This is a genomic window from Acidaminococcus sp. AM05-11 (assembly GCF_003472805.1).
Classification (GTDB): Bacteria; Bacillota; Negativicutes; order Acidaminococcales; family Acidaminococcaceae; genus Acidaminococcus; species Acidaminococcus hominis.
On record NZ_QRMX01000005.1, the window covers coordinates 56,814 to 114,484 of the forward strand.

51 protein-coding genes and 1 tRNA gene (2 of these 52 cut by a window edge) are annotated in these 57,671 nt (G+C 53.8%); 46 read left to right on the forward strand and 6 right to left on the reverse strand.

Annotated features, from left to right (window positions below; all coding sequences use genetic code 11):
- Both DW089_RS04290 and pyk read left to right on the forward strand, forming a co-directional pair.
- Window positions 1–501 carry the 3' portion of an electron transfer flavoprotein subunit alpha/FixB family protein gene (locus DW089_RS04290; RefSeq protein WP_105327173.1) on the forward strand. Its footprint begins 522 nt before the window's first position, so the window shows 501 of its 1,023 coding nt (coding positions 523–1,023); the start codon falls outside the window, past its left edge; it ends in the stop codon at window positions 499–501.
- Between the two features lie 64 nt (window positions 502–565).
- Window positions 566–2,314 carry a pyruvate kinase gene (gene pyk / locus DW089_RS04295; RefSeq protein WP_118286839.1) on the forward strand — a complete coding sequence of 583 codons (1,749 nt, stop codon included), beginning with the start codon at window positions 566–568 and terminating at the stop codon, window positions 2,312–2,314.
- 69 nt (window positions 2,315–2,383) lie between these two features.
- Here pyk and DW089_RS04300 read toward each other — a convergent pair whose 3' ends face one another.
- Window positions 2,384–3,478 (reverse strand): acyltransferase, encoded by a 1,095-nt coding sequence (locus tag DW089_RS04300; protein WP_118286840.1) that lies wholly within the window; start codon window positions 3,476–3,478, stop codon window positions 2,384–2,386.
- 177 nt (window positions 3,479–3,655) lie between these two features.
- On the opposite strand from DW089_RS04300, the gene DW089_RS04305 reads away from it, so the two are divergent.
- From DW089_RS04305 to DW089_RS04315, 3 genes are all read left to right on the forward strand, one after another.
- Window positions 3,656–4,150 carry a hypothetical protein gene (locus DW089_RS04305; RefSeq protein ID WP_105327176.1) on the forward strand — a complete coding sequence of 165 codons (495 nt, stop codon included), beginning with the start codon at window positions 3,656–3,658 and terminating at the stop codon, window positions 4,148–4,150.
- A gap of 111 nt (window positions 4,151–4,261) precedes the next feature.
- Window positions 4,262–5,617, forward strand: a complete 1,356-nt coding sequence (gene trkA / locus DW089_RS04310; RefSeq protein ID WP_105327178.1) for a Trk system potassium transporter TrkA — start codon at window positions 4,262–4,264, stop codon at window positions 5,615–5,617.
- A 17-nt stretch (window positions 5,618–5,634) separates the two neighbouring features.
- Window positions 5,635–7,077, forward strand: a complete 1,443-nt coding sequence (locus DW089_RS04315; protein WP_105327179.1) for a TrkH family potassium uptake protein — start codon at window positions 5,635–5,637, stop codon at window positions 7,075–7,077.
- A gap of 76 nt (window positions 7,078–7,153) precedes the next feature.
- Here the strand turns inward: DW089_RS04315 and DW089_RS04320 are convergent, their stop codons facing one another.
- Together DW089_RS04320 and DW089_RS04325 are read right to left on the reverse strand one after the other, a co-directional pair.
- A complete protein-coding gene (locus tag DW089_RS04320; RefSeq protein WP_118286841.1) occupies window positions 7,154–7,435 on the reverse strand; it encodes a hypothetical protein in 282 nt (93 codons plus the stop codon).
- Window positions 7,425–7,874: a VanZ family protein gene (locus DW089_RS04325; protein WP_118286842.1), complete on the reverse strand. Its 450-nt coding sequence runs from the start codon at window positions 7,872–7,874 to the stop codon at window positions 7,425–7,427. Before DW089_RS04325 ends, DW089_RS04320 begins: the two co-directional genes overlap by 11 nt.
- A 293-nt stretch (window positions 7,875–8,167) precedes the next feature.
- Between DW089_RS04325 and DW089_RS04330 the strand changes: the two genes are divergently transcribed.
- The 4 genes from DW089_RS04330 to DW089_RS04345 all read left to right on the forward strand — a co-directional run bounded on the left by DW089_RS04330 (window position 8,168) and on the right by DW089_RS04345 (window position 11,268).
- Window positions 8,168–9,190 carry an N-acetylmuramoyl-L-alanine amidase gene (locus tag DW089_RS04330; RefSeq protein ID WP_231085906.1) on the forward strand — a complete coding sequence of 341 codons (1,023 nt, stop codon included), beginning with the start codon at window positions 8,168–8,170 and terminating at the stop codon, window positions 9,188–9,190.
- A 115-nt stretch (window positions 9,191–9,305) separates the two neighbouring features.
- Window positions 9,306–10,019, forward strand: a complete 714-nt coding sequence (locus DW089_RS11290) for a NifB/NifX family molybdenum-iron cluster-binding protein (RefSeq protein ID WP_147351151.1) — start codon at window positions 9,306–9,308, stop codon at window positions 10,017–10,019.
- 211 nt (window positions 10,020–10,230) lie between these two features.
- The gene (locus DW089_RS04340) at window positions 10,231–11,055 is read left to right on the forward strand and encodes a MetQ/NlpA family ABC transporter substrate-binding protein (protein ID WP_105327182.1); all 825 of its coding nucleotides are present in this window, start codon (window positions 10,231–10,233) and stop codon (window positions 11,053–11,055) included.
- A 127-nt stretch (window positions 11,056–11,182) separates the two neighbouring features.
- Window positions 11,183–11,268 (forward strand) — tRNA-Leu (locus DW089_RS04345).
- A 109-nt stretch (window positions 11,269–11,377) separates the two neighbouring features.
- Here DW089_RS04345 and DW089_RS04350 read toward each other — a convergent pair.
- The gene (locus DW089_RS04350) at window positions 11,378–12,187 is read right to left on the reverse strand and encodes a hypothetical protein (RefSeq protein ID WP_118286843.1); all 810 of its coding nucleotides are present in this window, start codon (window positions 12,185–12,187) and stop codon (window positions 11,378–11,380) included.
- Window positions 12,188–12,388: 201 nt separating this feature from the next.
- On the opposite strand from DW089_RS04350, the gene DW089_RS04355 reads away from it, so the two are divergent.
- Entirely contained in the window at window positions 12,389–13,498 is a 1,110-nt protein-coding gene (locus DW089_RS04355) for a copper amine oxidase (protein WP_105327184.1), read from the forward strand.
- A 115-nt stretch (window positions 13,499–13,613) separates the two neighbouring features.
- The gene (gene rbr, locus DW089_RS04360) at window positions 13,614–14,156 is read left to right on the forward strand and encodes a rubrerythrin (RefSeq protein WP_105327185.1); all 543 of its coding nucleotides are present in this window, start codon (window positions 13,614–13,616) and stop codon (window positions 14,154–14,156) included.
- A gap of 71 nt (window positions 14,157–14,227) precedes the next feature.
- Here rbr and bioB read toward each other — a convergent pair whose 3' ends face one another.
- Window positions 14,228–15,196, reverse strand: a complete 969-nt coding sequence (gene bioB, locus DW089_RS04365) for a biotin synthase BioB (RefSeq protein WP_118286844.1) — start codon at window positions 15,194–15,196, stop codon at window positions 14,228–14,230.
- A gap of 127 nt (window positions 15,197–15,323) precedes the next feature.
- On the opposite strand from bioB, the gene DW089_RS04370 reads away from it, so the two are divergent.
- Window positions 15,324–15,611 (forward strand): thioredoxin, encoded by a 288-nt coding sequence (locus tag DW089_RS04370; RefSeq protein ID WP_118286845.1) that lies wholly within the window; start codon window positions 15,324–15,326, stop codon window positions 15,609–15,611.
- A gap of 64 nt (window positions 15,612–15,675) precedes the next feature.
- Here DW089_RS04370 and nadE read toward each other — a convergent pair whose 3' ends face one another.
- Window positions 15,676–17,586: an NAD(+) synthase gene (nadE, locus tag DW089_RS04375; RefSeq protein WP_118286846.1), complete on the reverse strand. Its 1,911-nt coding sequence runs from the start codon at window positions 17,584–17,586 to the stop codon at window positions 15,676–15,678.
- A 92-nt stretch (window positions 17,587–17,678) separates the two neighbouring features.
- On the opposite strand from nadE, the gene ybaK reads away from it, so the two are divergent.
- The 34 genes from ybaK to DW089_RS04545 all read left to right on the forward strand — a co-directional run.
- Window positions 17,679–18,152: a Cys-tRNA(Pro) deacylase gene (gene ybaK / locus DW089_RS04380; RefSeq protein WP_118286847.1), complete on the forward strand. Its 474-nt coding sequence runs from the start codon at window positions 17,679–17,681 to the stop codon at window positions 18,150–18,152.
- A 107-nt stretch (window positions 18,153–18,259) separates the two neighbouring features.
- Window positions 18,260–19,762 (forward strand): threonine synthase, encoded by a 1,503-nt coding sequence (gene thrC, locus DW089_RS04385; RefSeq protein WP_118286848.1) that lies wholly within the window; start codon window positions 18,260–18,262, stop codon window positions 19,760–19,762.
- Between the two features lie 281 nt (window positions 19,763–20,043).
- Window positions 20,044–21,546 carry a 4Fe-4S dicluster domain-containing protein gene (locus DW089_RS04390; RefSeq protein ID WP_105327191.1) on the forward strand — a complete coding sequence of 501 codons (1,503 nt, stop codon included), beginning with the start codon at window positions 20,044–20,046 and terminating at the stop codon, window positions 21,544–21,546.
- Window positions 21,547–21,600: 54 nt separating this feature from the next.
- Window positions 21,601–22,329: a YebC/PmpR family DNA-binding transcriptional regulator gene (locus tag DW089_RS04395; RefSeq protein ID WP_105327192.1), complete on the forward strand. Its 729-nt coding sequence runs from the start codon at window positions 21,601–21,603 to the stop codon at window positions 22,327–22,329.
- A gap of 68 nt (window positions 22,330–22,397) precedes the next feature.
- Window positions 22,398–22,895, forward strand: coding sequence for a crossover junction endodeoxyribonuclease RuvC (gene ruvC, locus DW089_RS04400; RefSeq protein WP_105327193.1), 498 nt, complete (start codon window positions 22,398–22,400; stop codon window positions 22,893–22,895).
- Entirely contained in the window at window positions 22,892–23,503 is a 612-nt protein-coding gene (ruvA, locus tag DW089_RS04405; protein ID WP_105327194.1) for a Holliday junction branch migration protein RuvA, read from the forward strand. The genes ruvC and ruvA overlap by 4 nt, the downstream gene beginning before the upstream one ends.
- Window positions 23,503–24,519 carry a Holliday junction branch migration DNA helicase RuvB gene (gene ruvB / locus DW089_RS04410; RefSeq protein WP_105327195.1) on the forward strand — a complete coding sequence of 339 codons (1,017 nt, stop codon included), beginning with the start codon at window positions 23,503–23,505 and terminating at the stop codon, window positions 24,517–24,519. Before ruvA ends, ruvB begins: the two co-directional genes overlap by 1 nt.
- On the forward strand, window positions 24,516–25,097 hold the full coding sequence (locus DW089_RS04415; protein WP_118286849.1) for an epoxyqueuosine reductase QueH: 582 nt from the start codon (window positions 24,516–24,518) through the stop codon (window positions 25,095–25,097). Before ruvB ends, DW089_RS04415 begins: the two co-directional genes overlap by 4 nt.
- Entirely contained in the window at window positions 25,094–26,407 is a 1,314-nt protein-coding gene (locus tag DW089_RS04420; protein WP_105327197.1) for a SpoIID/LytB domain-containing protein, read from the forward strand. The genes DW089_RS04415 and DW089_RS04420 overlap by 4 nt, the downstream gene beginning before the upstream one ends.
- Window positions 26,408–26,415: 8 nt before the next feature.
- Window positions 26,416–27,432: a tRNA preQ1(34) S-adenosylmethionine ribosyltransferase-isomerase QueA gene (gene queA / locus DW089_RS04425; protein ID WP_118286850.1), complete on the forward strand. Its 1,017-nt coding sequence runs from the start codon at window positions 26,416–26,418 to the stop codon at window positions 27,430–27,432.
- A 10-nt stretch (window positions 27,433–27,442) separates the two neighbouring features.
- Window positions 27,443–28,564, forward strand: coding sequence for a tRNA guanosine(34) transglycosylase Tgt (gene tgt / locus DW089_RS04430; RefSeq protein WP_105327199.1), 1,122 nt, complete (start codon window positions 27,443–27,445; stop codon window positions 28,562–28,564).
- A gap of 4 nt (window positions 28,565–28,568) precedes the next feature.
- Window positions 28,569–28,988, forward strand: coding sequence for a preprotein translocase subunit YajC (gene yajC / locus DW089_RS04435; protein WP_118286851.1), 420 nt, complete (start codon window positions 28,569–28,571; stop codon window positions 28,986–28,988).
- Entirely contained in the window at window positions 28,988–29,551 is a 564-nt protein-coding gene (locus DW089_RS04440; RefSeq protein ID WP_105327201.1) for a 5-formyltetrahydrofolate cyclo-ligase, read from the forward strand. The genes yajC and DW089_RS04440 overlap by 1 nt, the downstream gene beginning before the upstream one ends.
- Window positions 29,552–29,572: 21 nt before the next feature.
- On the forward strand, window positions 29,573–30,811 hold the full coding sequence (gene secD / locus DW089_RS04445) for a protein translocase subunit SecD (protein ID WP_105327202.1): 1,239 nt from the start codon (window positions 29,573–29,575) through the stop codon (window positions 30,809–30,811).
- The gene (secF, locus tag DW089_RS04450) at window positions 30,808–31,695 is read left to right on the forward strand and encodes a protein translocase subunit SecF (RefSeq protein WP_105327203.1); all 888 of its coding nucleotides are present in this window, start codon (window positions 30,808–30,810) and stop codon (window positions 31,693–31,695) included. Before secD ends, secF begins: the two co-directional genes overlap by 4 nt.
- A 157-nt stretch (window positions 31,696–31,852) precedes the next feature.
- Entirely contained in the window at window positions 31,853–32,182 is a 330-nt protein-coding gene (locus DW089_RS04455) for a hypothetical protein (protein ID WP_105327204.1), read from the forward strand.
- Window positions 32,183–32,450: 268 nt separating this feature from the next.
- A complete protein-coding gene (locus DW089_RS04460) occupies window positions 32,451–33,392 on the forward strand; it encodes a D-2-hydroxyacid dehydrogenase (protein ID WP_105327206.1) in 942 nt (313 codons plus the stop codon).
- A gap of 53 nt (window positions 33,393–33,445) precedes the next feature.
- The gene (locus tag DW089_RS04465; RefSeq protein WP_105327207.1) at window positions 33,446–33,820 is read left to right on the forward strand and encodes a lipopolysaccharide assembly LapA domain-containing protein; all 375 of its coding nucleotides are present in this window, start codon (window positions 33,446–33,448) and stop codon (window positions 33,818–33,820) included.
- 8 nt (window positions 33,821–33,828) lie between these two features.
- Entirely contained in the window at window positions 33,829–36,174 is a 2,346-nt protein-coding gene (gene recJ / locus DW089_RS04470) for a single-stranded-DNA-specific exonuclease RecJ (protein WP_105327208.1), read from the forward strand.
- Window positions 36,175–36,178: 4 nt separating this feature from the next.
- Complete coding sequence (locus DW089_RS04475; protein ID WP_118286852.1) at window positions 36,179–38,401, forward strand: bifunctional (p)ppGpp synthetase/guanosine-3',5'-bis(diphosphate) 3'-pyrophosphohydrolase; 2,223 nt, start codon at window positions 36,179–36,181, stop codon at window positions 38,399–38,401.
- 1 nt (window position 38,402) lies between these two features.
- Entirely contained in the window at window positions 38,403–38,852 is a 450-nt protein-coding gene (gene dtd / locus DW089_RS04480) for a D-aminoacyl-tRNA deacylase (protein ID WP_118286853.1), read from the forward strand.
- 9 nt (window positions 38,853–38,861) lie between these two features.
- Window positions 38,862–39,485 carry an MBL fold metallo-hydrolase gene (locus DW089_RS04485; protein WP_105327211.1) on the forward strand — a complete coding sequence of 208 codons (624 nt, stop codon included), beginning with the start codon at window positions 38,862–38,864 and terminating at the stop codon, window positions 39,483–39,485.
- An 18-nt stretch (window positions 39,486–39,503) separates the two neighbouring features.
- Complete coding sequence (locus DW089_RS04490; protein ID WP_105327212.1) at window positions 39,504–40,586, forward strand: AI-2E family transporter; 1,083 nt, start codon at window positions 39,504–39,506, stop codon at window positions 40,584–40,586.
- 91 nt (window positions 40,587–40,677) lie between these two features.
- A complete protein-coding gene (hisS, locus tag DW089_RS04495) occupies window positions 40,678–41,928 on the forward strand; it encodes a histidine--tRNA ligase (protein ID WP_118286854.1) in 1,251 nt (416 codons plus the stop codon).
- Window positions 41,929–41,945: 17 nt separating this feature from the next.
- On the forward strand, window positions 41,946–43,739 hold the full coding sequence (aspS, locus tag DW089_RS04500; RefSeq protein ID WP_105327214.1) for an aspartate--tRNA ligase: 1,794 nt from the start codon (window positions 41,946–41,948) through the stop codon (window positions 43,737–43,739).
- A gap of 312 nt (window positions 43,740–44,051) precedes the next feature.
- A complete protein-coding gene (locus tag DW089_RS04505; RefSeq protein ID WP_105327217.1) occupies window positions 44,052–46,736 on the forward strand; it encodes a DNA-directed RNA polymerase subunit alpha C-terminal domain-containing protein in 2,685 nt (894 codons plus the stop codon).
- A gap of 101 nt (window positions 46,737–46,837) precedes the next feature.
- On the forward strand, window positions 46,838–48,433 hold the full coding sequence (locus tag DW089_RS04510) for a DUF4127 family protein (protein ID WP_105327218.1): 1,596 nt from the start codon (window positions 46,838–46,840) through the stop codon (window positions 48,431–48,433).
- 14 nt (window positions 48,434–48,447) lie between these two features.
- Window positions 48,448–49,752 carry an amidohydrolase gene (locus DW089_RS04515; protein WP_105327219.1) on the forward strand — a complete coding sequence of 435 codons (1,305 nt, stop codon included), beginning with the start codon at window positions 48,448–48,450 and terminating at the stop codon, window positions 49,750–49,752.
- A gap of 239 nt (window positions 49,753–49,991) precedes the next feature.
- Window positions 49,992–50,948 (forward strand): aspartate carbamoyltransferase catalytic subunit, encoded by a 957-nt coding sequence (locus DW089_RS04520; RefSeq protein WP_118286855.1) that lies wholly within the window; start codon window positions 49,992–49,994, stop codon window positions 50,946–50,948.
- Window positions 50,932–52,224, forward strand: coding sequence for a dihydroorotase (locus tag DW089_RS04525; RefSeq protein WP_105327221.1), 1,293 nt, complete (start codon window positions 50,932–50,934; stop codon window positions 52,222–52,224). Before DW089_RS04520 ends, DW089_RS04525 begins: the two co-directional genes overlap by 17 nt.
- On the forward strand, window positions 52,221–53,282 hold the full coding sequence (locus tag DW089_RS04530) for a carbamoyl phosphate synthase small subunit (RefSeq protein ID WP_233547551.1): 1,062 nt from the start codon (window positions 52,221–52,223) through the stop codon (window positions 53,280–53,282). The genes DW089_RS04525 and DW089_RS04530 overlap by 4 nt, the downstream gene beginning before the upstream one ends.
- 1 nt (window position 53,283) lies before the next feature.
- The gene (gene carB, locus DW089_RS04535; RefSeq protein WP_118286856.1) at window positions 53,284–56,490 is read left to right on the forward strand and encodes a carbamoyl-phosphate synthase large subunit; all 3,207 of its coding nucleotides are present in this window, start codon (window positions 53,284–53,286) and stop codon (window positions 56,488–56,490) included.
- 3 nt (window positions 56,491–56,493) lie between these two features.
- On the forward strand, window positions 56,494–57,261 hold the full coding sequence (locus tag DW089_RS04540; protein WP_105327224.1) for a dihydroorotate dehydrogenase electron transfer subunit: 768 nt from the start codon (window positions 56,494–56,496) through the stop codon (window positions 57,259–57,261).
- Window positions 57,255–57,671, forward strand: the 5' end (the start) of a protein-coding gene (locus DW089_RS04545) for a dihydroorotate dehydrogenase (RefSeq protein WP_118286857.1). Its footprint extends 528 nt past the window's final position; 417 of the gene's 945 nt are visible here — the first part of the coding sequence; the start codon lies at window positions 57,255–57,257; the stop codon falls past the right edge of the window. The genes DW089_RS04540 and DW089_RS04545 overlap by 7 nt, the downstream gene beginning before the upstream one ends.

Consider the following 57,671-nt stretch of genomic DNA (forward strand, 5'->3'; position numbering starts at 1 on the left):
AAGGCTCTGGCTCCCGATGCTTCCCGCAAAGGCGAAGTTATCAACTACACCCTGAAGAACCATGTAGAAGACCGCGTCAGAGTCATCAGAAAAGACCCTGTTGTGGTTGAAGGCGAAATGGCCATCGACGATGCAGAATACATTGCTTCCGGCGGCCGCGGCATGAAAGCCAAAGAAAACTTCGTTCTGCTGCAAGACCTGGCTCATGTACTGGGCGGCGCTGTAGGCGGTTCCCGTGCTGCAGTAGATGAAGGCTTCATTGAACATCCGCGTCAAGTAGGCCAATCCGGTAAAACCGTTACCCCGAAGATTTACTTCGCCTGCGGTATCTCCGGTTCCGTACAGCATAAAGCTGGTATGAGCAAATCCGATACCATCATTTGCATCAACAAGGATCCGGACGCTCCTATGTTCCAAATCTCTCGGTATGGTATCGTTGGCGATGCTTTGAAGATTCTGCCTCTGCTGACTGCAAAGATCAAAGCTTTCAAAGAATCCTAATTCCATATGGAAATCCAATAGTCCGGGCTGTTTCAGCCCGGGCTATTTTTAGAAGGGGATCAATATGAAAAAGACAAAAATTATCTGCACCCTGGGACCAGCTACGGACAACAAGGACCTGCTGGTCAAAATGATTCGGGCAGGGATGGATCTGGCCCGTTTCAACTTTTCCCATGGCTCCCACAGTGAATGCGAAACCCGCCTGAATCTGTTAAAGGAAGCTGTGAAGGAAACGGGAAAGGTCATTGGCTATGTAGCCGATACCAAGGGGCCTGAAATGCGGCTGGGTCTTTTCAAGGGGGATAAGACCACGCTAGTGCCTGGCAGCCACTTTACGCTGACGGTGGACGAGGTAGAAGGAACGGCAGAAAAGGCCCATGTAAATTATGCCGGCCTGCCTTCGGAAGTCCGCAAAGGGGATAAAATCCTCTTGAATGATGGGAAACTGTCCCTGGAAGTCCAATCCACCACCGACAAGGAAATTGATACCATCGTCATCAATGGTGGGGAAATCTCCTCCCGGAAACGGGTGGCAGTGCCTGGGGCTTTCCTGAAGCTGCCCTTTATGTCCAAACAGGACGAAGACGACATTACCTTCGCTGCCCAGCAGGGCATGGACTATGTGGCAGCGTCCTTTGTGCGGAATGCCCGGGACGTTATGGAAATCCGCCGCCTGCTGGAACGGATTGGCTCCTCCATGGGGATTATTGCCAAGATTGAAAACCAGGAAGGCGTGGACAACATCGACGAGATTCTCCAGGTGGCCGACGGCGTTATGGTGGCTCGGGGGGATCTGGGGGTAGAGATTCCCATGGAAGATGTGCCCATTGTCCAAAAACAGATTATTGCCAAGTGCAACCAGCTGGGGAAGCCGGTGGTTACGGCTACCCAGATGCTGGAAAGCATGATTACCAACTACCGGGCTACCCGGGCAGAAGCCAACGATGTGGCCAACTCCATCTTCGACGGTACCGACGCCATTATGCTCAGCGGGGAAACGGCCTCTGGGGCGTATCCTTTGGAAGCGGTGCAGACCATGGCCCGGATTGCTACCCGGACGGAGCAGGCTTTCGATTATGTGACCTTGTTCCAGCATAAGGGTATTGGCGCCCATGTGCAGATGACGGATGCCATCAGCCATGCTACCGTGCAGATTGCTACGGAACTGGAAGCCAACGCCATTTTGTCCATTACCGAGTCCGGCTATACCGCCCGGCTGGTGGCCAAATACCGGCCCAAAGCAACGGTGGTAGCCGTGTCACCGGTTCCTGCCAGCTTGCGCCGGATGACCCTGTATTGGGGCGTTACGCCGCTGATGGGGGACAACAGAACCAGCACGGATTCCCTGATTGAAACCTCCATTGAACGGGCTTTAGATGCAGACCTGCTGCACAAAGGGGATTCTGTGGTGGTAACGGCCGGCATGAACGTGGGCAAGGTGGGCAGCACCAACCTGATCCAAGTAATCCACGTTGGCCATAAGCTGGTGCAGGGCCAAGGCATTGGCAAGCGTGCTGCTACAGGCACCATTTGCAAGGTCCGGACCAAGTCCGACCTGGAAAACTTCCGCCCGGGCATGATCCTGGCAGTGGCCGCCCTGGAAAACGAAATGGGTACCACGGCAGCCCAGGCTGGCGGCATTATTGCAGAAGAAGGCGGTTTTACTTCTCCTGCGGCCATTATCGGCATCAACTATGGTATCCCTGTTATTGTAGGGGCTTCCGGCGTCATGGATGCTGTGAAGACCGGCGACGTGGTAACCCTGGATGTAGCTACGGGTTCCGTGTATGCTGGAAAAATCAACGTAAAATAAACCTGGTAACTTCCAGGCTGCAGAAAACCCCATCCGACCGGGTCGGATGGGGTTTGTTTTTGAGAAAGCTCAGGCTGCTTTGGCCTTGGGGCTGCGCAGCCGGTGCCACAGTACGGCAAACAGATAGGAAATGAACAAGATGACCACATAGAACAGGGCAATGGAAACGTGTTCCAGGGAGCCAAACGGTTTGTCCGTTACCAGTTCCAGTTGGTCGATGAAGAAGGGGTGGACCAGATAAATCAGGAAGGAACGGTCGGACATTTTCCGCAGGGCGGTTTTACAGGGATACCAGCCCTGTTTCAGCAGCAGGCTGAAGAACAGGATACAGGCAAGGGTGAACACCAGGCCAGGCAGGCTCAGCTGCTGCAGGTAATTGACTGTATCTTCATAGGGCATGCCCCACAGGTTGGTCCAGCGGTAGAACAGCCAGGTATTAAAGCTGGCGCTGAGTCCAAAAAACAGGGCTATGGGCAGCTTATGCCGGGTCAGCAGTCTGTCAAAGGCGCCGTAGTGCCGGGCAATGACTCCGCCCAGCATGAATACGAACAGATAGAAAAACGGAAAGTAGTTCAGCCGGTATTGGCACAGGTTCAGCAGTACGGGGTTGTCTGCAATCCAGTCTGGATAGGACCAGAACACAAAGCTGAATTGGTATAGGGCCACCTGTAAAACAAACAAAATAGCCATGCCCAGCTTCAGGCCTATTTTTTCCAGAACCCGCATCAGCCCCCGCCACAAGGGGAATAGGATGTAGAACCAGAGCAGAATCACCAGGAAATAGATGTGGTAGACGCCGGTGCCAAAGAAAAGACAGAACAAAATATTCTCTGGCAGCAATAGGTTAGGATTTTGTGAAGTAAAACTGTAATAACAGATGTATAATAGAGAGGTAACCACATAGGGTAGGGCTATGCTTTTTAGCCTTTTCTGAAGGAAGCGGCCATAGGAAAAGGGCTCTTCCAGGGGATGGGTGTAAAACAGCCCGTAGCCCGAAATGAAAAAGAAGGTGGGCACGCTGTAGCGGCTCAGGATATTAGTAATCAGAACCAAAAACGGGGTGGCAGCTTCCGCACTGACGGCCATACTGCCTACGTGGATGGCAATAACCCCCAGCATACAGATGCCCCGCAGATTGTCAAATATGGGATTGCGCTTTCTCACGAAAACCTCCAGGCTTACTCCCGGTGCCTGCAAACCAGGCAAAACCAGGAAATTTATGCTAACTTAATCATTATAAGTATCTCCGGAAAGAAGAACAAGAGGTTTTTCTGGTTTCTTACGGAGTATTTTCTTTTTCGCTGATTTTTCTCAGATTCTTGCAAGAAGGGAGACGGTTTTGTGGAAGTGAAACTATTGGTGCGGGGAGCCCTGCTGTTGGCAGTAGGGGCACTTTCCCAGCAGCTGCGGCTGGTACTGCCCCTACCGGTGCCGGTCTTGACTTTGCTGATAGGGACGCTGGTCAATACGGTACTGTTTCTCAGCAGCCGGTATACCTCCTCCCAGCTTGCCTGGGTCACTGCGCTGGCGCTGCCGGTGATTGCTTTTTTTCAGGGGCATATTCAGCCCTTTTTGATTCCAGTGATTTTTTTGGGCAACGGGATTTATGTGGAGCTGACAGGGCGCAGAAAGAGTTTGCGCTGGACCCTGTTTTGGGCTCCGGCGGTGAAAAGCCTGGTCCTGGGCCTGTGTCTTAGCCTGGGCCAATTGCTGGTGCTCCAGCTGCCGCCTGCCATGCTGCCGCCGGTCCTGGCTGCGTTTTTGCCCTTCCAATGGCTTACCGGTATGGCCGGGGTTCTTCTGGGCCAGCTGCTGGAAGGCCGGATTCATGACTAGCTAACATAGATTTATAAACTTTGTTACATTAATAGTCTAATATTCTCTAGCTTTTTTTATAGAGGTAGTGTATAGTATTTTCATAACAAGAAAAGTAGGAGTTTAGCGAAAATGCAGATTATTGTTGTGGGGTGCGGAAAAGTTGGGCGAACCATCACCACCCAGCTAATTCAAGAGAATAATAATGTAACGGTAATCGATACCAATGCCAGCTTGATTCGTAATATTTCTACCAATTACGATGTCATGGGAATCGTGGGGAACGGTTCCAGTTTTACGGTGCTGAGCCAGGCGGATTTGGAACACGCGGATATGCTGATTGCCGTAACCGAAAGCGATGAAGTCAACCTGTTAACCTGCGTCATTGCCAAACTGAACAATACCCGATGCCATACCATTGCCCGGGTACGGAGTCCCCATTATTCGGCGGAGCGCCATTTTCTTCAGCGGGGGCTGAATCTGTCCATGACCATTAATCCGGAACTGGAAGCTGCTAAGGAAATTGCCCGGCTGCTGAATTTTCCCCAAGCTATTGAAATCTTTAGCTTTGCCAAGGATCGCATTGATATGCTGCGTTTTAGGGTCCCGCGCAATTCTCCCCTTTTGGGCAAATCCCTGAAGGCTTTGGCTCCTCTTACCACCAATCTATTGGTGTGCATTATCGAGCGGAACAATAAGATTATGGTCCCCCATGGGGATACGGTAATCCAGGCCGGGGATATTCTGACCATCATTGCCATGCCGGCGGACGCCCAGGAATTCTTCAAGAAAATCGGCGTGCGCACCAACAAGTGCAAGGACGTGATGATTGTAGGCGGCGGGGATATCACCTATTACCTGTCCAAAATCCTTCGGGACAACCGGATCAATGTGAAAATCATTGAAAAGGATATGGACCGCTGTGAAGAATTGGTGGAAGGCCTGCCGGGGGTTACCGTGGACTGCGGGGACGGCACCGAAGAAGAATTGTTAAAAGAAGAACATATTGAGAATATGGACGGCTTTGTGGCCTGTACCGGTATGGACGAAGTCAATGCCATCCTTTCCATGTATGCCTTGAAGCAGATGGAAGGAAAAGTGGTAACCAAGGTGAATCACGTGGACTTCGGGGACGTTATCGAAGGCTTGCAGCTGGACAGCGTGGTAAACCCCAAAAAACTTACAGCCCAGCAGATTGTCCAATACGTCCGGGCCGCCGGCAACAGCATGGAATCCAACGTGGAAACCTTGTATCGGCTGATGAACGGGCGGGTAGAGGCCTTGGAATTTTTGATTGACAAGGAGTCCATGATTATTGGGCAAAAGCTGGTGGATATGAAAATCAAGGAAGGGGTCCTGATTGCCGGTATTGTACGCAACGGGCGTCTGATTATTCCTGGCGGCCAAGATGAATTCCATGTGGGGGATACAGTCATTGTAGTGACCGTCCACCTGGGCTTCCATGACATCTATAACATTTTGGCCTAGCAAAGGAGCATCTTATCATGAATTATCCTGTCATTGGACAGGTGCTGTCCTGGATCCTCGCCACCGAGGGGATGATTATGCTCCTGCCCTGCATTATTTCCCTGATCTACCATGAAGACCAGGGAATGGTCTATTTTGCACTTTCTCTCATTGCCATGGTTCTGGGCTATACGGCCAGACGCCGGAAGGTGGAAAACCGGACCATTTACCAACGAGAAGGTTTTGTGGCGGTAGGCCTTTCCTGGGTAATCCTTTCTTTATATGGGGCTTTGCCCTTTGTATTGACGGGAGAGATTCCCAGTTATCTGGATGCCCTGTTTGAGATTGTTTCCGGCTTTACCACTACAGGCTCTTCCATCCTGCCGGATGTGGAGGCCCTGTCCCATACTTCGCTTTTTTGGCGGAGCTTTTCCCACTGGATAGGGGGCATGGGGGTGCTGGTCTTTATCCTGATGCTGGTGCCTTCCAGTACCGGCGGCACCCAAATGAATCTGATGAAGGCTGAAAGTCCCGGACCGGACGTTTCCAAGTTTGTACCCCGGGTGAGAAACACGGCCATCGTGCTATACCGAATCTACCTGGGCATGACCTTACTTATGATTTGCCTTCTGGCCCTTACGGGGATGAACTGGTTCCATAACCTGTGCATTACCTTTGGCACTGCCGGCACCGGCGGCTTTGGCATTGTCAACAGCAGCTGCGCCGACTATACGCCCCTTCAACAGTGGATTATTACCATTTTTATGATTGCTTTTGGGGTCAACTTCAGCTACTATTACCTGATGCTCATTCGGAAGGCCAAGGAAGCCTTCCGCCTGGAAGAAGTACGGGCCTATCTTTCCATTGTTGCAGCTGCGGGACTCCTGGTGACCTGGCAGATCCACAGCTATTTCTCTACGTTGGAAGAAGCCCTGCGGGCTGCCTTTTTTCAGGTGGCCAGCATTATGACCACTACGGGTTTTAGCACGGTGGATTTTGACCTGTGGCCCAGCTTTGCCAAATGCATCCTGGTGCTGCTGATGATTGTGGGGGCCTGCGCCGGTTCCACTGGCGGCGGTGTGAAGGTTAGCCGGATTGTGCTGATTTTCAAATCCATTCATTTGGAAATGGAACAGCTGATTCACCCCCACGGAATCCAGCGGATTCGGATGGATGGCAAAGTGGTGGACAGCAAAGTATTGAACTCCATTTATATTTTTCTGGTCACCTACTGCCTGATTTTTGGCATTTCCGTGCTGCTGGTCAGTCTGGATAATTTTGATTTTGAAACCAACTTTACGGCGGTGGCCGCTACCTTGAACAATATCGGCCCTGGGCTAGCCGGTGTGGGACCTACCCAGAACTTCAGCGCTTATGCGCCTTTTTCCAAATTGGTGTTGATTTTTGATATGCTGGCAGGCAGATTGGAGCTGCTTCCCATGCTGATCCTGTTCTACCCCAAAACTTGGAATCGCAACTAAAAAGGGTAAAAAAAGGGATCTTCCTCTGTCTGCTGACAAAGAAAGATCCTTTTTTATGTAGCTGGAAACGAGCCGCTTACCGGTCCCGGTTCAGCCAGACATTGACCTGCTGGTTGTAATATTCGTTTTTCTTTTTTTCCACCCATTTGTCCCGTTCTTCGCAAATGGCCAGCATTTCATCGGCAATTTCTTCAGCACTGCTGGGCTGGACGTGAATCAGATACTGGGTGAGCCGGGTGATGGTGTTTTCCGTGCCCAGCTGGGCGGCCAGCAGCTGACCGAATTCGGCGGGGTAGCCCATCTGCACCAGAACCTCTAGCAGTTCGTTGGCAGCGGCTGCCGTAGTTTTAGTTGTCATGTGTTTTCCTCCTTGCAGCAAGGCCTTTGAGCCGCTGCAGCAGTTTGTAGAATAAAATGGCGGCAAGGACGCCCAGGCTGTCCAAAAGGACGTCGCTGACCTGGGTGCTGCGGCCTGGAGACAGAAGCTGAAGGGTTTCATCCAGGGCTGCGGCAAGAGCGCCGCAGAAAAAAGCCCAACGGGGGCCTCTGGGGGGCTGAAAGGTGCCGCCTGTAAGCCGCAGCAGCAGGCCCAAAAGGGCAAATTCGGTCAGGTGGGCCAACTTCCGGATGGTGTAGATGTTCAAATAGGCCAGTCCGGGGAGAAAACTCCCCAGGGACAAGGTCCAGTGGAGAACCGTTTCGCTTTCTGAGGCTGAGGCGGAAGCGTTCATCAGGGAATGGCCCCAGATAAAGGCCAGCATACCCAGGGTCAAACTGCGAAGCAGCCATTTGTACATGGAGGGACCTGCCTTTCTGGAGAAATTTTCACTCAGGCAGCCCAAGGCTGCGCCTGAACTATTGTACCATATCCCCAGAAAACTGTAAAAAGCAGGAATAGCCTGCCTGCGGGGATAATTTGACAAGTTCACCAAATTGCTAAAATAAAAACGTTTTCTTTGTATCAATTTTGGAAAACAGGAGGGAAGGCGAACTGTCGCGGTTTGACAGGGAGCTGGAAAATATGGTAGTGTAGAAATTAATAGTAAATGCGAATGATTCGCATAAAGATACAAGCTGGAGGAGGATACCCTTGCTGCGAAGAATCTTATCGATTTGGGGAATCTGTCTGCTGCTGCTTCTGGGAATGGGCAGGGTACAGGCGGCACCCCGTATTCAAGCGATTACGTATGGCGTAGTTCCCCAGGAGAGACTGCGCATTGTATTAGATACCGGCCGTCCTTTGGACTACGATGTGGACCTGGACGATGAGGAGATTACCATTTCTGTGGAGGGTCAGCTTGCCGGAGCCAGGCCAGACACCTATTACCCCAAAAATACCCCCTACATCCGGCGGGTACGGGTGGAAAGTGAGAGCCGTCGGACTCTCCTGCACGTCATCATGAAGCGGGAGCCGGACAAAAAGAGTGTCCATGGGTTTTACCTAAAGGCCAATGCGGAAGCAGGCCGGCCGGGACGAATGGTCTTTGATATTGTGGCGGGACCTGGAGAAAAGGCGGTCAACGGGTACCGGACCCGGGGCGGCATTAAGGGAAAAATCATTACCCTGGATCCTGGTCACGGCGGAACGGACCCGGGAACCCATGGCCTAGATACGGGCCTTACGGAAAAACAGGTCACCCTGCCGGTGGGACTCAAGGTCAAGGAGCTGCTGGAGGACAAAGGGGCCATTGTCCATATGACCCGTACCCGGGACGTAGATGTGTACGGTCCCAATGCTACGGACCGACAGGAATTGCAGGCTCGGGTGGACGTGGGAGAAAAATACCATTCTGATCTGTTTGTGAGCATCCACTGCAATGCCAGTACCAACCGGAGCGTGCAGGGATTTTCCAGCTATTATTATCCCAAGACCTGGTATGACCAGAAAATTGCCAGCTGCATCCAGCGCGAATTTATGAAGCTGGGGCACCACGAAAACCTGGGGGTGCGGCAGGCAGGTTTCTACGTGATGAAACATAGCTCCATGCCAGCCACCCTTGTGGAAATGCTGTTCATGACCAATCGCCGGGAGGAGCGGGAACTGAATTCCCGGAGCTTCCGGGATAAACTGGCCAAAGCTATTGCCAACGGTATCGAAAAATATTTCTCCTAAGGGTGCTTGTAATTTGAATTGTTTCGACTTTTTGCCCAAAATGTGCTACCATTTGAAGTAATGGACGTGCTGTGCACACGGCAGAGGTTTTCTTTTGAGAAAGAAGGCAGAAAATATGAAAATTGCAATTCCTTTTGCAGAAGGACAAATTTTTCAGCATTTTGGCAAAAGCACCCAATTTAAACTGGTAACGGTGGAAGAGGGGAAGATTACGGATCAGCGGCTTTTGGACGCTGAGGGTCATGGCCACGGGGCCCTGGCTGCTTTTCTGAAGGAGCAGGGCGTGGACACGGTAATCTGCGGCGGCATGGGAGAAGGTGCCAGAACGGGCCTGACCCAACTGGGTATTCAGATTTACGCAGGGGCCCAAGGCGATGTGGCAGCGGCCGTGCAGCAGCTGTTGGAAGGCAAGCTCACAGACGTTCCAGGGGGCTGCGGCCATCATCACGGTCATGAAGAAGGTCATGGCTGCGGCCATAAGCATGACCATGGAGAAGACGGTCACGACTGCGGTCACCATGAACATCAGGGGCATGAGGAAAAGGACCTGCGGGCGGTAGCCAAGGCCGAGCTGAAGGAAAAGCAGCACCAGGAGAAAAAGGCGGATAAGCATGCCGAAAAACACGCAGAGAAGCACGAAGAAAAGCACAAGGATAAACACGAAACTAAGCATGCCGATAAGCACGAAGGTAAACACGAAGACAAACACGAAGACAAACATGCCGATAAGCATGAAGATAAACACGCCGAAAAACACGAAGAAAAGCATGAAGACAAACACAAGGATAAGCACGGCGCAAAGGAAAAGAAAGCTGCCAAAGAAAACTAAGCGGCAGTTGGAAGAACCGGAGAAGATGGCACAAACATCTCCTCCGGTTTTGTTTTTTTATGGCTCCAAAACTGAAAAAAACGGTACAGTCTAATAGGGGAGATACAGACTTTGTGAATTTTTCTTGACAGGGTGGGAAAAGACAAGTATGATAGGCGGTACAGCAATACATACTATACAGATATGAATTAACAGATGGGAGAGATGCTTCATGAAGAAAAACAAATTGGCAGCCGTGCTGGCAGGCGTTTTGGCACTGGCTCTATTAGCCGCAGGCTGCGGCGGCAGTGATTCCAAAGCTGGCGGGACAAGCAGCAAGCCTATCAAAATTGGCGCTACGGCAGGGCCTCATGCGGACGTGGTCCATGCAGTGGCTGAGGAAGCCAAAAAACAGGGCATGAATGTGGAAGTGGTGGAATTCTCCGATTACATTACGCCGGATAAGGCCTTGGCGGAAGGCGATCTGGACCTGAACAGTTACCAGCACGCACCGTTCTTGAACAACTTCAATACCCAAAACAATACCAAACTGGTGCCCATTGGCAACACCATCCTGATGCGCATGGGTATCTACAGTGACAAGATTCATGACCTGAAGGCTGTGCCCGACGGCGCTGTAGTGGCCATTCCCAATGATCCCACCAATGGCGGCCGGGGACTGGTGCTCCTGGAAAAGGCTGGCCTGATTAAATTGAAGGCTGGGGTGGGCTTTAAGGCCACGGTCAACGATGTGGTGGAAAACCCCAAACATTTGCAGTTTAGAGAGCTGGAGGCTGCGCAGCTGCCCAGAAGCCTGGCAGATGTGGATCTGGCCGTGATTACCATGAACTATGTAATGAGTTCCGGTATGGACGTGAAGAAGCAGGGCCTGTTCTGGGAAGCAGACGATGAACCGTTAGCCGTTATGGTGCTGGCTGCCCGGGAAAAGGATAAGGACAAGCCGGAATATAAGAAGATTGCGGAAATCTTCCATTCTGCGGCAGTGAAAAAATTCATTGAAGACAAATTCAAGGGAACCATTGTTCCTGCCAAATAAGCTAGGGGCTGCAGCGTGGCTGCGGCCCTTTCTTTCTCCGGAAAACTTTCTAAAAGTAAAAAAAGTTCGTTGACAAAGGGATTGCTGCATGATAAAATAATCACTGTTGTGATACCTATCACGCTTTGCCGAAGTGGCGGAATTGGCAGACGCACTTGACTCAAAATCAAGCGCCCTCAAAGCGTGCCGGTTCGAGTCCGGCCTTCGGCACCAATCAAAAAGTGAGACTGTGAAATTTTCACAGTCTTTTTTTGTGCGCCAAAAAGCTTTTGGACAAAAGAAACCCGCTGGGATGCCCAGCGGGTACGCAGTTCACTTTGCTTTATTTCAGCTCTGCAGTTTTTTCTTCCCCAAATTCCACCAGACCACCCAGGTGCAGGGAAACCACCTTGCCGTCCTGGATATCGGCACCGGCGGTTAATTTGCCTCCGGGCATGGTCAGCTCTACTTCCAGGGAACGGCCTTGGCGCAAGGCCAGGGCTGCTGCCACGGAAGCCGCACCGGAACCGCAGCTGTTCTCCCAGTACAGGGTGCCGGTTTTGCACACATAGACTGCGGGAATTACCTCCAGACTGCCTGGATCTACCAGCATCAGCCCATAGGCCTCGGGTTCCGGCCACCGGGAAACTTCCCGCTGAAGGGATTGGAACAATTGTTCTTTGTCCACATAATCCAGGTTGGGGGTGAAATAAATGTAATGGTCGATGCCCGGCAGGGAAATCAGCTGGCACTCCACACTCTCCCGTTCATAGGACAGGGGAATGGTGCCGGTTTTCAGAGGGGGCTGGAGTTTGATGACCGTTTCGTAGGTGCGGTCCTTGATCTTTTTGGCACGGGCTGGCAGGGCTTCCGAGCAGCCAGAGCAGCTGACCATAAAATCGCCCTGGTCCTTATTTTGCAGCAGCAGGGCATAGGCTGCCGAGGAACGGGAAGCGTTCCCACAGAATTCGCCGCCCATCATGGTTACGGTAGTGTGGTTCCCGGCAACGGCAAAACAGCCTACCTGTTCCGCCGTTGGTTCCATTTCCAAAAGAAAACGATTGACAACCTTCCGCTGCTCAGGAGGGATGGGATCAAGGACAAAAAGCGTAATGTTGCCGCTGGGGTTAGCAGTGACGTAATGGATTTGCATATTCAAGGACCGCCTTTCTATGGAAACAAAGCATAATAAGCTTTTGATTTATGCCTTTATTATACAGACCTTATGGGAAATAAACAATATCAAAATTTCGATTTTTGCATGATTTCTGAAAATAAATCTGTGTATCCGATTTGTGCTACAATAAGGAACGTGCAAAACGTAAAAATAAGAACAACCCAATGGAGGGATAGTGTGAAAAAGAAAGTCAAATGGTTTGGTTTTTTGTGTATGGGGCTGGCGTCCCTGCTGCCCTGGCATATAGGGGCTGCAGCCGATGCTCCCAACTGGCAGGGGGGTGTTCCTGAATACCAGGAAGTTCAGGGTAAAATTACCCAGGATGGCCCCAAGCTGGTCTTTTCTGACAGCCCAGAAATGGTCAAGGAATGCGGCATCATGTACCGGGATACGGTGCAGGGTCCGGTGCGCTTGTTTTTTCATCATGTGAATGATATGAAAACCGATAAACGGCTGGCGGTGGTGCTGCGCCGGGTGTCCCTACGGCCCAGTTCGGTGTTGGTGGGGAAAAATGGCGTTTCCCGGCCTAATACGGACTGGCTGGAAGCGGGCAAGGAAGCCCAGGAACGCTACTATGGATCCGTCCCCAGCCGGAAGCCCTTTGCAGTTTTAGGGGTCAAGGATCTTTTGGGCAGCGGCAAAGGCCTGGTAGTAAAGCCCCAGCAGTTGGTTACGGGAATTGTGGACCTGGAAACAGACCAGCCCGTAGAAGTGTCCGTGCTCATGATGCCCATGAATGCGGACCTGAAAATTTCTACGGATCTGTTTTCCATTCTGCCCCCTGACGAAGGCGGCCATGTGCTGCGGGGGACCTTCAATACCTCCAACTGCCATGTAACCCTGGAGGAACCCTTTGATGCGGATAAGAACACCATCTGGGGCCTGGAACTGGCGGATAATGCCAAGAATCCCTACGTTACTGGGGTGGACGCCACCACCGGCCAAAAGGTCATCAATTACGGCAACTATGGGGTAATGTACGACGTAAATTTCCGGACCAAGGGCAAGCGCAATACCATTCTCCGGTTCAATCCCTACGGGGGACCCTATGCCGGGGAAGGGGTGCTGGACGTACAGGATAAGGCCGCCAAATACATCCGCCTGCCGGAAGACGCTACTTCCTTTGGCTGGAGCGGAGACGGGGAAAACATGGTGGTGGGCACCATTCCTGCGGACCGTCGGGCTACCTTCCATTTTTCGCCTCCTGGTTCTTCCAATCTGCCCATTCGGCTGTTCTGGCAGGGTGAGGAGAAAAACGATTTTAGAAATAGATTTAATGGAAAATAATTATCAAAAATACTTGCTTTTTTATTAAAAATGGCCTATAATAAACCTGTAATCGAGATGGATGCATGAAACGTTTTTATCCGCTCGAAATGCTAGAATATAGGGGGAATTGACAATGCCAGAATTAAAAGGTACTCAAACTGAAAAGAATTTACAAACTGCTTTTGCAGGTGAATCTCAAGCGTATAACAAGTATGGTTATTATGCTTCCGTAGCTAAAAAAGAAGGCTATGAAAGAGTAGCAGCCAACTTCCTGGAAACCTCCAACAACGAAAAAGAACACGCCAAGATTTGGTTCAAGGCTCTCCATGGCGGCTCCATTCCTGATACCGTTGCCAACCTGAAAGATGCGGCTGCCGGTGAACATTACGAATGGACCGATATGTACAAAGGCTTCGCTGAAACCGCTGAAAAAGAAGGCTTCACCGAATTGGCTTATAAATTCAGAGCTGTAGGTGCTATCGAAAAACATCATGAAGAAAGATACCAAGCTCTGCTGAAAAAGGTAGAAGATGGGACCATGTTCGAACGCAATGAAAAGACCGTTTGGATCTGCTCCAACTGCGGCCACATTGTTGAAGCTGAAAAAGCTCCTGAAATCTGCCCGGTTTGCGCTCATCCCAGATCCTACTTCATGGTCAACTGCGAATGCTTCTAAGCTGACACAAAAAAGGTGCCTCAAAAGTTACTTTTGAGACACCTTTTTTTAAAAGCAATTTTGGGTTGTAATTACCGGTTGGTGAGCCCCAATTCCGTCAGCATTTCCATATCTTCTGCAATGGTGGTGCCGGAGGTGGTGAGCATATTGCCGGTAATGGAAGCAGAAGCCCCGGTGAGCAGCGCAGACTTGCCGTTGTCCGGCAACAGTTTGCGGCCTGCAGCCAGGCGGATATTGGCTGTGGGGTTGATGAAGCGGAAAATGGCAATGGTGCGCAGGATATCTTCCGGCGGCAAGGAAGGACGACCTTCCATACCGGTGCCGGGGATGGGCATCAGGGCGTTGATGGGAATGGATTCAATTCCCAGGCCTTGCAGCTCAAAGGCCATATCCAGCCGGTCCTGCCAGGTTTCTCCCATGCCGATGATGCCGCCGGAGCACACGCACAGACCTTCTGCTTGGGCGGCCTTGATGGTCCGGATCCGGTCATCGTAGGTATGGGACGTGCAGATCTGGGGGAAGTAGCGCCGGGAGGTCTCGATGTTGTGGTGGTAGCTGGTAACTCCGGTTTGTACCAGCCGGTGGAATTGTTCCTGGCTGAGAATGCCGTGGGAGGCGCACAGGTCGATGGTCAGGGTTTTGTGCATTTCCTGGTAGGTGTCCAGGGCTTTCTCAAAATCCTTACCGGTCAAGGCCCGGCCGGAAGTTACCAGGGAAAAACGGTTGGCGCCGGCATCTTGGTCGGCCTTGGCCACTTTCATAATTTCTTCTTTGGGCAAAAAGCCGTATTCTTCACAGTCCGTATGATGGCAGGCGGCCTGGGCGCAGTATTTGCAGTTTTCGCCGCAGCGGCCGCTGCGGGCGTTGATGATGGTGCAGAAATCCACATGGTTGCCGCAGAAATGCTTTTGCAGGCGTCCAGCTTCCCGCTGCAGGTCTTCCAGGGGCAGGGTCAGCATTTCCTGTACAATGGCATCGTCCTTTTGCAGGCGGTACCCAGCCATAATCCGATCGGCAACAGCCGTTAGTGTTTCTTTCATGAAATTAGTCATCCCTTCTCCAATGGTCTATGAGTCATTATAGGGGACGGGAAAAGAACGGTCAACGCATATTACAAACAGGTTAACATAAAACTTTTTATTTCACTAGGAAAAGGAGTGTATCAAAATGGACAAAAAAGAATTGCTGTTCATCTATCTGGAAGGCTGTCCCTATTGCCAAAAGGCTTCCCATGCCTTGGAAGGCATTTTTGCAGAGCATCCGGAGTACAAGGAAATTCCCCTGGTCCGGGTCAGTGAGACCAAGGAACCGGAAAAACTCCAGGGCCGGAACTATTATTACTGCCCCACTTTCTTCTACGGGGACGAAAAGGTCTACGAGGCTGCGCCCGGAGATTCCGAGGAGAAAATGGACAAAATCCTCCGGGACTTCTACCAGAAGGCAATGCAAGGCTGAAACACTTATACAAAAAGCGGCTCCAGGCAATGGCTTGGAACCGCTTTTTTCGTGCGCTTAAAAATCAGCTATTGGCACCGGACAGGGCCTTGGCTTTCATTTCCTGATACTTCCGGGAGTAGAAAGGCTTCATTTGGGCTTCCCGGTGGTCGTAGCCGTAGGCCCGCTTGGAAATGGTCAGGATGGGAGGGGCCTGAATCCGTTTGGCTACTGCCAGGCCGCAGAAGTTTTTCCACCACCGCTCCAGGTCTGCAATAAAGGCTTGGGGAGTGGGGAACAGTTCCTTGACCAGCCCCGGGGCGCAGCCCAGGTGTTCTTCCAGGGTGCCTTCCAGGTACCAGCCCAGCAGGTCTTCTGGAGAAGTCTTGTACCAGTCCTCAATAAAGGAACGGAACAGAAAGTCGTGGTAGGGGTAGACCAGGGGGTCGCCGCCGTTTCCCACGGTTTGGGCTTCGGACAGTTCGGCACTGGGCTTAATAGTGAAAATCTGCTCTGGAATCACTTCTTTGTGGAAAACTTCTTCGTTCAGGTAGTGGCCCAGGGCGTAGACCTGGTGCTTCCACAAATCTCCCAAAAGGGCCAGGACGCCGGCAATGTCGCCGTAGAAGGTGGCGTAGCCCACGGTCATTTCCGCCTTGTTGGAGTTGCAGGAGAAGCCGCCCCCAAAGGAAGCTGCTAGTCCGGCAATTACCCGGGCACCCCGGTCCCGGGCCTGAATGTTTTCCGTAGCAAAGGGGGTAATGGTCAGCTTGGAATCTTCTCCCGTAGCGTAGTTGTGGATAGGGGTCTGGCCCAGCTGCTCAATGGTCTTGTCCACTACTTCCTGGATAGGAATGATTACGTAACGGGTACCCAGGGCCTGGGCCATTTGCTGGGCCAGGTTTTTGGTAACAGAGGAATTATAGCGGCTGGGAATGTTGGCCAACAGCACATTATCCGCTCCCAGAATGTCCACATAGAAGGCGGCCGTTACCGCAGAGTCAATGCCGCCGGAGACCCCGATGGTCATCTTTTGGAGGCCAATCTGCTTGAGAAATTGGGAAGCCCCATAGTGCAGGGCCGTATAAATTTCCTTGGCATCGGAAAATTCCGGTTCCGGTGCTTTGTTCAGTTCCAGCTGCCGGGCTGCCGGATCAAACTGGGCCGTAAGCAGGGTTTCCTGGAAGGCCGGGGCATCGGAGCGGCTTTGGCCGTCCGCACTGTAGAAGGTGCTGCAGCCATCGAAGGTAAAGATGTTTTTCCCGTTGTTTTGGACCCCTACACTGTTGCAGTAGACCAGGGGAATGCCGCATTCCTTGGCCTGGGCGGCAAAAATCCGGTGCCGTTTGACGTTTTTGTGGAAGGTGTAGGGAGAGCAGGAAATATTGCAGAGAAGCTGGGCTCCGTTTTGTTTGAGAAGCTGGGGAATATTATAGTAGTAGTTTTCCGTCCAGCCGTCTTCACAGAGCATGATGCCCAGCTTGACTTCCTGGCCCCTGATGGTTACCGCTACGGGCTGGAGCAGCTCTTTGAGCGACGGGGTCCCGGGCAGTTCCAACTGCAGCTTGGTGGTGCTGTGGAAATACCGGCCATCGTCAAATTCCCGGTAGTTGGGCAGGGCAGTTTTGCTGATAAAGGGGTAGGGCAGACCACCGTGGAGCAGTTTGCCGTTTTGGGCCACAAAGGCCGCGTTGTATTTGCGGATCCGGCCGTCTTCGTTGATTTTTTCAGGGTCAAGGGCAATATTGCCAAAAACAATGCAAAGGTCCTTGCTGGCGGCAATCAGTTCCTTGCCCCAGGCTTCACAGTCCCTGAGAAAAGCGTTCTGTTCCCAAAGGTCTCCCAAAAGGTAGCCGGGGATGGTCAATTCGGGGAACAGGACAATGTCCGCCTGCTGGGCTCTGGCTTTTTCCAAATAGGCCAGGGCCTTTTTTGTATTGGCTTCCGGATTGCCAGGTTCTACCTGGATCTGGGCACAAGCAATCGTGATCTTCATTTGTGTATCACTCCGTTACTTGATATAATATAAGCTTACAGATGGGCTTATCAAACCTGTATGCTTACCATTATAACAAAAGGAGCGGGGATATGAAAGTCAAGAAGACCAATGCGGCTCGTATTCTGGACGAAGCCCATATCAACTATGATCTGAAAAGCTATCCGGTAGATCCGGAACATTTGGACGCCGTCCATGTGGCAGAATCTGTAGGAATGCCCCCGGAACAGGTGTTTAAGACCCTGTGCTGCCGGGGAGATAAAACTGGCGTCCTGTTTGCCGTAATTCGGGGCAACGGAGAGCTGGACCTGAAGGCCCTGGCCAAGGCCAGCGGCAACAAGAAAACCGAATTGGTGCATCTGAAGGAAGTGCTGGGCCTTACCGGCTACATCCGGGGCGGGGTAAGCCCCATCGGCGCCAAGAAGCATTATCCGGTATACCTGGACGACACGGCCAAAAACTGGGAGATTATTGCGGTCAGTGCCGGGCACCGGGGACTGCAGCTGCTGTTAAAACCCGACGATTTATTGGCGGCAGTGGAAGGCAGCTACTTTACCAATCAATAAGAAAAGAAGAAGAAACGGCTGAAATAGAGCGAAAATTGCCGAGGTAGTTGCGCACAAGGGGCGCTTATGCTATGATACGATTGCGTAAAGCAGAAAGTAGGGGGACTATGTTATACATTAGTACAAGAGGGAAAACAGATATGGTAAGTTCAGCCCACGCCATTTCCAATGGCTTGGCAGCTGATGGAGGGTTATTTGTACCCAAAGAGTTTCCTGCAATCAGCCTGGCTGAAATTGATGCCATGCGGGGTACGCCCTACAGTGACCGGGCACTTACGGTACTGGCAAGGTTCTTGACAGATTATAGTGAAGAAGAATTGAAAACCTGTGTGGAAACTGCCTACAGCAAAGAACGCTTTGGGGATTTTCCTGCACCGCTCCACATGCTGAAGAAAGACCTGGATGTACTGGAATTGTGGCATGGACCTACTTGTGCGTTTAAGGATATGGCCCTGCAAATTCTGCCCCTGTTCCTGACCAAGGCTGTGGTAAAGACCGGGGAAGAGAAAAAACTGGTGATTCTGGTGGCTACCTCCGGGGATACGGGCAAGGCGGCTATGGCAGGCTTTGCTGATGTGCCGGAAACGGAAGTCATCGTGTTCTATCCCCAGGAAGGGGTTAGTGACATCCAGAAATTGCAGATGGTTACCCAAAAGGGCGACAACGTTCACGCCGTTGCGGTGGAAGGCAATTTCGACGATGCCCAGACCGGCGTAAAGAAACTCTTTGGCGATAAGAAACTGGCTGAAGAGCTGGATGAACACGCCTGCGCCTTCTCCTCTGCCAACTCCATCAACTGGGGCCGGCTGGTTCCCCAGATTGTATACTATTTCAGCGCTTATGCGGAAGCCGTCAACGGCGGCCGGATTGAAAACGGCGAACCCATCAACTTCTCCGTTCCTACCGGGAACTTTGGGGATATTTTGGCCGGGTTCTACGCCAAGCTCATGGGCCTGCCGGTGAACAAATTCATCTGCGCTTCCAACAGTAATAATGTGCTGACGGACTTTATCAATACGGGCGTCTACAACCGGAAACGTCCTTTCCATAAGACCATTTCTCCGTCCATGGATATCCTGGTTTCCAGCAACCTGGAACGGCTCCTGTTTGAGGAGACCGGTCATAATGCGGCCAAGGTGGCCGGCTGGATGCAGGAACTGGCGGACAAGGGAGAATACAGCATTGACAGTGAGCTGCAAAGCCGGATTCTCAAGGACTTTTTCGGTACCTGGGTGGACGAGGTGGAAACCCGGGAAACCATCGGGGATGTGTACAACAATTACGGGTATGTAATGGATCCCCATTCCGCAGTAGCCTACAAGGCACTGGAAAAATACCGGCTGATGACCAATGACCCCACGTACTCCATTGTGGTTTCTACGGCCAGCCCCTTCAAATTCAATGATGTGGTGCTGCAGTCCTTGAACCCTGATAAGTACGAACAAGCGGACCTGAATCCCTTTGAGGCCATGAAGACCCTGGCCGAGCTTACCAAGCTGACCATTCCGGCCAGCATGAGCGAACTGCCCTATTTGCAGGTGCGGCAGAGCCAGGTGATTGCCAAGGATCAGCTGGAAGCGGAAGTGAAAAAGACCCTGGGCCTGGAATAAGGCCTGGAAAGCATGGGGCCCGGCCCCGAACTTGTATATCGAGAGCTTTCTGTTCCCTGGGGACAGAAAGCTCTTCTTACGTGCAAAAAAAGCTTTTCCAGGGTAAAAAATGCGGTCACAAGTGGTGTCTAAGCTCCTGTAATAGGGGTCATAAGAAAAGTCGAATAAAGTGTTAAAAATGTTTCAGTTCAAACGTAAAATTTCGTGGGAACGCCTTATTTTTTTATAGGAAATATGGTATGATATCCAACGTAGATTACGCGATTCAGAGGGGAGAAAAAATGGAAGTAACAGAAATTACCAAGATCAGACGGAAAGTGCTGACCATGCTTGCCAAGATGACGTATGATGGGAATCTGCCGGACCACGTTTATGACGTGCTGCAGATCGTGAACGAAAACACGCCCAGACTGCGCTGCTGTGTGCACAAGGAAAGAGCCGTCCTGAAGGAACGGATCAACGTTGCCCTGGGTATGGATACGGATATGAACATTATCCAGGCATCCCAAAAAGCCTTGGAGGAACCGGTGGATCGGACCCAGCACGTGATTGCTGTATTGCCGGAAGCCTGCTCCGCCTGCCCTGTAAACAAATATATGATCACCGATATCTGCCGCCGCTGTCTGACCCACCGCTGCATGAACGGCTGCCCCAAAAAGGCCATTTCCGTTTACCAGGGCCGGGCCCACATCGACTATGATATGTGCGTGGAATGCGGTAACTGCAAACGGGCCTGCCCCTACGGCGCTGTAGCGGAAATTGCCCGTCCCTGCGAAAATGCCTGCAAGGTACACGCCCTGCATACCGGCAAGAACAAGAAAGCGGAAATTGACAAGAACATCTGCGTAGAATGCGGTGCCTGCCGGGCTGCCTGCCCCTTTGGCGCTATCGAAGAACGCAGCCATATTGTCCAATTGATCCAGGCCATCAAATCCGGCCAAAAAATCTATTGCCTGCTGGCACCTTCCTTCGTAGGCCAGTTCGGCCTGAAGGTACAGCCGGGCCAGATTGTGGCTGCCTGCAAGAAGCTGGGCTTCAAGGAAGTCCGGGAAGTGGCGGTAGGCGCCGATATGACCACTATTTCCGAAGCGGAAGAATATGTGGAAAAGGTGGAACACGGCACCCAGAAGCTGATGACCAGTTCCTGCTGCCCGGCCTTTGTGGCTACGGTAAAACGCCATGCACCGGCTTTGGCAGACTGCATTTCCGATACCGTATCTCCCATGGTGGCCCGCAGCAAGGCTGTAAAACATGACGATCCCGGTGCGCTGACGGTTTTTGTAGGTCCCTGCATTGCCAAAAAGGTAGAAGCCCGGGAACACCCCGAAGACATCGATTTTGTGCTGACCTTTGAAGAACTGAAATGCATGATGGACAGCATGGGCATCAACCCGGCGGACTGCGAAGCCGCTCCGTTCCACGCTGCTTCCTCTGCTGACGGCTGCAGCTTCCCGCAGGCAGCTGGGGTAAGCACCGCCGTCAATGACTACACCAAGGAAAAATACAACCTGGAAGTAAGCGGCCAGTACTGCAACGGTTTGGACCAGTGCTTGCAGGCACTGAAGGATTATCAGGACGGTAAGCTGGATGTGAAATATATTGAAGGCATGGCTTGCGAGAAGGGCTGCCTCAATGGACCGGGAGCCATGACGGAACCGGGCATTACCCGGGTACTGCTCAAACGCTTTGCCGCCACTACCGCCATGACCTGCGCAGGGGACAACGAATTGGCCCAGCAAGGCGTGAAAAACGTGGATATGGAACGGGTATATTTGCGCAAATAAGCGTAGTGTGATAAAATAGCCGAGTAGCTATATCAAGGTAGGAGGAGAATTTGTATGTCGGGACACTCTAAGTGGGCAAATATTAAATTCAAAAAAGGGAAAACAGATGCACTGCGTGGGAAGATTACCACGAAAATTGGCAGAGAAATTACTATTGCTGTCCGCATGGGAGGTTCTGATCCTACTGGCAACATGAAGCTGAAGTTGGCTCTGTCCAAGGCTAAAGCCAACAATATCCCTAAAGATAATATCAAAAGAGCCATTGCCAAGGGCGAAGGTACCACGGAAGGCTCTGATTACGAACAAATTACCTACGAAGGGTACGGCCCTGCAGGGGTGGCCATTATGGTCAGCGCCCTGACGGATAACCGGAACCGTACGGCTGCCGATGTGCGCCATGTCTTTTCCAAAGGCGGCAACATGGGTGAATCCGGCTGCGTAGGCTGGATGTTCAAAAACAAAGGTGTATTCACCGTGGAAAAAGAAGGCGCTCCCTCTGAAGACGAATTGATGGAAATCGCTTTGGACGCAGGCGCTGAAGACATGGAAACCACAGATGACAGCTATGTGATTACCACCGCTCCGGAAGACTACGATGCCGTGGAAAAAGCCCTGGCTGATCATAATATTGAGGTTGCCATGAGTGAGTTGTCCCTGATTCCTGACAACACCATCACCGTTACGGGTGAAGATGCAGTAAAGGTACAGAAGATGCTCGATAACTTCGAGGACCTGGACGACGTGCAGGACGTTTATACAAACGCTGACCTGCCTGAAGAATAACAAGAAGTATGGCCGGCCAGCTGGGGGTTTCCCCGCTTGGCCGGTTTTTCACTATCAGGAGGAATTTTATGCTGGTATTGGGCATCGACCCGGGAACGGCGATTTGCGGCTACGGGCTGGTTCGTCTGGAAAAAAGCCGGCTGATTCCTGTGCATTACGGAGCCGTTTTTACGGATAAGGATATGCTGCCGGAATTGCGGCTGAAGAAGATTTTTGAAGAATTGAATGGATTGATTGCGGATTATAAGCCGGATTTCATGTCGGTAGAAAAGCTGTACTTCAACCGGAACGTGAATACGGCTATTCCTGTGGGACAGGCCCGGGGCGTTATTGTGCTGACAGCAGCCCTGGCTGGGATTCCGGTGTTTGAATACACCCCCATCCAGGTAAAGCAGGCCATTACCGGTACCGGACGGGCGGACAAGAATCAGGTGACCTACATGGTCCAGAAGCTGCTGCACATCCAGGAGAAACCCAAACCGGATGATGTGGCGGACGCCCTGGCCATTGGCATCTGCGGCCTGAATTCCATTCGGGAAAAAGATTTGCTGGAGAGGTTATCATGATCGGATTTATTAACGGCAGAGTGGACCATATTGGGGTGAATTTTTGCCTTTTGGAAACCAGCAGTGGGGTAGGGTACCGGATTTTCATGAATACCGGGGACCTGGGCCGGCTGACGGTGGATCAGCGGACAAAGGTGTACACCTATCTGGCGGTCCGGGAGGACGCCCTCCAGCTGTATGGCTTTTTGACCTATGATGCCTACAATCTGTTTACCCAGTTGATTACCGTCAGCGGGATTGGCCCCAAGGTGGCACTGGGTATTTTGTCGGCCTCCAAGGTAGATGCCTTCTACCTAGCCCTAAAGAACCGGGACCTGAAGTATTTGACCAAGCTTCCCGGGATTGGAAAGAAAACGGCAGAACGGATGCTCCTGGAGCTGAAGGATATCCTGGGACCGGAAGGCACGGAAGAAGCCGGGGGCGGCGAAAATCTGGGAAGCCTGGAAGAAGGCACCGGCGTGCTGGGGGCGGTCTCTGACGGACTGACCTATCTGGGCTATACCCAAGCAGAAATTGCGGAGGTGCTGAAAAAGCTCCCCGTAACACCTGACAGTACGGCGGAAGAACTGCTGAAGGCAGCGCTGCGGCTTATGGCCAGGAGGAGCTAATGGAAGAAACCAATCGCGTGATTGCAGGACAGGAGCAGGAGCAGGACGGCTGGCAGTACAGCCTCCGGCCCCGGCGCCTGGCGGAATATATCGGACAAACCAAGGTGAAGAAGAACCTGGAGATTTTTATCCAGGCGGCGTTGAAACGGAAGGAAGCCCTGGACCATGTGCTGCTCTACGGGCCTCCGGGACTGGGGAAGACCACCCTGGCCAATATCATTGCCAACGAGCTGAATGTAAACATCCGCATTACCAGCGGCCCGGCCTTGGAACGGCAGGGGGATCTGGCGGCCATTCTTACCAATCTGAACGAAAGTGATGTGCTGTTTATTGATGAAATCCACCGGCTGCCCAAGACCGTAGAGGAAATCCTTTATTCGGCCATGGAAGACTACGCCCTGGACATTATCATCGGCAAGGGGCCGGCAGCCCGGAGCGTACGGCTGGATTTGCCCCGGTTTACCCTGATTGGGGCAACCACCCGGATGGGCTCCGTGGCGGCTCCCCTGCGGGACCGTTTTGGGGTCATCTGCCATTTGGAATTCTACACTCCGGAAGAATTGCAGATTATTGTGGAACGGGCTGCGGAAATTTTGCAGGTGAAGATAGACCCGGAAGGGGCCTACGAAATCGGCCGGCGGAGTCGGGGTACCCCCCGGGTAGCCAACCGGCTGCTCAAGCGGGTGCGGGACTTTGCCCAGGTGGCGGATCTGGACCATATTTCCACGGAAGTTTGCCGGGAAGCCATGCAGCGGCTGGAAATCGACGATTTGGGTCTGGACCGGAACGACCGCCGGCTGCTGCACAAGCTGGTGGTGGACTTTGGGGGACGGCCCGTGGGGGTGGATACCCTGGCGGCGTCCCTTAACGAAGAAACGGAAACCCTGGAAGATGTGTATGAACCCTACCTGATGCAGCTGGGAATGCTGCACCGGACGCCCAAGGGACGGCAGGCTACGGCTGTGGCGTACCAGTATTTGGGCGTACCCTATCCAGAAGAGAGGAATGTACCGTGAACCTATTGCTTCATGCCTGCTGCGGCCCCTGTTCCACCTATCCTGTAAAAACCTTGACGGAGCAGGGAAAGAGCTTTACAATTTATTACTTTAACCCCAACATCCATCCTTATAAAGAATTCAAGCGGCGGCTGAATACCCTGCGGGAATTCTGCGAAAAACGAAAATACAAACTGGTGGTGGACAAAAGCTATCCCCTGGAGCAGACCCTCCGGGGTATGTTGGACGAACCCACCGTGCGCTGTGCCTACTGCTACCGGGTGCGCCTGGAGGCGGCAGCCCGCTACGCCAAGGAAAACGGCTTTGATGCCTTTTCCACCACGCTGCTGGTGAGTCCCTACCAAAAGCATGAATTGATTAAGGAAATTGCCGAAGAAATCGCAGAGCGGGAGGGGATTCCCTTCTACTATGAAGATTTCCGGGTTGGCTACCAGGAAGGAGTGGACATCAGCCTGGAGCTGGAAATGTACCGGCAGCCCTACTGCGGCTGCATCTTCAGTGAGCGGGATCGGTATGAACGGGTGAAAAAGAAGAAGCACCCGGCGGCCCAGCCCCAGCAGGAAGGCAGCAGCCTATGAAGAAAAAGCTGACGATCATCGGAGTTGTATGTCTGGTTCTTCTGTTCCAGGGCCTTGCCCTGGCAGCAGGAGGCGGCCCGAAAATTCGGGTGGGCCTGGCAGTGGAGCAGTTTTCCGCCCAGGTGCAGTCCAAGGGCAAAATCAAGGTCATTGACGGAAGCGGGAAAACTACCGTGCTTTCACCGGGCCAGCATTTTGTCAGTGTAAAAAACGGCAGCCTATATGCAGATGATAAGAAGCTTTCCGGGGGTCAGCTTTCTCTGGTAGCTGACAACGCCAAGAACCCCATCTATATCAACCAGAAAAACTACCGGGGTGCCCTGACCGTGCTTTTAAACAGCGGCCGGAAAAACCTGACGGTGGTAAATACCCTGCCGGTGGAGCAGTATCTGTACGGGGTGGTTTCCAAGGAAGTGATTCCCCTGTGGCCCGACGAAGCCATCAAGGCCCAGGCTGTAGCTGCCCGCTCCTTTGCCCTGTACCACCTGGACAAGGACCAGTACCCCAACTTTGACATCAAAGCTACGGATATGGGCCAGGTCTACGGCGGGGCGGCGGCAGAACACGCCAACACCAACAAACTGGTGGACGCAACGGAAGGAATGGCGGCTACCTACAAGGGAGACCTGATTCAGGCCTTCTTTCACAGCAGCAGCGGCGGGTATACGGAATCCGCCTACAATGTCTGGGGAAAGGATATTCCCTATCTTCAGGCAGTGCCCGATGAGGACAAGGATTCCCCCCAGTACACCTGGACCAAAAGCTTTACCAAGGTCCAGCTGAACCGGCTGCTGAGCCAGAACGGCTACAATGTGGGGGACCTGGAGGGCATCCGGCTGTCCGCCCGGGCAGCGGCGCCCATGAAATGGACCCCGGACCGGGGAACCTCCGGCCGGGTGAAGCGCATGACCTTTATTGGCAAGCGGGGCTCTGTGACCATCCCCGGCAATAAGGTCCGCTCCATGCTGGGCCTTAGCAGCACCCTGTTTGAAATCCAGATTGGACCGGAACGGCCGGACAAGTTGGAAGTACCCATTACCAACCGGTATGGGTATCAGATTGGGGAAAAAACCATACCCATCCGGGAAAAGGACCAGGGCGGCACGGCCGTAGGGGATCTGCGGCTGTTTAGTGACGTACCCGGGGAAAAGGTGACCTTTACCGGAGGCGGCTGGGGCCACGGCGTTGGCCTAAGCCAGTGGGGCGCCCGGGGCATGGCCCTGTCCAGGGAAGCCCGGGGTAAGAAAGATTATTATAAAACCATCCTGGCCCATTATTATCCGGGCATTCGGGTGGAAAAAGAATATTAGGAGAAAAAATGGACGTTACAGATTTTGATTATGAGCTGCCTCAGGAATTGATTGCCCAGCATCCGGTGGAACCCCGTGATTCTTCCCGGCTGTTGGTGATGGATAAAAAAACGGGTGAACTGGAACACCGGCATTTCTACAACCTGCCGGAATACCTGAAACCCGGTGATGTACTGGTTTTTAACGATACCCGGGTAATCCCGGCCCGGCTCCACGGGGTGAAAACCACCGGAGCCCATGTGGAAGTTTTTCTGCTGACCCGGAAAAATGCCACGGACTGGGAAGTGCTGGTACGGCCCGGCAAGAAGCTGCAAAAGGGAGCCCAGATTAATTTCAGCGAGGAGCTGAGCTGTGAAATTCTGGAAACCACCGATTTTGGCGGCCGGATTGCCCGCTTCCACTATGACGGCGTCTTTGAGGAAATCCTGGACCGGCTGGGAGAAACGCCCCTGCCGCCCTACATCCACGAACCCCTGGCCGACAAGGAACGGTACCAGACCGTGTACAGCCGGGAACGGGGCAGCGCTGCGGCACCTACTGCCGGCCTGCACTTTACCAAGGAACTGCTGCAAAAAATCAAGGATATGGGCGTGGAAGAAGTTTTTGTAACCCTCCATGTGGGTCTTGGCACCTTCCGGCCGGTCAGCGAAAGCCGAATTGAAGACCACAAGATGCACAGCGAGTTCTACTCGGTGACCCCGGAGGCGGCGGAAGCCATCAACCGGGCCAAGCGGGAAGGCAGACGGGTCATTGCCGTAGGCACCACTTCCGTCCGGACCCTGGAATCTGCTGGGGCAGACGGGATTGTAAAGCCCGGCGGCAGCTGGACAAGCATCTTTATCTACCCGGGCTACCAATACAAGATTGTGGACGCCCTGGTCACCAATTTCCACCTGCCCCAAAGCACGCTGATTATGCTGGTGGCTGCCCTGACCAGTCGGGAAATGATCCTGAACGCCTACAAGGTGGCCGTTCAGGAAAAGTATCGTTTCTTCAGCTTTGGCGATGCCATGTTCATTCGGTAAAGGAGATTCCATGCGCCAAGTCTATTTCGAACTGATTAAAGAAGACCCCCGCAGCGGGGCCCGGCTGGGCAAGCTGCACACTCCCCACGGCACCTTTGACACCCCCATGTTCATGCCCGTAGGTACCCAGGCCACGGTAAAGACCCTGACCCCGGAAGAACTCTACGCCATGAACTCCCAGGTGATTTTGTCCAATACCTACCACCTGTTCCTCCGTCCTGGCACGGAGTTGGTGAAGAAGGCCGGGGGCCTGCACAAATTTATGAACTACAACCGGGGGATGCTTACGGACTCCGGCGGCTTCCAGGTCTTCAGCCTGGGAGAAATGCGGAAAATTACAGAAGAAGGGGTCATGTTCCGGTCCCATTTGGACGGCTCCAAGCAGTTCCTGAATCCTGAAGTGGCTACCAAAGCCCAGGAAGACCTGGGGGCCGACGTTATTATGGCCTTTGACGAATGCATTCCCTATCCTGCGGACCACGCCTACGCCAAGCAGTCCACCGAGCGGACCACCCGCTGGGCCAAGCGCTGCCTGGACGCCAAAACCCGGGATGACCAGGGCCTGTTCGGCATTATTCAGGGGGGCATGTATCCGGACCTGCGGGAATACAGTGCCAAAGCCATTACGTCCATGGATTTTGACGGCTTTGCCATCGGCGGCCTCAGCGTAGGGGAACCCCATCCTCTCATGTACGATATCCTGGGAAAAACCACCCAGTGGATGCCCAAGGACAAAGCCCGGTATCTGATGGGCGTTGGTACGCCGGACTGCCTGGTGGAAGGGGTCAACCTGGGGGTGGATATGTTTGACTGTGTGTATCCCACCCGGGTAGCCAGAAACGGTACGGCCATGCTGCCTACCGGCCGGCTGGTAGTGCGGAACGCTGCCTATATGGAGGACTTCCGCCCCATTGACGAAAACTGCGATTGTTATACCTGCCGCCACTTTAGCCGGGCCTATATCCGTCACCTGTTTAAGGCAGAAGAAATCCTGGCATTGCGGCTGCTGTCTATACATAATCTCCATTTTCTGTTAAAATTTGCAGAGAATATGCGCAAGGCAATTGCTAATGACACGTTCCCGGAATTTCGGGCAGCGTTCTTAGAGAATTACAACACTACAGGGAGGTAATCGAATGGAAAGTATGATTCAAATGGCCTGGCCTTTCATTCTGATGGCGGCGATCTTCTACATGATGATCTACCGTCCCCAGAAGAGAGATCAGAAAAAGAGAGCAGACATGCTCAACGCGCTGAAGGTCGGTACCCGGATTGTGACCATCGGGGGCATTTTCGGCGTTATCACCAAGGTGCAGGAAGACAAACTGCGCATTAAAGTGGCAGAAAACGTGGAATTCCATATCCGCCGTTCTGCTGTGGGCACTGTGCTGACCTCTGCTTTTGACAAGGACAACAGCCCCAAAGAAGAAACCAAGGAAGAAGTGAAGGAAGAAGCCAAGGCTCCGGAAGCTGCCAAGGCTGAAGCTCCTGCAGAAAACGCTGCCGATGCTGCCAAAGCTGAACCGGCTGCAGAAACCAGTGAGGAGTCTAAATAATGGAAAAAAAGACAGTTCGCCTGGAAATCAAAGAGAAACTCAAAAAATTGAATCAGCGGGAACTGCACAAATTCCATAAAGAAATCAACAGCCATATTTCCAACAGCCGTTTGTTCCTGGAAGGCAAAGTCATTATGGCCTACCTGGCAGTGCCAGGGGAAGCCAGCGTGGACGCCTCCATTTCTACGGCGCTCAGTATGGGCAAAACAGTCTGCGTCCCCTTCATCCTGGAGGAAGAAGGGCAGATGCAGGCTGTTCGGCTGGTTTCTTTAAAAAAATTGGGCACGGACCGCTTCGGCATCCGTACGCCCCAGGAACCGGTGGAAGTCATCGCTCCTGAAGATATTGACCTGGTGCTGGTTCCCGGTCTGGGCTTTACGGCCCAGGGCGACCGGCTGGGCAAGGGCAAGGGCTACTATGACCGCTTCCTGCCCAGATGCACCAAAGCAGTTACCATGGCTATAGGCTATGAAGCACAGGTATTGAAAGAACTGCCTGTGAATGCGCACGACGCAAAAATTCGTTACCTGTGTACAGAAAAGGGCCTGCGGGTCTGCCGGTAACGATGTCAAGGAGGAATCATCTTGAAGGGTAAAAATCGGGCCAAGCTGCTGATTTCGGTGCTGGCCATTTTGATTTCTTTTGCCGTATTCATCAAGCCGCTGGCTAGTACGGTAAAACAGGGCCTGGATTTGCAGGGCGGCACCCACGTGGTTTTGCAGGCCCAGGATACACCGGAGTCCAAGGTGGACGATGATGCCATCAACCGTTCCATCAAAATCATTGAACGCCGGGTCAATGAACTGGGTCTTACCGAACCGGTAATCCAGCGTCAGGGCCGGGACCGGATTATTGTGGAACTCCCCGGGGTCAAGGATCCTGAAAAAGCCATTGCCATGCTGGGCCGTACGGCCATGCTGGAATTTAAGGACATGAATGGCAACACGGTGCTTACCGGTAAGGATCTGAAGGATTCCAAAGCCAGCGTAGACCAAAGCGGTCAGCCTGTGGTTACCCTTCAGTTCAATGACGAGGGCGCCAAAAAGTTCGGTGAACTGACGGCGGCCAATGTAGGCAAACAGATTGCCATTTTGTTAGACGGGGAAGTGCTGACGGCTCCCCGGGTCAATGAACCCATTACCGGCGGCAACGCCCAGATTACCGGCTCCAAGGATGCCCAGGAAGCAGAACATCTGGCCATCTTGCTGCGCAGCGGCTCCCTGCCGGTGAAACTGGAAATCGTGGAAAACCGGACCGTAGGACCTACCCTGGGCCAGGATTCCAAGGATGCCAGCGTCAAGGCCTTTGCCATTGGCCTGGCCGGCGTATTCTTGTTCATGTTGCTGTACTATCGGCTGTCCGGACTGGTAGCCGACATTGTGCTGCTGCTCTATACCCTGCTGCTGCTGGCCGTGATGAAGGGGCTTAATGCAACCCTGACCCTGCCGGGCATTGCCGGTATCATCCTGTCCATTGGTATGGCCGTAGATGCCAACGTGCTGATCTTTGAAAGGTTTAAGGAAGAAATCGCGTCGGGCAAGACCCTCCGGGCTGCGCTCAATGCCGGTTTCTCCCGGGCCTTTGTGACCATCTTCGACTCCAACGTGACCACCCTGATGGCAGCTGCTGTGCTGTTCTATTTGGGTACCGGTCCTGTAAGAGGCTTTGCCGTTACCCTGGCACTAGGTACCTTGATCAGTATGTTTACGGCCATTACCGTAACCAAATTTATCCTGAAGGCACTGGTGGGCAGTGAATTCACCAAGAATCCTGCCGTATTTGGTGCCAAGGCACCGAAGAAAAAAGAGGAGGCGGCACAATGAAAAAGTTTTCCATTGTAAAACATGCCAAAATCTTCTTCTCTCTGACGGCCATTGTGTTGATTGTTGGTATTGTTTCCATGTTTACCCGGGGTTTTAACCTGGGCATCGACTTTACCGGCGGCAGCATCATTGATTTGAAGTTTGCCCAGCCGGTTTCCACTTCCCAGGTCCGGACGGTGTTGGATGACCATGATTTGGGCAGCAGCATTATCCAGCTGGGAACCAACGGCCAGAATACGGAAACCAGTGAATCCGTGCTGATCCGCACCGGCCTTATCAGCGACAGCCAGCGTAAGGCCGTTATGGACGACCTGACCGCCAAGCTGGGAGAAAACCAAGTGCTGAAGGTGGAGAACGTAGGCGCTACGGTGGGCAACGACCTGGTCAAACAGGCCATTGGCGCGGTGGTACTCAGCTGGGTGCTGATGATTGCCTATATTACCTTCCGTTTTGAACTGCGCTTTGCCCTGGCAGCCATCATCGCCCTGATTATCGACGTTATGGTGACCTTGAGCTACTTCTCCCTGCTGCATCTGGAAATCGATTCTTCCTTTGTAGCAGCCCTGCTGACGGTAGTAGGCTATTCCGTTAACGGTACCATCGTTATTTTCGACCGTATCCGGGAAAACCTGCATACCCACAGACGGAATGAAAGTATGGAAGATATGGTGGATAACAGTATTTGGCAGACCATGACCCGGTCCATCTACACCACCCTGACCACCCTGTTTGCTGTAGTAGCCATCTTCCTGTTTGGCGGGGAAACCATCCACAACTTCTCCTTCGCCATGCTGGTGGGCTTCTCCAGCGGTTTCTATACCTCTACTTTCCTGTCCGGGACCATGTGGCTGTTCCTGCGGAAAAAATTGAAAAAAGCGGCCTGAGTTTCAGGCTCCCTAAGCGGATGTGCCTTCGGGTGCATCCGTTTTGTTTTCCCTGGGGCAGGAGAGTTTTCTCAGAAAAGACTATTTTTCATCGGCCGCTTCTATGGTATTATATAAAGAGAACTTTGTTGCCAAGTACTAGGAGGTCGGAGCAAAAATGGGATATTTGGGAATTGAACTTGATGAACTCATCTGTTTATTATCTAGAGGACATGAAGCAGTATTTTCCCTGAACGGCAACCAATATATTATCCAGCCGGTACAGAGCGACTCTTTATACGGGGACCTGGTGATGTACCAGTTCAAGCCCCATTTGGTTTGGCTGTGCAGAATCCCCATCAGTCCGGACCATTCCATCGATAAGGCGCCATTTATCCGGTGGCCGGTGGGGGTTTCCATGGTGGAACAGCTGCTAAATGAACGCTGCCTGAACGGCAAGTCCTTTATGGACAGACTGCTGGAGATTCACGTGGACGAAGTGTTTTAGCGGTGAAACAAACCTGGCAGCAGCAGAAAATTAAGCCGGTGTGGTTTTCCCTGGAGGGACAGCCGGCTCCGAAAGATGGGTATATGCATTGTCATATATCCATTTTTTGTTACACTTTTATCAGTATTTGTATAAATACAAGAAATTTGGCGAACAAAGGAACAAGTATTTGAGTCATGGGCCGGAATCTTGTAAAATAAAATAGATAAAATGCAAAATAAATTCAATTGATAATCGTTTTCTTTTATTAGGAGAAAGGGTGAAGCATATGAAGATTGCAGTAACTATGCCGGTTTTGGCTTACCATAAAACAGAATTGGAAAAGGCGGCTCCTGAAGCAGCGTTTTATTATGGCAAGGACCTGGAAAAATTAAAGGAAGCGGAAGTGATTTTGGGCAATATTCGTCCGGAATGGGTGAACCAGCTGCCCAAGCTGCGCTGGCTGCAGCTGAATTCCGCTGGCGCAGATGCCTACTGCAAGCCCGGGGTGACGCCGGAAGACGTACAGCTCACCAATGCCACCGGTGCCTACGGTCAGGCCCTTTCTGAGCATATGCTGGCACTTACCTTGGCCATGCTGAAAAAACTCTACCGTTACTACGATAACCAAAAGCAAGGGCTGTGGCACGATGAAGGCACCGTTACCTCCCTAAAGAATGCCGTGGTGCTGGTGATTGGCTTTGGGGATATTGGCAAAGCCTACGCCAGATTGGTGAAGGCCATGGGCGCCTACGTAATCGGTGTGCGCCGCCGTCACGGGGAAAAACCGGCGGAAGCCGACGAAATGGGTCTGATGGAACATTTGCCGGAGCTGCTTGCCCGGGCCGATATTGTGGTTTCCGTTTTGCCGGGAACCCCTGCCACCACCCACCTGTATGACGCCAAGCTTTTTGGCGCCATGAAGCAGGGTGCCTATTTCATCAACGTAGGCCGGGGCAGTGCCGTGGTCCAAAAGGACCTTAGGGCCGCCCTAGAAAGCGGTCATTTGGCCGGCGCAGCGGTGGACGTAACGGAAGTGGAACCGCTGCCCCAGGACGACCCCCTGTGGCATACGCCCAATATGTACATTACGCCCCATATTGCCGGAGATTTCCATCTCCAGGCCACCCAGGACAACATTGTGCACATTGAAGCAGCAAATCTGCGGCGCTACGTGGCTGGCGAGCCTCTCCAGAACATCGTGGACCGGAAAACCGGCTACAAGAAGTAAGCAATGGAAAGTGCGGTGGGGACTTGCCTGAGGGCGGAAAGGAAGGGATGTAAATGCTGTATATTATTCTCATGGGAATCATTTCCCTGGCTGTAGCGATTTTTGCCATTCAAAATGCCGTATCGGTGGAAATCAGCTTTTTGTTCTGGCACTTTACCATGAGCTTGGCCCTGATTATCCTGGGGTGTTTGATTTTGGGCTTTATCATCGCCAGCCTGTGGACTTTAAAGGCCAAAACCAGTCATTTTATGAAAGAAAGAAAATATAAGGAGCAAATCCGCCAGCTGGAAGAAGAACTGGATGAAATGCAGGCTGCCGCACCACGGTTTACCGAAACCAAGGTGCCCCGGTCCGATTTCGCCGGAAAGGGCTATGACCCCAAAAAGGATCAGAATCCCATTATCAGACCCTTCCGGCCGGAGGACTAGAACGCTGTATGCTATATAGAAAAATCGAAGCCATACCGGAACAGGAACAGGACCAGGCCCGGCAGCTCAGCCGGGACACAGGAATTTCGCCGCTTTTGGCGGAAATCCTGGTACGCCGGAAAATTACGGAGCCCAATCAAATCAAGGAATTTCTGGAAGGAGTGGAGCAGCCCTACCTGGACCCCTTCCTGCTGCTCAATATGGACAAGGCTGTGGACCGGATTCTTAGGGCCCTGGAACAAAAGGAAACCATTACGGTCTACGGGGATTACGATGTGGACGGGACCACGGCCAGTTCCCTGCTATATCGCTATCTCACCGGGGAAGGGGCTAAAATCAAGGTGTATATTCCCCGGCGGGATACAGAAGGCTACGGCCTTAACAGCACCGCCCTGGAAACTCTTGCGGCAGGGGGCACTACCTTGCTGGTTACGGTGGATACGGGCATCAGCGGGTACCAGGAAGTAGCTGGGGCGCCCAGTTCCATGGACATTATTGTTACGGACCACCATCTGCCGCCGGCCCAATTGCCCCCGGCCTATGCAGTGGTAAATCCCAACCAGCCCGGAGACCAATATCCCAATAAGGGAATCTGCGGGGTAGGGGTGGCCCTAAAGCTTTGCCAGGCCCTGTACCAGCGGCTTCACCACACCCAGGAATACTGGGACGAACTGATAGAACTGGTGAGCCTGGGTACCGTGGCGGACATGGTTCCCCTCTTGGGAGAGAACCGGGAAATTGTCCGCCGGGGGCTTGCCAAAATGCGCAAGACGTCCCTGCCGGGACTAAAGGCGCTGTTAGACGTTTCCATCAGCCCGGACGCAGCTGTCAACGCGGGCACCATTGGCTTTGGCCTGGGCCCCAGAATCAACGCTGCTGGCCGGCTAGATGACGCCATGGCAGCGGTGCAGCTGCTCACCACCGATGACCCTAAGAAAGCCCAAAGCCTGGCCCAGAAGCTGAATACGGCCAACCAGGAACGGCAGGCCATCAGCCAGGAGATTTTCCAGGCAGCAGAAGAACAGCTGTCCCAGCTGGGCAGTCCGGAATGGGGCATTGTGCTGGGAGCCGAAGGGTGGCACCCAGGGGTTATCGGCATTGTGGCCTCCCGGATAACGGAAAAGTACCATTTGCCTTCGGTGCTGCTGTCCATCCAGGGGGAAACGGCCAAAGGCTCCTGCCGAGGCATACCGCCTCTGCAGCTGTACAATGCACTGCAAAGCTGCAAGGAATACCTGCTCCAGTTTGGCGGCCACGCCCAGGCGGCGGGACTGACTTTGGAAACCCGGCAATTGCCGGCCTTTCGGCAGGCTTTCCAGGCTGCCGTCAAGGAGCAGCTTCAGGGCATTCCCTACCAGCCCTCCCTCCAGCCCGATTATTTTGTGCCGGAAGGAATGCCGGTGGACGAACACCTGGTAGAAGAATTGGATCAGCTGGCACCGTTTGGCATGGGGAATCCTTCTCCTGTGCTGGGCTTTGCCAAGGCAAAAATTACGGAGGTTGCGCTGCTGGGCCGGGATAAAACCCATTTGAAACTCACGGTGGCCCACGGCAAAAGCAATTATAAGGGTCTTCTGTGGAAGGCAGGGGACCAGTACCATACGTTTTACGGCGGGGAACAGGCGGTGGTTGCCTTTTCACCCCGTCTCAATGTTTTTCGGGGCAAAACGTCGGTGGACCTAGAAGTATGCGGGGTTATGTCCCCCTATACCATCTTGGACTGGCGGCAGGACAATACGGACCGAAAAACACTTTTGCAGGGGATTTTACAAGAACACAAAAAAACGGTAGTATATGTCCAGGATATGGAGACCCAGGCTGCCCTCAGCGGCAAGGCCCAGGTCCTGATTTACGGGGAGCCCCTTCCCAAGGAAGCGGAGGCAGTGGTGTTTTACGACAGCGGGGCCCGGCGGGTGATGAACCCCAAGGACTTTCCCCTGGGCCCAGACCAGCCTGCCCTGCTGTACCTGCTCTACGACCGGGATGAACTGGTGGCAGAGGTGGAACAGCTGCGCCGGCAGTATCCGGATTTGAACGGTATGCGCCGCTGCTATGCAGCCCTTAGGGAAATGCTGCGGGAAAAGCCGGCGCTGCCGGTGGAGCAGGTGCTGGGGCAGACCACCCGGGAGGGGTACCTTCTGGGCTCCCAGGTCCTTGCCGTTTTTTGTGAACTCAATTTGCTGCACCAGGAAAAGGGGCTTCTTTCCATGGGGGAGACAACCCGGAAAAATATGCAGGATTCCGTGCGGTTCCAGGAAATGCGGGAACTGTACCGGGAAAAATTTGAGGAACTGAACCGTTTATGGAAGCTCCCCGCCGGGGAAATTGCGGAATTCTGGTCTCAAGGAAGGTGACATTGTGGAACAATTAGATGATAAGCCGGTCAGTGCGGAAGAATTTTATGCTATGATCGGAAAATATTTGACTCCCAGACAGGTGGAATTTGTCCGGGAAGCCTATAACTTTGCAGCAGAAGCCCACGCCAAGCAAAAAAGAGCCTCCGGAGAACCGTACATTATCCATCCCCTGGGAGTGGCCACCATTCTGGCCCAGCTCCAGATGGACGATGTTACCCTGGCAGCCGCTTTTCTCCATGATGTGGTGGAAGATACGGATGTGACCATGGAACAGCTTCAGGACATTTTTGGCCTGGAAGTGGCCATGCTGGTGGACGGCGTAACCAAATTGGGCCGGATTGAGTATATCTCCCGGGAAGAACAGCAGGTGGAGAACTACCGGAAAATGTTTTTGGCCATGGCCAAGGATATCCGGGTAGTGCTCATCAAACTGGCAGACCGGCTGCACAATATGCGGACCATGAAGTATATGCCGCCCAATAAACAAAAACGGATTTCCAGTGAAACCCTGGAAATCTACGCTCCTTTGGCCCACCGGCTGGGCATTTATGCCATCAAGTGGGAACTGGAGGATTTGGCCTTCCGCTACATGGAACCCCAGCATTACTACGAGCTGGTGGAACAGGTAAAGGTAAAGCGCCATGAGCGGGAAGCCATGGTCCAGGAGGCCATGGACGAGTTAAAGAAGCTGTGCGGCGAAGCCGGCATCAACTGCGAAATCCAGGGCCGTCCTAAGAGCTTCTACAGCATCTACAAAAAGATGCAGCGGGACAACAAGACCATCAACGAAATCTACGACCTTTTGGCCGTCCGGGTGCTGGTGGATACGGTAAAGGACTGCTACGGGGTTCTGGGGATTGTCCATGGCAAATGGAAACCCATTCCCGGCCGGTTCAAGGACTACATCGCCGTGCCCAAATCCAACGGCTACCAGTCCCTGCACACCACGGTGGTGGCCACCAGCGGCCAGCCCCTGGAAATCCAGATCCGCACCTTTGAGATGCACAAGATTTCCGAATACGGCGTGGCAGCCCACTGGCGCTACAAGGAATCCGGGGGCTCCAAAATGCCCAGCTCTTCCGACAAGAGTACCGATGCCAAAATGGCCTGGCTGCGCCAGCTGCTGGATTGGCATAAGGATATGCGGGATCCCCATGAATTTGTGAACACGGTAAAAATGGACGTGTTCTCCGATGAGGTGTTTGTGTTTACGCCCCAGGGGGACGTGCTGGACCTGCCGGAAGGCTCCGTGCCCATCGACTTTGCCTACCGGGTGCATACCGGGGTGGGCAACAGCTGCGTAGGGGCCAAGGTCAACGGAAAAATCGTGCCCCTGGACTACAAGCTGAAAAACGGGGATATTGTGGAGATTATCACCTCCAAGCAGTCTCCGGGACCCAGCCGGGACTGGCTGAACTTTGTAGGTTCCAGCCAGACCAAGAACAAGATCAAACAGTTCTTCAAAAAGGAAAGACGGGAAGAAAACATCGCTACTGGCCGGGAAATGCTGGAACGGGAATGCCGGCGCCTGGGCTACGACGTGAATACCATGCTGACTTCCGAAAATCTCAAGGAAGTAGCGGCCCGGAGCCATATGGACGGCAGTGAGGAAAACCTGCTGGCAGCCCTGGGCTACGGCGGCCTTACGGTAAACAACGTCATGGTCAAGCTGGTGGAAATCTACAAGAAGGCCCAGCGCCAGAACACCACCAAGAACCTGTCCCAGCTGCTGAACGAATTGAAGCCCCGGACCATCAAGGCCCATAAGGGCAGCCACGGCATCCTGGTCAAAGGGGAAGACGACATTATGGTCAAGCTGGCCAAGTGCTGCAACCCCATTCCTGGGGACGCCATTGTGGGCTACATTACCCGGGGCCACGGGGTTTCCGTCCATCGGGCCGACTGCCCCAACGTGCTGGCCAATAAGGAAGACGCGGACCGGATGATTGAAGTGTCCTGGAACGTGGCTACCGATGTGACCTACAAGGTGGTGCTGCGACTGACCTGCATGGACCAGACCGGGGTGATGGCCAATATTATGACGGTCACCAGCGAAACCAAGGTGAACATCAACTCCCTGAATGCCCATACGGACGCCAACCGTACGGCCTATGTGGATATGGGCCTGGACATTACCAGTCTGGAACAGCTCAACTACGTGATTGGCCGGCTGCGTCGGATTAAAGGCGTTATTCGGGTAGAGCGGAAAATTTCGGGGGTGTAGGATGAGAGCCGTAGTACAGCGGGTGACAAGAGCGTCCGTTACCGTGGAAGGCCGGGAAATCAGCGCCATTGGACCGGGCCTGATGGTACTTTTGGGTGTGGAAAAGGAAGACACCGAAAAAGATGCCGCCTATTTGGCAGAAAAAATCACCGGACTAAGGATTTTTGAAGACGAAAATGATAAAATGAATCTATCCCTGCTGCAATCGGGAGGAAGCCTCCTGTTGGTGAGCCAATTCACCCTTTTGGGAGATGTGCGCCACGGAAGACGCCCTTCCTTTACCCAGACAGCGCTTCCGGACGCAGCCAGGGAATTATACGAAAAGACAGCGGAGCTGATCCGCAGCCAGGGAGTAACGGTGGCTACCGGCCAGTTCCAAGCCCATATGCAGGTGGAGCTGGTAAATGACGGCCCGGTTACCCTGCTGCTGGACAGCCGTAAAACGTTTTAGGAGGAACCGATGAAGATTTATCGCGTAGTGGTGGGCCCCATCCAGGAAAACTGCTATATTATCAAAAACGACGAAAACAACGAAGGCATTATTGTGGATCCCGGTGATGAAGGCGACCGGATTATGGAAGCGGTGAAAAAGGCGGAAATCACCAAGATTGCAGCCATTTTCATTACCCATGGTCACGGCGACCACGTATCGGCCCTGGATGAAGTGAAAAAAGCCACGGGCGCTCCGGTGTACATGAGCGAGGCCGATGCGCCCATGCTCAGGGTCTGGAACAGCAGCCTGTCCTATTCCACGGACCGGAACAAAAGCTTTGATCCCCCGGATTATTATTTTAAGGACGAGGAAAAACTCACTGTGGCCGGGCTGGATTTCCGGATTGTGGCCACGCCGGGCCATACCCGGGGCGGTGTCTGCATCATTACGGACGGGGTGGCCTTTGTAGGGGACACCATCTTCCTGGAATCCATCGGCCGGACGGACCTGCCCGGGGGTTCCTACGATGCCCTGCTGAATTCCATCCATACCAAGCTGCTGACCCTGCCCGATGACACCAAGCTGCTGCCGGGTCACGGACCTGGCACGACGGTGGGCTGGGAAAGACGCAGAAATCCGTTCCTCCAATAAAAAAGGAGCATGAATTCCATGATGAGTTCTGGAAGAAAACCCCGGGGACTGATCAGCAAGCTGCTGATTGCGGTCCTGGCCTTTTTGGCCTTTTATCTGGCGGCCAGTATCTTTCTTCCGGTATTTCTAGCCATCGCCTTGAGCTTTCTTTTGTATCCCATTGTGAACCGACTGGAAAACACGGAAATCCTGGGCAGGCACCTGCCCAACACCCTTTCGGTGCTGATTGCCTTTCTGGTGTTTGGGCTGTTTCTGTACCTGGCCTCCCTGGTGCTGATTGTGCCCCTGGTCAATCAGGTGAACACCCTGATTAAGGCCATGCCTTTTCTGGCCTCCCGGGCCAACGAAAGCATTACCCTGTTTCTGGGGTCCGGAGCCCAGCAGCTGCCGCCCAATGTGCGGGACATGCTGCAGCAGGCTACCAGCACCTTGAGCACCAACCTGATGGCCGTGCTGCGGGATATGCTCAATTCCACCTTCAAGATGGCCAAAAGCCTGGTCAGCCTGGTACTGGTGCCGTTCCTGTCCTTCTATTTCCTGAAGGACTGGCGGACCTTAAAGGGCATGGTGGTACGGATTTTCTCCTACGACCAGCAGGCACTGGCGGACCAGGTATTCTCGGACATTGGCAAAATGCTCTGCGCCTACGTGGACAATATGTTCAAGCTGTGCTTTGTGGCAGCAGGCTGCCTGACCGTGGGCAACTATATCCTGGGTGTCCAGTACACCCTGGTATTGGGCTTTCTGGCCATGATTACAGAAATGATTCCCTTGGTAGGGTCCGTGGTGGGAACAGTTTCGGCGGTGTTTATCGCCCTGCTGCAGAATCCCCAGCTGGCCCTTAAAGTATTGATCTTATATTTGGTTTATTATCAGGTAGATGCCCAGATTATCATGCCCAACATGATGGGGCACAGTATTACCCTGCACCCTGTACTGATTATCCTGGCTGTCATGGTAGGCGGCCAGCTGGGCGGCGTGGCCGGCTTGATTTTTGCCGTGCCGGTGCTGACCATCATCAAGGTACTGTACCAGTATTTCTGGCATGCAGGGGAAAAAAAGGCCGGGACAGCACTTCCCTCAGAAACAAAACAGGGATAAAAGTACAGAATTAGCCCCATGCCGTTGAAAAATTGGTCGAAATTGTGTTACACTTATAAAGTTCAAACAATGTGTGGACGGAGGGATTTTTATGTTAACAGGTGCACCGCGTGGTACCAAGGATATTTTGCCAGGCACAATCAATGGCTGGCGGTATGCAGAACAGATTATCCGGGAAGTTTGCCGGGAATTCAACTACCAAGAAATCAGAACCCCGATTTTTGAACATACGGAACTCTTCCAAAGAGGCATTGGCGACGGCACGGACGTAGTGGATAAGGAAATGTACACGTTCAGCGACCGGAGCGGCCGCAGCCTGACGCTGCGCCCGGAAAACACGGCCTCCGTGGTCCGTTCTTTTGTAGAAAACAAATTGTATGCGGAACCCATGCCGTTAAAGGTCTATTACATTGGACCCATGTTCCGGTATGACCGTCCTCAGGCTGGCCGGATGAGACAATTCCACCAGTTTGGGGTAGAAGCCCTGGGCTCCCAGTCCCCGGTGGTGGACGCAGAAGTGATTCTGCTGGCCCTGACCGTGCTGCAGCGCTTCGGCCTGAAGGATCTGAAACTGAAAATCAACTCCGTGGGCTGCCCCAAGTGCCGCCCTCAGCACAGACAATTGCTGCAGGACTACTTCCGTCCGCATCTGGACGAATTGTGCGAGGACTGCCAGCACCGCTTTGACAGAAGCCCCCTGCGGATTTTGGACTGCAAGGAAGATGCAGCCAAACCGTTTATGGCAGGCGCTCCCAAAATTACCGACCACCTGTGCGACGAATGCAAAGAGCATTTCGAAATGGTCAAGAAGCTCCTGACCGAAGCCGGTGTGGACTACGAAGTGGACAGCAACCTGGTGCGCGGCCTGGACTACTACACCAAGACTGCTTTCGAAATCCAATATTCCCCGCTGGGTGCCCAAAGTGCTGTGGGCGGCGGCGGCCGGTATGACGGCCTGGTAGAAGAACTGGGCGGTCCGTCCACTCCGGGCGTAGGCTTTGCCATGGGTCTGGAGAGAATCCTCCTGGCCCTGGAAAAACAGAACCTGCTGCCGGTGGGCAAAGAATCCATCGACGTATTTGCCGTTATTCCTGATGAAGGCGGCGTAGCCGATGCCTTCCGGGTAATGCAACAGCTGCGGGCTCAAGGCCTGTCCTGTGACATGAACCTGGTAGAACACAGCCTGAAAGCCCAGATGAAGCAGGCCAACCGGGATCAGGCCAAATTTGCCCTGATCTTTGGGGAAGACGAACGGAGCCGGGGTGCTGTGACTGTCCGCAACATGGCAGACAGCAGCCAGACCGAAGTCAAAATGTCTGAGCTTGAAACATTTTTTAAATAAACCAGAGGTGTAAACGAATGAGTACAAAACGCAGCCATCATTGTGGTGACTTGAGAAAAACAGATGCCGGCAAACAGGTAACGTTGTGCGGCTGGGTAAGCAAACGCCGTGACCACGGCGGCATTATCTTCATTGATTTGCGGGATCGGTACGGTCTGGTCCAGGTCATCATTGACCCGGCCCATGACGAAAAGGACTTCCATGCTGCTGAAGCCGTCCGCAGCGAATACGTGCTGCAGGTTACCGGCGTAGTACGGGAACGTTCCGCCGAAACCGTCAATGCCAACCTGCCCACCGGCGAAGTAGAAGTAGTGGTCAAAGATCTGGAAGTATTGAACCCTTCCAAGACTCCTCCTTTCTACATCCAGGATGGGGTGGACGTGGACGAAAACGTACGGCTGCGCTACCGCTATCTGGACCTGCGCAGACCGGAAATGCAGAAGAACCTGATCCTGCGCCACAAAGTGACCAAGGCTGTCCGGGATTTCCTGGATAACCGTGATTTCCTGGAAATCGAAACTCCTATGCTGACCAAGAGCACGCCGGAAGGCGCCCGGGATTACCTGGTGCCCAGCCGTGTTAACCCTGGCAAATTCTACGCTCTGCCCCAGTCCCCTCAGCTGTTCAAACAGATTCTGATGATTGCCGGCATGGAACGGTATTTCCAGATTGCCCGCTGCTTCCGGGATGAAGACCTGCGTGCTGACCGCCAGCCGGAATTTACCCAGCTGGATATGGAAATGTCCTTCATTGATGAAGACGACATTATGACCCTGACGGAAAACCTGATTGCCTATGTCTTCAAGGAAACCCTGAACGTAGACCTGAAGGTTCCCTTTGGCCGGATGACCTGGGACGATGCCATGGACAAGTACGGCAGCGATAAGCCGGACCTGCGTTTTGATATGCCTCTGGTAAACATGAACCCTGCCCTGGAAGGCACCAGCTTTAAGGTCTTCAAGGATATCCTGGAAAAGGGCGGCCTGGTAAAAGCCATCAACGTCAAAGGCTACAGCGCCATTCCCAGACGTGAACTGGATGGTCTGGTAGACTTCGTAGGCATTTACGGTGCCAAGGGCCTGGCTTGGATTATCGTCAACGAAGATGGTTCCATCAAGTCTCCTATTGCCAAATTCTTCTCCGACGAAGAAATGAAGAAAATCCTGGAAGCCGGCAAAGCAGAAAACGGCGACGTGCTGCTGTTTGTGGCTGACCGGAAACCGCTGGTGGTTGCTGCTGCCCTGGGTGCCCTGCGTATCGAAATGGCCAAGAGACGCGGCCTGATTGATCCCAACAAGCTGGCCTTTACCTGGGTTGTGAAGTTCCCCATGTTCGAATACAGCGAAGAAGAACATCGCTATGTGGCTATGCACCATCCGTTCACCGCTCCCTGCGATGAAGACCTGGATAAGTTGCTTACCGATCCTGCCCACGTGTATGCCAAGGCCTACGATATGGTCCTGAACGGCGTGGAAATCGGCGGCGGTTCCATCCGTATCCACAGAGAAGATGTACAGAAGAAGGTCTTTGAAGCCATCGGCCTGACGGACGAACAAGCCCGTGAAAAATTTGGCTTCCTGATGACGGCCTTTGAATATGGTGCACCTCCCCATGGTGGTCTGGCCTTCGGTCTGGACCGGCTGGTGATGCTGATGGCCAAACGCCCGTCCATTCGTGACGTTATCGCCTTCCCCAAGACCCAGAGCGCTATGGACCTGATGTGTCAGGCACCTAACGTAGTTGAAGATAAGCAGATGCGTGAACTGCATATCCGCAGCACTGTGGTGAAAAAAGAAGAAGACAAGAAATAAAATTTTGAGACTGTGTACGCTTGTGTACAGTCTCATTTTGCATTCTCTGGGAAATCACAGCCCTTATAAAATTTCTTTGGGAAAAGAATACTTTACGGAAATTTTACATACAGGAAAAACAAGTAGTACAAAATAAAGAAATTTTGCTATAATCCCGGCGAATATGGTACACTATAGATTGAAAAAGTACAGGCAGAAGTACATAGGAATTCTTGTTCCGAGCACTTACCTGAAAACCTTTATAAGCAAGCTATAGCTTAGGGAGGGGAAACTTTCCCTTCCTAAAATCCTGGAAAAAAGCTGGTGAGACAGATGGCAGACACTCCTCTTGCAGTATTGACATTTTCCGTCCGTGCCTCCCATGTGCTGAAAGGCATGGGGATTGGCACCGTGGAGCAATTATTGGCCACACCCTCTAAAAGGATTGCGGTTCAAAAGAATGCCGGCCGTAAAACCCTGGAAGAAATTGAACGCATCCGGCAGGATATTCTGTCGGGTAAAATTGATTTGGCAGCCCTGGAACAAAAAGGCAGGGCTCCCGGGGCTGTTCCCAGGCAATTTTCCCAGGATCAGTTGTCCGAACTTTCCCGGCACTCCATTGGGGAGCTGGGGCTCTCGGCCCGGCCCTACCACGCCCTGATTCATCGGGAACTGGTGACCCTGGACCAGGTGGCGGTGCTGACTGTCGAAGAAATGGAAAAATGGACCGGCTTTGGTCATAAATCCCTGGTGGAGCTCCAGACCGTGCTGGGCCAGTGGCTTGCCAAGAACCTGGTACCCGCGGCTGCTGCCGAGGAGGAGCTGCCAGGGGAGGGGGAGATTTCTGAAGCCTGCCGGAGCTATTTTCAGAACCTGGCCCAGAACCTGAGACCCCTCCAGTGGGTGTCCTGGCACCAGTTAAAGGAGGCGGCGGACAAGGCCGGCCTAACCGAAGCTTTGGTGTATTATGGGGACCAGCTGCCCCGGCAGCTCCAAATGGATCTGCTGTCCATGCCCGTTTTGGCACCGGCGCTCAGAAAACTGTTTTTCCAGCTGGCACCGGAAGGGATTCTCAAAACGGAAGAACTGAAAAAAGAACTGGATCAGCTGGACCTGCCCATTGCCGGGGACGTGCTGTTTCAGGTATTTCTGCGCCGCCACGTGGGAGCCCTTTTGGGGAACGCCTGCTATTTTCCCCGGCCCAATCTCAGCCGGTACCTGCGGCGGCATGCCAAGGAGTGGGATGCCCGGGTGCTGTCCATGCTGCGGCTGCGGCTCCAGGGAGAAACCCTCCAGGCCATCGGCAACCGGTTTTCCGTAAGCCGGGAGCGGGTGCGGCAGATTACTTCCAAAATGGCTCGCAAATTCCCGCCCCTGTACGAAGACTACTATGAACGGCCCTTTACCTATTTCAAATTTACCAAGGAAGAATTCTGTCAGGCCTTTCCCCAGTGCGGCGGCCAGGGCTACGAGTTCCTGGCCCTTCGGTGGGAGCGGGGGACCCACAAGGTAAACCGGGAAAATATCGAGGCCTACCAGGATGTTTTCAGAGGCCAGCTGGTGCGCTGCCTGGTGGCCAAGGACAAGCAGAGCATTACCCGGACGGCCCTGGCTTACCGGGTGCTGCTCAGCAACAGTGAAAATGCCCTGACCATGGAAGAACTGGCCCAGGCCTACAACCGGTACCTGAAGGACAACGGCTACCCCAAGGAGCGGCTCCACCTGAACATCCATACCCTGACCAATACCCTGCGCAATTCTTCCCATGTGGTGTGGGACCAGAACAGCCGGGTGCGGTACTGCGAAGCGGACGGGGAGCGGCTGTGGGAGGAAATCGACTTCCAGCGGTACAAGGACAAGGTGATTTCCACAGAGCTCATCTACCGGGATTATCCGGACCTGATGGAAGCCCTGGACCTGCGGGATGGCTACGAGCTGTTCTATGCCCTAAAGACGTCCCAGCCCCAAGCTGCCCCAGGCGGCCTTTCCGTGGTATTTCGCCGGGTGCCGGTGGTGGTCATTGGGGACGGCCGGGAGGACCAGCAGGCCCTGGACCTGCTAAAGGAACTTTCCCCGGTAAGCTACCACGACTTTTACCAGGCCTACGAGGAGCGCTATGGGGTCAAGAAGGAAACGGCCCAGGGGAACGGGGAACTGAACCGGCCTCTGCTGCCCTATTATGCCCACGGGGAATATACCCTGGAAGTGCCCACCCTGGACCCCCGGGACCGGGAGCCCTTTCTCCATGCCCTGGGCCAGAAAAAGTTCTGGTTCTGGGATGATTTGAAGCGGGTGTTTGCCGCGGTCTGCATCCATTCGTCCCCGGATGCCTTAAACCGGGCAGCCTTTCAGCGGATTGGCTACGCTTTCCAGACCGGCTACGCCTACAAAAGCGAATACGGTACAGCCCTGCGGTTTTTCGACCAGGAAATCTTTAACGGCAAGGTGGTACAGCTCAGTCAGCTGGATCCCCGGCTTACTTCCCTGCCCACCTTCCAGTCCGCCCTGAACCATAAGCGGAACAAACTGGAATACATCGAAACCCGGCCCAAGGTCCTGGAACCGGCTGCCCAGGTGGAACGCAAGTACGGCATTAGCCGCCAGGAAATCAAGGCCTTCCAGAAATGGGTAAACAGCCAGTGCCGGGAACCCTATTTCAATGGCTACAGCCTGTGGTCCCAAATCCGGGACTACCCTTTGGTCCGGAAAATCCAGGGGAAAAAATGGCTGTACACGGCCCTGCTGCGGCAGCAGGCTGGGGTTTCCTCCCTGGTGGTTACCGGCGGCCTGGTGCTCAGCCGGGAAAACCAGACTCTCAATCTGAGAAAAATCTGCCTGTGGCTGGCGGACCGGTACGGCAAAAAGAGCCTGGAAGAAATGACCCGGTTGTTCAACAAACAATTCGGCACCCAGGTGCCTTCATACAAACTGGCGGAAAAACTGCGGGGCAAAGGGGTCTGGGAACAGGTGATTACCGATTCCCTGGAATCCTACCTGGATCAGCTGCTGCCGGAGTAAATTGTATAATTACGTAAAAATATACCGATATAGTGAATTAATATTCACAATAAGCGGGTTTTATGGTATAATGCGTGCATGCGCAGAAAGGTGGTTTTGTTGTGCATTGGAAGAAAATTCTCGGAATCTGTACGGCCGGCCTGCTGTCCCTGCCCGGGGCAGTGAGCGCTGGGGAAAAGCTGGTGTTTGTCCCCTTGGACAACCGGCCCGTTTCCCTGGCCTATACAGCGGACAGTTTCCGCAAAGCAGGGTATCAGGTGGTAACGCCTCCTGCAGAGCTTTTGGCCTCGGACCGGCAGCAGGGGAAACCGGAACAGCTGGAAAAATGGCTGGAGCAGGAAATTCCCGGGTCCATAGGGACCGTGGTTTCGGCAGATACCCTGATTTATGGGGGCCTTACCGGGTCCAGGACCCATGAGCTGCCGGCGGGGGTTCTGGCCAAACGGACCCAAAGCCTTTTGAACCTGAAAAAGAAATTTCCCTTGGTTCCGGTCTATGCTTTTGCAACCATTATGCGGTCTCCCCGCTACAGTGCAGCGCCGGCCGAACCGGCCTACTACGCCCAGTATGGGCCCCAGATTTTTCGCTGGGGGGAACTCCGGGACCGGCAGGAATTGCAGCTGCTGAACAAAAAGGAAACCCAGGAGCTGGAACAGTTGGAAAAGAGCCTGCCCCAGGAGGTTCAGACGGACGTTCTTTCCCGCAGAAGCAAGAACCTGCGGGTGCTGGAGCAGCTGGCCCAGGGGATTCCGGAAGGCCGGCTGGATTACCTGGTCATTGGCCGGGACGATTCGGCGCCTTTTTCGGAAGCCCACCGGGACGCCAGGGCCTTTTTCCTGACCACGGGAGATGTACCTTCCTATAAGCTGCGCTCCTTCTCCGGAACCGATGAACTTGGGATGCTGATGCTGAACCGGGCAGTGAACCGGAGCAAGGGGGTTACCCCCCTGGTGTACGCCTACTATACCGGCGGCACCGGCGGCAGGACCGTGCCCAGCTACGAGGACGGCACCATCCGCCAGAGCTATCGCCAGCACGTGCTGGCTGCCGGCGGGTACCCGGCCCTGCTGGATAAGAATGCGGACCTGGTGCTGGGGATTTACACCCCGGTCAACGGCATTACCGCCGGGGCCGATACGGACGCCAACACCAGTCGTTTGGATGACCGGCAGGAAAGTTTTTTGGCGAAAACCAGACGGTACGTGGACGCAGGCCGGAACGTGGGCCTGGCGGACATTAACGTCAGCAACGGGGGCAGCAATGGCCTGGTAAAGCATCTGCTTACCGCCCGCCAGGGCAAAACACCCCTGGGCTGGGAGCTGGGCTCCTACGCCGGCTGGAATACGGCCGGCAACTCCCTGGGCTATGCCCTGGGGCAGGGGCTGCTCCGCAAGCGCCTGTCCGACCAGAACCGGAAGGACCTGCTCACGGTCCGCTACCTGGACGACTGGCTGTACCAAAGCAAGGTGCGCCAGGAAGTGCGCCAGCAGCTGATCTACCCCAAAGGGTACCCGGATGGGGCCCTGACGGACCAGGAAACCCTGGAAGCACAGCAGTTTATTGCCAAAGCCATGCCAGAAGCTGGGAAAAAGTACTTTGTGCCCCAGGTCTGGCAGGCATATACCTTTACTTTGCCCTGGCACAGGACCTTTGAAGTCTATGTCAAGCCAGCGACAAAACCGGAAGCACGTAAGTAAAAGGAGGGAAAATCATGACATTATTGGAAGAAGCTATGGGACTGCGGGAGGAAATGGTAAAAAGACGACGGGACCTGCACGCCCACCCGGAAACAGCCTGGACGGAATTTCGCACCACCAGCATCATTGCCACGGAACTGAAGAAACTGGGGTATGAAGTGCTTATGGGAGCAGATATTATGAAAGCTTCCGAGAGAATGCTGGTACCTTCTGAAGCGGAGCTGGAAAAATGCGCCAAACGGGCCATTGCCGAAGGGGCGGACCCGGAGCTGGTGGCCAAAATGCAAGGCGGCATGACCGGCTGCGTGGGGGTCATGCATTTTGCCAAACCGGGTAATACCGTTGCCCTGCGCTTTGATATCGACTCGCTCTTTGTGGCAGAGGACCCGGACAAAAAGCACCGGCCCACTGCAGAGTGCTTTGCTTCCCAGCACCCCGGCCTGATGCACGCCTGCGGCCATGACGGTCACGCCACCATCGGCCTTGCGGTAGCCAAACTGGTGGCAGCCCACAAGGACGAAATGGCCGGCACCTTGAAAATCTGCTTCCAGCCCGGTGAAGAAGGGGTGGTAGGAGCCAAGGGCATGGTGGCCAGCGGTATCGTGGATGATGTGGACTACTTCCTCAGCGGCCATATCGGCCTGGGAGCTGAAAAGAACAACGCCCTGGTCTGCATGACTACGGGCTTTTTGGCCACGGATAAAATGGACGCGGTCTTTACCGGGGTTCCCGCCCATGCCGGCGCCGACCCGGAAAAAGGCCGCAATGCCTTGCTGGCAGCGGCCCAGGCGGCCATTTCCCTCCATACCATTGCCCGGCACAGCGAAGGGGTCTCCCGCATCAATGTGGGGGTCCTGGAAGCCGGTACCGGCCGGAACGTAATCCCGGCCAATGCCCGAATCAAATTTGAAACCCGGGGCTCCACGGCCAAAATCAACGATTATATGGCCAGCGAAGCCAAGCGCATGGTGAAGGCCGCTGCAGACCTGTACGGGGTCCAGGTGGAAATTCTCCCCATGGGCAGCGCCACTGCCTCCGGCTCCGACGCCGATATGGGCCAGGAAATCTATGACCTCATCAAACCTCTGAACGTTTACAAGGAACTCAAATTGGAAGACCAGGTAGGCGGCAGTGAAGATTGCTGCTACTTCATGAGCCGGGTACAAAGCCACGGCGGAAAAGCTGTCTACATGCTCTACGGAACGGAACTGGAAGCCGGACACCACCAAAGTGATTTTGACTTCAACGAAGATGTTTTGCCCCGCACAGCCTTTACCATTACCTATCTGGTCAAACACTTTGGCAATAAGGCGAAGTGAGCCGCGGTTTGACTTTTTAGGCCTCCCGTGGTAAACTTGTAGCAACTTCAAATGATTACCTTTAAATCTAGTCCTGTGAGACTAAGAAAGGGACTTTTATTTCAGGAGCTATTTAGAAGCCTTCTTGTCTTAGGACGAGAAGGCTTTATTTTGTTGATAAAAGCCTTTTTGGAAAGTTGAACAGTTGTGAAGCAGGATTGTGTAAAGCGTTTGCAGTCAATCAGTGAGGAGGCTATTCCATGACCAAAGCAGCAGTCAGCCTTTCCGGGCGGGATATTCTAGATCTGGCGTCCCTGTCCGTGGAGGAATATGAACTCATTATGCGCACCGCCGCAGAAATGAAAAAAATTATGAAGCGGGACATTAAAAAGGTTCCCTCCCTGCGAGGCAAGTCCATCATTAACCTGTTTTACGAAAACAGCACCCGTACCCGTTCGTCCTTTGAACTGGCCGGCAAGTACCTGGGAGCTGATGTCATCAACATTTCTACCGCAGGTTCCAGCGTGGCCAAGGGCGAATGCCTGAAGGACACCATCCTGACCGTACAGGCCATGGCCTGCGATGCCATCGTCATGCGGCACCCCATTGAAGGGGCTGCCAAATACGCAGCGGATATCGCAAGTCCCGTGGTCATCAACGCCGGGGACGGTGCCCATGCCCATCCCACCCAGGGCCTTTTGGATATGTTCACCATCCTGGAACACGGCAAAAAGTTTAAGGGCCTGAAGATGGCCATCATCGGCGATATCCTCTACAGCCGGGTAGCCCGCAGCAACATTGCGGCCTGGACCAAACTGGGCGCCGACGTCCATGTGGCCGGTCCCATGACCCTGATTCCCCATGACGCTGAGGCGCTGGGGGTCACCGTCCACAAACGGGTAGAAGACGCCATTGAGGGCGCCGACGTGGTGGACGTCCTGCGGATTCAGCTGGAACGCCAGGAAAAAGGCATGTTCCCCACACCCCGGGAATACGCCCGGATTTTTGGGGTAAACGAAGAAAAAATGAAACTGGCCAAACCCGACTGCCTGGTGATGCACCCGGGTCCCATGAACCGGGGACTGGAAATTTCCTGGGAAACCGGCTACTCTGACCAGGCCGTAATCCGGGAACAGGTAACCAACGGGGTTGCCGTACGGATGGCACTGTTATTCTTGACGCTGACGGGAGGTAAACAAGTTGAAAACGCTAATTAAGAATGGTCGCCTTGTAGATCCCAGCCAGAATCTGGATGCAGTGCTGGATCTGTTGATTGAAGACGGAAAAATCAAGGAAACGGCTCCCCACATTGATGTGGACGCCGACGAAGTCTACGATGCCACGGGCCTTGTGGTAGCCCCTGGCTTTATTGACCTGCACACCCATTTGCGGGAACCTGGCCTGGAAGCCAAGGAAGACCTGGTCACCGGGACCATGGCAGCCGCTGCCGGGGGCATTACCCGGGTAGCCTGTATGCCCAATACCAAACCGGTGATTGATTCCTCCATTATTGTCAGCGGCGTCAAAAAACGCGCGGAAGAAGAAGGTTATGTCCATGTGGAAGTCATTGGTGCCATCACCAAAGGCGAAAAGGGACAGGAAATCACCGAAATGGGGGATATGGCCATGCGGGGCGCTATGGCCTTCTCCGACGATGGTCACTATGTGGACAGTGCCCACATTATGCTGCTGGCTGCCAAATACGCCGGCATCTTTGATAAAGCACTCATCTGTCATGATATTGAAACGGAACTGAACCACGAAGGCTATATGCACGAAGGGGCTGTTTCCGCCCGCCTGGGGGTTCCTGGGGTACCGGCCATTGCAGAAGACATTGCCGTCGCCCGGGATGCCATCATCGCGGAATATACCGGCACCCACGTACACATTGCCCACATCGCCAGCAAGGGCGCCGTGGACATTGTACGCCAGGCCAAAAAGAAAGGCATTCCCATTACCTGCGAAGTGGCCGTCCATCACCTGACTTTGACGGACGAAATGTGCTCCTCCTACAGCACCGCCACCAGGGTATCTCCGCCTCTGCGGTCTTGGGACCATGTGGAAGCCCTGCGGGAAGCCCTGAAGGATGGCACCATCGATGCCATCGTTACCGACCATGCACCCCATGCGCCGGAAGAAAAGGATGTGGAATTCCGCTACGCCCCCAACGGCTTCTGCGGACTGGAAACGTCTGTTGGGGTGATTCTTACCGAGCTGTACCAAACCCATGAGTTCACCATCAACGAAATCGTGGACAAAATGAGCACCAGCCCGGCCAAGCTGTTCAACCTGGATGCAGGCACCTTGCAGGTGGGCAAAAATGCCGATATCACCCTGCTGGACCTGGACAAGGAATGGACTGTGGACAGCAATAAATTCTATACCCGGGGCAAAGTAACGCCCTTTAACGGGAAACATTGTAAAGGTAAAGCTGCGGCCACCATCGTAAATGGCCAATTCGTTATGAAAGACGGTGTAGTATGCAAAAAATGAAGGGTAAGTTAGTGTTGAAGGACGGCGGCGTCTACGAAGGCATCCTGTACGCCAATCGGAATGCTGTAGGCGAAGTAGTTTTCACTACCGGTATGAGCGGGTATCAAGAAACCCTCACCGATCCTTCTTTCTATGGACAAATTGTAGTCTTCACCTATCCGCTGATCGGAAACTATGGCTGCAATGACCTGTTTAAGCAATCCGAAGGCTGCTGCTATCAGGGCCTGATTGTGGATGAACTGTGCGACGAACCCAGCTCCTGGCGGGATGAAGGCACGGTACTGGATTTCCTGGACAAAAACGACATTCCGGTGCTTACCGGTGTGGATACCCGGGCCATTACCCGGAGAATCCGTTCCTACGGTACCCTCCAGGGAGTGCTGGTGCCCGCCGATATGCCGGACGCAGAAGTCCAGGCCCTGCTCGCCACCCCGGACCGGCACGACCAGGTAGCCCAGGTGACCACCAAAGAAGTGTACACCATGGGTGACGGTCCTTACCACGTAGCCGTTATGGACTACGGTATCAAGAGAAACATTCTGCTGTCCCTGGTACATTACGGCTGCCGTTTGACGGTATTCCCGGCAGAAACCCCTGCCGAAGACGTCCTGGCCATCAATCCCGACGGTATTTTCCTGTCCAACGGTCCTGGCGACCCGGCAGACCTGACGGTGGAAATCGAAAACCTGAAGAAAATGCTGGGCAAGAAACCCATTTTCGGCATCTGCATGGGACATCAGGTCATGGCCCTGGCCAACGGCGCCAAGACCAAAAAAATGCTCTTTGGCCACCGGGGCATCAACCAGCCCGTACGGGACCTGGTGGACCACAAAATTACCATTACCTCCCAAAACCATGGCTTCATGGTGGACGAGGATTCCTTAAAGGGCCTGCCTGTGGAAGTGACCAACCGCTCCCTGAATGACGGCACCATTGAAGGTCTCCGGTATCTGAATCATCCGACCTTCACCGTTCAGTATCACCCGGAAGCCTGCCCTGGACCCAGCGGCAACGCCTACTTGTTTGAACGGTTTATCAAAATGATGGGAGGGCATTGATATGCCAAAAAAAGAAAATATCAAGAAAGTCATGGTAATCGGTTCCGGTCCTATCATTATCGGCCAGGCTGCAGAGTTTGACTATGCAGGGACCCAGGCTTGCCGGGCCCTGAAAGAAGAAGGGCTGGAAGTGGTGCTGGTCAACAGCAACCCGGCCACCATTATGACCGACGTACACATTGCCGACCGGGTTTATGTAGAACCCCTGGATGTGGAATTTTTGGAAAGCGTTATTGCCAAGGAACGCCCGGATTCCCTGCTGGCCACCCTGGGCGGCCAAATGGGCCTGAACCTGGCCATTGAGCTGGATAAAAAAGGCATCCTGAAAAAATACAACGTGCAGCTGCTGGGCACCCAGATTGCCAGCATCATGAAAGCCGAGGACAGAGAACTGTTCAAGGAAACCATGGAAAAACTGCACCAGCCCATTCCTCCCAGCACCATTGTGGAAAGCGTGGCTGAGGCCAAGGAATTTGCCAAGACCGCAGGCTACCCCCTGATTGTGCGCCCGGCCTACACCCTGGGCGGCACCGGCGGCGGTATTGCCCACAACGACGAAGAACTGGACGATATCACCACCAAGGGTCTGATGTACTCCCTGATTGGCCAGGCCCTGATTGAACGCAGCGTGGCAGGCTGGAAAGAAATCGAATTCGAGGTTATCCGGGACAGCGCCGACAACTGCATCACCGTCTGCAACATGGAAAATATCGACCCGGTGGGCGTGCATACCGGCGACAGCATCGTGGTAGCGCCCTGCCAGACCCTGACGGATCGGGAAGTCCAGATGCTTCGTACCGCCGCCATCGACATCGTGCGGGAACTGGGCGTAGAAGGGGGCTGCAATGTGCAGTATGCCCTGAACCCGGAATCCGAAGAATACATTGTTATTGAAGTAAATCCCCGGGTCAGCCGTTCTTCTGCCCTGGCTTCCAAGGCAACGGGCTATCCCATTGCCAAAGTGGCCTCCAAGATTGCAGCCGGCTACACCCTGGACGAAATCGAAAATGCCGTTACCAAGAAGACCTCTGCCTGCTTCGAACCCACCCTGGACTATGTGGTCCTGAAGATTCCCCGCTGGCCCTTTGACAAGTTCGTTCATGCTGACCATACCCTGGGCACCCAGATGAAGGCCACCGGCGAAGTCATGGCCATTGAACGGAACATGGAAGCCGGCCTGCTGAAGGCAGTGCGGTCCCTGGAAATCGGCCTGATCCATATGGATATGCCCGAACTCCACAAGCTTACCGACGCCGAAGTGTTTGCAAAGGTAAAGAAAGTGGACGATGAGCGGCTGTTCACCATTGCTGAAGCGTTCCGCAGAGGCATGACCGTGGACCAAGCCCACGACATCACCAAGATTGACAAGTTCTTCCTGCGGAAGATTCGCCATATTACCGAAATCGAAAAGCAGCTGGCTGCCGGCCCCCTGACCCCGGAACTGCTCCGGGAAGCCAAGGTAAGAGGCTTTGCCGATGAGGCCATTGGCCACTTTACCGGCAAGAAGGGCCTGGAAATCCGCAGCCTGCGGAAAGAATGGAAGATCATTCCTACCTTCAAGATGGTAGATACCTGCGCCGCCGAGTTCGATGCGGAAACGCCCTACTACTATTCCACCTATGGGGTAGAGGACGAAGTGGAAGACACCGACAAGAAAAAGGTGGTTGTGCTGGGTTCCGGTCCTATCCGGATTGGCCAGGGCGTAGAATTCGACTACTGCTCCGTACACTCCGTGTGGGCCCTGAAGGACCTGGGCTACGAAACCATCATCATCAACAACAACCCAGAAACCGTCAGCACGGACTTTGATACCGCTGACCGGCTGTACTTTGAACCGCTGACCCTGGAAGACGTACTGAACGTGATCGACCGGGAGCAGCCGGAAGGGGTTATCGTCCAATTCGGCGGCCAGACCGCCATTAACCTGGCCGGCCCCCTGCACGAATGCGGCGTGAAGATTCTGGGTACCTCTGTAGACGATATTGACCGGGCAGAAGACCGGGAACGGTTTGAACAGCTGCTCACCGCCGTGAACATCGACCGTCCCAAAGGCTGCACCGTATTTGATATTGACGGCGCCCTGAAGGCTGCCGAAAAAGTCGGTTATCCTGTGATGGTGCGTCCTTCCTACGTACTGGGCGGCCGGGCCATGGAAATCGTCTACAACCCGGAAGAACTGCGCTACTATATGAACAACGCCGTTAAGGCTTCCCATGAACACCCTGTACTGGTGGACCATTACCTGATGGGCACCGAAGTGGAAGTGGACGCCATCTGCGACGGCAAGAACGTTCTGATTCCTGGGATTATGGAACACGTGGAAAGAGCCGGGGTCCACTCCGGGGACAGCATCGCGGTATATCCGCCCCGGACTCTCAGCCAGCACATCATTGACACCATCATTGACCATACCAACAAACTGGCCCTGGGCCTTTCTGTACACGGCCTGATCAATATCCAGTACATCGTCCGGGACGACCAGCTGTACGTCATTGAAGTGAACCCCAGATCCAGCCGTACCGTACCCTTCCTGAGCAAGGTTACCGGCATCTCCATGGTGGACGTGGCCACCAAATGCGCCATGGGCGTCAGCCTGCCGGAACAGGGCCTGAAGGCCGGCCTGAAACCTTTCCCGGATTACGTGGCGGTGAAGGCTCCGGTGTTCTCCTTCAACAAGATGACCGATGTGGACATCACCTTGGGACCTGAAATGAAATCCACCGGTGAAGTCATGTGCATCGATGACAAGTTCCCCAAAGCCCTGTACAAGGCCTGCATTGCTGCCGGCATCGAAGTAACGGAAAAAGGAACCATCCTCATTACCGTAGCCAACCAGGATAAGGAAGAAGTAGTACCCATTGCCAAGGGCTTTACAGACCTGGGCTATGACCTGGCTGCTACCAAGGGCACCGCAGAATACCTGAAGAGTCACGGGATTCCTGTAAGCCATGTGGAAAAAGCCAGCGCCGGCAAGCCCAACCTGCTGGACGATATCAAGGAAGGCCGCATCTGCATGGTAGTGAACACCTTCACCCATGGCCAGGATGCCACCCGGGATGGCTTCAAGATTCGTCGGTCCACGGTAGAACACGCCATTCCCTGCCTGACTTCCCTGGATACGGCCCGGGCTCTCCAGCACGCTATGGCGGCTATGGCCCACCAGCGGATCAACAGCGTCATTGCGCTGCAAGATCTGAAAACGGAGTAAGGTATGACTGCATATAAGGTTGAAGGGACCCTGCTGTTCAAGAAACAGCTGTCCCAGGATATACGCCTGATGGAAATCAAGGCACCGGAAATTGCCAAAACGGCACAGCCGGGACAATTTGTAACCCTCAAACTGAACCACCTTTCCGTTCCCCTGCTGCGCCGCCCCTTTGGGGTGGCCGGGGTGGACCGGGACCGGGGAACCCTGCAATTGATGTACCGGATTGTAGGGGAGACCACGGAACTGATGGACAAACTGGCCGTGGGCAGCCCCGTGGATCTTTTGGGGCCCCTGGGCCACGGCTTTGCTATGGAGGCCAAGCGGCCGCTATTAGTCGGCGGCGGCATGGGTCTTGCTCCCCTGCATTTTCTGGCAGCCGAGTACAAGGGCGCCAAGCCCGACGTGCTCATTGGCGGCCGGACCAAGGCGGAACTGTTCTGGGTGGACCTGTTCAAGGACAAGACGGGCCTCCAGTACGAAACCACCGATGACGGCTCCTGCGGCGTCATGGGTACGGTAAACGCTGTGCTGCCCCAGCTGCTGGCCAAGGGTCTGTATGACTGTGTGTACGTCTGCGGCCCCTCCAAAATGATGCGGGCAGTGGTGGCCGAAGTGGACAAGGCCGGCGTACCCTGCCAGATTTCCCTGGAAAAATACATGGGCTGCGGCTTGGGCGCCTGCCTGTCCTGCACCTGCAGCGGCATCGGCAAACGGGTAAAGGTCTGCAAGGACGGCCCGGTATTTTGGAGCGGGGAGGTGACAGAATGGTAAAACCCTGTGAGGATCCCAGAATGACGGTGAAAATCGCCGGCATGACTATGAAAACCCCGGTGACCACGGCTTCCGGCACCTTTGGCTTTGGCCTGGAATTTACGGATTTCCTGGACCTTGACCAGGTGGGGGCCATTACCGTAAAAGGCACCACCCTGGAACCCCGGGCGGGGAACAAGGGCCAGCGTATTGTGGAAACCCCTTCGGGTATCCTGAACTGCGTAGGCCTGGAAAACCCCGGCGTGGAAGTGTTCCTGAAGGAAACCCTGCCCCACCTGCGGCAGGTGACGAAAAGCCCCATCATCGTCAACATTGACGGCAATACCCCAGAAGAATACGGGGAGCTGGCGGCCATGCTGGACGTGGAAGGGGTAGATGCCATCGAACTGAACGTGTCCTGCCCCAACGTG

Coding starts and splice junctions, on each gene's coding strand:
- pyk (WP_118286839.1), top strand. CDS start 566: ATGAAAAAGACAAAAATTATCTGCACCCTGGGACCAGCTACGGACAAC.
- trkA (WP_105327178.1), top strand. CDS start 4,262: ATGCAGATTATTGTTGTGGGGTGCGGAAAAGTTGGGCGAACCATCACC.
- DW089_RS04315 (WP_105327179.1), top strand. CDS start 5,635: ATGAATTATCCTGTCATTGGACAGGTGCTGTCCTGGATCCTCGCCACC.
- DW089_RS04320 (WP_118286841.1), bottom strand. CDS start 7,435: ATGACAACTAAAACTACGGCAGCCGCTGCCAACGAACTGCTAGAGGTT.
- DW089_RS04325 (WP_118286842.1), bottom strand. CDS start 7,874: ATGTACAAATGGCTGCTTCGCAGTTTGACCCTGGGTATGCTGGCCTTT.
- DW089_RS11290 (WP_147351151.1), top strand. CDS start 9,306: ATGAAAATTGCAATTCCTTTTGCAGAAGGACAAATTTTTCAGCATTTT.
- DW089_RS04340 (WP_105327182.1), top strand. CDS start 10,231: ATGAAGAAAAACAAATTGGCAGCCGTGCTGGCAGGCGTTTTGGCACTG.
- DW089_RS04350 (WP_118286843.1), bottom strand. CDS start 12,187: ATGCAAATCCATTACGTCACTGCTAACCCCAGCGGCAACATTACGCTT.
- rbr (WP_105327185.1), top strand. CDS start 13,614: ATGCCAGAATTAAAAGGTACTCAAACTGAAAAGAATTTACAAACTGCT.
- bioB (WP_118286844.1), bottom strand. CDS start 15,196: ATGAAAGAAACACTAACGGCTGTTGCCGATCGGATTATGGCTGGGTAC.
- DW089_RS04370 (WP_118286845.1), top strand. CDS start 15,324: ATGGACAAAAAAGAATTGCTGTTCATCTATCTGGAAGGCTGTCCCTAT.
- nadE (WP_118286846.1), bottom strand. CDS start 17,586: ATGAAGATCACGATTGCTTGTGCCCAGATCCAGGTAGAACCTGGCAAT.
- ybaK (WP_118286847.1), top strand. CDS start 17,679: ATGAAAGTCAAGAAGACCAATGCGGCTCGTATTCTGGACGAAGCCCAT.
- thrC (WP_118286848.1), top strand. CDS start 18,260: ATGTTATACATTAGTACAAGAGGGAAAACAGATATGGTAAGTTCAGCC.
- DW089_RS04390 (WP_105327191.1), top strand. CDS start 20,044: ATGGAAGTAACAGAAATTACCAAGATCAGACGGAAAGTGCTGACCATG.
- DW089_RS04395 (WP_105327192.1), top strand. CDS start 21,601: ATGTCGGGACACTCTAAGTGGGCAAATATTAAATTCAAAAAAGGGAAA.
- ruvC (WP_105327193.1), top strand. CDS start 22,398: ATGCTGGTATTGGGCATCGACCCGGGAACGGCGATTTGCGGCTACGGG.
- ruvA (WP_105327194.1), top strand. CDS start 22,892: ATGATCGGATTTATTAACGGCAGAGTGGACCATATTGGGGTGAATTTT.
- ruvB (WP_105327195.1), top strand. CDS start 23,503: ATGGAAGAAACCAATCGCGTGATTGCAGGACAGGAGCAGGAGCAGGAC.
- DW089_RS04420 (WP_105327197.1), top strand. CDS start 25,094: ATGAAGAAAAAGCTGACGATCATCGGAGTTGTATGTCTGGTTCTTCTG.
- queA (WP_118286850.1), top strand. CDS start 26,416: ATGGACGTTACAGATTTTGATTATGAGCTGCCTCAGGAATTGATTGCC.
- tgt (WP_105327199.1), top strand. CDS start 27,443: ATGCGCCAAGTCTATTTCGAACTGATTAAAGAAGACCCCCGCAGCGGG.
- yajC (WP_118286851.1), top strand. CDS start 28,569: ATGGAAAGTATGATTCAAATGGCCTGGCCTTTCATTCTGATGGCGGCG.
- DW089_RS04440 (WP_105327201.1), top strand. CDS start 28,988: ATGGAAAAAAAGACAGTTCGCCTGGAAATCAAAGAGAAACTCAAAAAA.
- secF (WP_105327203.1), top strand. CDS start 30,808: ATGAAAAAGTTTTCCATTGTAAAACATGCCAAAATCTTCTTCTCTCTG.
- DW089_RS04455 (WP_105327204.1), top strand. CDS start 31,853: ATGGGATATTTGGGAATTGAACTTGATGAACTCATCTGTTTATTATCT.
- DW089_RS04460 (WP_105327206.1), top strand. CDS start 32,451: ATGAAGATTGCAGTAACTATGCCGGTTTTGGCTTACCATAAAACAGAA.
- DW089_RS04465 (WP_105327207.1), top strand. CDS start 33,446: ATGCTGTATATTATTCTCATGGGAATCATTTCCCTGGCTGTAGCGATT.
- recJ (WP_105327208.1), top strand. CDS start 33,829: ATGCTATATAGAAAAATCGAAGCCATACCGGAACAGGAACAGGACCAG.
- dtd (WP_118286853.1), top strand. CDS start 38,403: ATGAGAGCCGTAGTACAGCGGGTGACAAGAGCGTCCGTTACCGTGGAA.
- DW089_RS04485 (WP_105327211.1), top strand. CDS start 38,862: ATGAAGATTTATCGCGTAGTGGTGGGCCCCATCCAGGAAAACTGCTAT.
- DW089_RS04490 (WP_105327212.1), top strand. CDS start 39,504: ATGATGAGTTCTGGAAGAAAACCCCGGGGACTGATCAGCAAGCTGCTG.
- hisS (WP_118286854.1), top strand. CDS start 40,678: ATGTTAACAGGTGCACCGCGTGGTACCAAGGATATTTTGCCAGGCACA.
- aspS (WP_105327214.1), top strand. CDS start 41,946: ATGAGTACAAAACGCAGCCATCATTGTGGTGACTTGAGAAAAACAGAT.
- DW089_RS04505 (WP_105327217.1), top strand. CDS start 44,052: ATGGCAGACACTCCTCTTGCAGTATTGACATTTTCCGTCCGTGCCTCC.
- DW089_RS04515 (WP_105327219.1), top strand. CDS start 48,448: ATGACATTATTGGAAGAAGCTATGGGACTGCGGGAGGAAATGGTAAAA.
- DW089_RS04520 (WP_118286855.1), top strand. CDS start 49,992: ATGACCAAAGCAGCAGTCAGCCTTTCCGGGCGGGATATTCTAGATCTG.
- DW089_RS04530 (WP_233547551.1), top strand. CDS start 52,221: ATGAAGGGTAAGTTAGTGTTGAAGGACGGCGGCGTCTACGAAGGCATC.
- carB (WP_118286856.1), top strand. CDS start 53,284: ATGCCAAAAAAAGAAAATATCAAGAAAGTCATGGTAATCGGTTCCGGT.
- DW089_RS04540 (WP_105327224.1), top strand. CDS start 56,494: ATGACTGCATATAAGGTTGAAGGGACCCTGCTGTTCAAGAAACAGCTG.